This window comes from Streptomyces sp. NPDC092952 (genome assembly GCF_044754785.1).
Taxonomy (GTDB): Bacteria; Actinomycetota; Actinomycetes; order Streptomycetales; family Streptomycetaceae; genus Streptomyces.
In genome coordinates this window covers 1-55,503 of record NZ_JBIVPT010000031.1, presented here as the reverse complement: position 1 = coordinate 55,503, position 55,503 = coordinate 1, and the positions used below count along the sequence as shown (strand labels likewise).

Genomic DNA, 55,503 nt, shown 5'->3' with positions numbered 1-55,503 from the left:
TGCCGTTGTACTCGGGCGAGAAGAGCAGGAAGGCGTCGGCGCCCGCGGCCGCCTCGCGCAGCCGGGCCGCCGCGGCCGGGACGCCGCCCTCGACGTCGATGTCCTCGTTGTAGAAGGGCACGTCGGCAAGGCCCTCGTAGATCTCGATCGAGGCGCCCTCGGGGGCGTGCTTGGCCGCGGCCTCGGCGAGCTGGCGGTTGTGCGAGCCGGCGCGGAGGCTGCCGACGAGAGCGAGGATGCGTACGGACATGGGGAACTCCCGGGGCGGAGTAGTGACTGATATGGAAAGCACTCAAGAGAGCGGACCGAGGTCCGTTTAAAGTTGTACCACCTAACCGGACCGTGGTCCATTTTTCTTCATCTGGCGTTACGCTGAGTTCATGAACGGCCCCGTTGAGCCTCTGCCCCAGCTGCCCGACCCCGCCCTCCCGGCCTTCCCCGCCCTCTCGGCCCTCCCGGACGCACCGGACGGGACCCGGAAGAACCTCCTGATCGCCGACGAGCCCCCGCTGCGGGCCGACGCCGCGCGCAACCGCACCCTGCTGCTCGACGCCGCCTCCCGGCTGCTGTCCTGCTGCGGGGCGGCGGAGCTGACCATGGATTCGGTGGCCGCCGAGGCGGGCGTCGGCAAGGGGACCGTCTTCCGGCGCTTCGGCGACCGGGCCGGCCTCCTGATCGCCCTCCTGGACCACCGGGAGAAGCAGTTCCAGGCCGCCTTCCTCTCCGGGCCGCCCCCGCTGGGCCCCGGCGCCCCCGCGGTGGACCGACTGCACGCCTTCGGCCCCGCCGTGCTGCGCCACGAGCGCGACCACCACCCGCTGATCCTGGCCAGCCGGACCGACCCGCTGCGCGCCTACGCCGTCCCGGCGTACCGGCTGCGCGTCAACCACGTCGCCATGCTGCTGCGGCAGGCACACGCGCCCGGCGATCCGGAGCTGCTCGCCCACACCCTGCTCGGCTCCGTCGAGGCGGCCCTCGTCCACCACTTCACGGTCGACCGGGGCCTGCCGCCGGAACACCTGGAGGACGGCTGGCACCACCTGGTCGACCGGCTCACGGCGCGGGCGTAGACCGGGACCCGCCGGGCCCGGTGCGCAAGCCCCGACTTCGGGACGAAAGCCGGATATCGCCCTGGCCGGAGTTGATCCATGCTGGAGGGACATCGACAGTTCCCGAGCCCCGGGGGTCCGATGACCGTCCAGACGCCCACCGACGCGACGGTGACCGGCCTGGTGGCCGACGCCACCACCGCGCCGTCCATGCACAACGCCCAGCCCTGGCGCTTCCGCTACGGGCGCGGCAGCGGCACGCTCGGCCTGTACGCCGACTTCGAGCGGCGGCTCCCGGAGGCCGACCCCGCCAACCGCGCCCTGCACGTGGGCTGCGGCGCCGCCCTGCTGAACCTGCGGGTCTCCGCCGCCCACCACGGACTGGACGCGGCCGTCAGCCTGCTGCCGGAGCCGGCGGACCCGACGCTGCTCGCCTCCGTACGCCTTTCCGCACCCCCGGCGCACGACGGCGCTCCCGGCGATCCGGACGGCGCCGCGCTCGGGGCGCTGTATCCGGCCGTCGCGAAGCGGCACACCAGCCGGTACCCCTTCGACGACCAGCCGGTACCGGACGACGTCCGCGCCCGCCTCGTCGACGCGGCCCGCGCCGAGGGCGCCGAGCTCGTCTTCCTGGCCGAGCCCCATCTGGAGACCGTGCTCGACCTGATCCGGGACGCCGAGGGCTACGACCGGGGCGACCCCGCGCGGGAGGCCGAGCAGGAGCACTGGGCCCGGTTCTCGAAGACCGACGCGCCGGTCGACGGCGTCCCCGACTACGCCTTCGGCCCCCGCGACGCCGCCGAGCGGGCCACCAACCGCGACTTCGCGGGCAGCAGGCCCACCCCCGGCCGGGCCCGCGTCCTGTTCGAGCGCAACCCCCAGCTGGCCCTGCTGAGCACGTCGGACGACCGCCCGGCGGACTGGCTCCGGGCCGGTCAGGCGCTGGAGCGGGTGCTGCTCGTCGCCACGCTCGACGAGGTGTCCACCTCCTTCGCCAACCAGCCCCTCGAATGGCCGGATCTGCGCTGGGTCCTGCGCGATCCGGTGCACGGTTCGGGCAACCCCCAGATGATCATCCGCCTGGGTTACGGGCCCACCGGCCCGCGCACCCCGCGCCGGGCACTGGAACGGGTACTTACGTTCGAGTCGTAGCCCGTTCATCGATTCGGAACGGCCTAGGATCGCCGCCATGGCAGCACCCCGACGCGATACCCGGGGCATCGTCGACGCCCCCGAACTCTTCACCCAGGTGCGTTTCCGCCGCCGCGAACCCGCCGCCGAACTGCGCCCCTACCTGGAGCACTACTGGCTGATGGACTGGGACCTGTCCGAGCCGTACGCCTCCCACCTCGTGCCGCACCCGTCCGTGAACCTGGTCTTCCAGCGGTACTCCGGCGATGCCGGGGAGCAGGGCCCGGAGTTCGCGGAGGTCTCGGGCATCGGGCTGGGGCTCTTCACCCAGAAGCTGGCGGGCCGGGGGCGGGTCTGCGGGGTGCAGTTCCGGCCCGGCGGGTTCCGGCCGTTCGCGCCGGGGCGGCCGGTCTCGCGGTGGACGGGGCGGCGGCTTCCCGTCGCCGAGGTGTTCGCCCCGCCCGCCCCGGCGTCGGCGGTCCTGGACCCGGCGGAGGAGGACGCGCGGGTCGCGGCGCTCGACCGCTACCTGCTGGCGCTCGGCCCGGAGCCGGACCCGCAGGCCGGGCGGGCGATGGCCCTGGTGGACCTGGTCCGCACGGACCGGACGGTGCGCCGGGTCGGCGGGCTGGCCCGCGCCGAGGGGCTCTCGCCCCGCTCGCTCCAGCGGCTCTTCGCCACGTACGTGGGCGTCGGCCCCAAGTGGGTGATCCTCCGCTACCGCATCCACGAGGCGCTGGAGCGGGCCACGTCGGACCGGCAGGTGGACTGGGCGGCGCTCGCCGCCGAACTCGGCTACAGCGACCAGGCCCACCTGATCAGGGACTTCACCTCCACCGTCGGCGCGCCGCCGACCGCCTTCGCCCCGCGCCCCTCCTGAAACCGGGTTGACGGCCCCGTACCGCCTGCGGAACATTTATCTGCGCCACGCAGCTTATTCACCGAAGAAGACAATATCCACGCACCGCCGAAGGAGTTCCCCATGCACACCCTGGTCACCGGATGCCGCGGACGTGTCGGCTCCGCGCTCGTCCCGCTGCTGCTCCGCGACGGCCACACCGTCCGCGCGGCCTCCCGCACCCCCGAGGGGCTCACGGCCACGGCCGCCGCGCTGCCCGAGGGTGTACCGGTCGTCACCTGCGACCTCTCCGACCCGGCCACGTTCGAGGCCGCCCTCGACGGGGTCGACTCCGTGTTCCTGTACGCCGAACCGGCCGGGATCGACGCCTTCCTCGACGCGGCACGGGCCGCCGGGGTCGACCACATCGTGCTGCTCTCCTCCGGCTCCGTCCTCGCCCCGGACCCGGAGCGGAACCTGATCGCCGCCTCCCACCACGCGGTGGAGCAGGCCCTGATCGCCTCGCCGATCACCGCGACCCTGCTCCGCCCCGACGCCTTCGCCAGCAACGCGTTCCAGTGGGCGGAGTCGGTACGGGCCCGCGGCTCCGTCGACCTCCCGTACCCCGGCAGCCACAGCAGCCCCATCGACAGCGAGGACATCGCCGAGGCCGCCCTCGCCGTCCTCACCGACGCCCGGCTGCGGGGCGGCGCGTACCACCTGACCGGCCCCGAGTCGCTCACCGCCGCCGAGCAGGTCGGCCTGGTGGCGGCGGCGGCCGGACGGCCCGTCGCGGTCAACACCGTGTCCCCGGAGGACTGGAAGAAGGCCCTGTCGGCCCATCTGCCCGCGCCGATCGCCGACGCGCTCCTCGCGTACACGGCCGCCTCGGACGGCGTCCCGGCCGCGGTGACCGACGGGGTCGAGCGGCTGACCGGGCACCCCGCCCGCACCTTCGCCGACTGGACCGCGAAGCACGCCGCCGCCTTCCGTCCCTGAGCCTCCGAGCCCCCGAGCCCCCCTGATCCGCCGCGCGCGAATCCGCTGGCCGCCCCGGACCCGCCGATGACATCCTGACCTGGTGAACGGACCCGAGATCCACCTCGAAGTAGCCCCTGAACTGCGGCTGTTCGTCGCGCACGAACGCCGCCTCGGGCGCACGGCCGTGACGACCGACGGCGCCTCCACGCTCGGCCATGTCGTGGAATCACTCGGTATCCCGCTCACCGAGGCCGGGCAGATCCTGGTCGACGGCCGGCCCACGCCCGTCTCGCACATCCCGGTGGCGGGCGAGACGGTCGAGGTCCGGGCCGTGGAGCGCCCCCAGCGGGTCCCGGGCGCCCCGCTGCGCTTCCTGCTCGACGTCCACCTCGGCACGCTGGCCCGGCGGCTGCGGCTGCTGGGCGTCGACGCGGCGTACGAGAGCGAGGACATCGGCGACCCGGCGCTGGCCGCCCGCTCGGCGCGGGAACGGCGCGTCCTGCTCTCCCGGGACCGCGGGCTGCTGCACCGGCGGGAGATCTGGGCCGGGGCATACGTGTACAGCGACCGGCCGGACGACCAACTCCGGGACGTGCTCGGCCGGTTCGCGCCGCATCTCGCCCCGTGGACCAGGTGCACCGCCTGCAACGGCCCGCTGAAGACCGCCGACAAGGACTCGGTCAGCGGCCGGCTGGAGCACGGCACGCGGAGCTCGTACGACGTCTTCGCGCAGTGCACCGAGTGCGAACGGGTCTACTGGCGGGGCGCCCACCACTCCCGCCTGGAGGCGATCGTCACGGAGGCGCTGGCCGAGTTCGGCCCCGGGCTGCCTCAGGGCTGAGCCTCAGGGCCGGACAGCGGCGGTTCCCCGGGCGCCGTCGCCCGTGCGCAGGTCCTCGACCTGGTGGGCGCTCAGCTCGACCGTACGTCGCATGTGCGTGATGAGCAGGGCCAGTTCGTCGTCGTCGTACGCGTCGAACATGGCCGCCCACGCACCGTTCAGCCGCCGCCACACCGCGCCGACCTCCGCCATCCGCTCCGGCACGGGCGTGACGAGCACCCGTCGGCGGTCGACGGTGTCCCGCGCGCGCGTGACGTATCCGCCGCGCTCCAGGCGGTCGACCAGTCGGGTCGCCGAGCCGGTGGTGAGCCCGGTCAGCTCCGCGATCCGGCCGGTGGTGACCGGCGCCGCTTCCAGGCCGAGCAGGTTGAGGCACTGGAGGTCGGTCGGATGGAGCCGCAGATGGTCGGCGACGGCCTGGTTGAAGAGCGCGTACGCGGCCATGTAGCGGCGCGACTCGACGGTCAGCTCGGCCATCAGCGCACTGCGGCCGGGCCGGGACTTCTGCGGCATGCGGAAAGTGTACGAAGCGGACGGACCCCGTCCGACGTCCCGTCGCGCCCCCTTCTCCGCCGCCGTGCCGCACTGCCCGCGCTCCGTCACGGCGATTCGGCGGTGAGGTAGCGCTGGACGGTCGGCGCGAGCCAGGCGATCACCTCCTCGCGCGACATCTCGACGGCGGGGGCGATGCGCAGCACGTACCGCGTGAGCGCCATCCCCAGTATCTGCGAGGCGACGAGCGCGGCACGCCCCTCCGCCTCGGCCGGGACGGGGCAGACCCCGGCCGTGACCGCGCCGATCTGCTCGGTGAAGACCTGTCTCATCCGCTCCGCGCCCGCCTCGTTGGTCACCCCGACGCGGAGCATGGCCGTGAGCACCTCGTCCCCCTCCCAGCGGTCAAGGAAGTGGCCGACGAGGACGGCGCCGATGTGCTTGGCCGGCAGCGACCCGAGCAGGGGCAGCCGCAGCTCGATCGCGGAGGCGGCGACGAACAACGCCTCCTTGTTGCCGAAGTAGCGCATGACCATCGACGGGTCGATGCTCGCGTCCCGGGCGATGGCCCGGATGGTGGCGCGCTCGTATCCGTCGGCGGCGAACCGCTCCCTCGCGGCCCGCAGGATCGCGGCCTTGGTGGCGTCCGAGCGCCGGAGCGCGGTGGCGGGTTCTGTCATGCCAACAAATGTAGGCCAACAAGCGTTGACATGCCAGAGGCCACGGTTCTACCGTTGATGCCAACAGGTGTTGACCAACGTTTGTTGGCACCCGGTTCCCGGTCGGCGTCCCACCTCGGCGCCTGGCGCCGGAGGCCGATGCCGCCGTACGGGCCCAGGAGGCAGTCATGACCACCACCCCGAGCACCGCACCCGCAGCAGCACCCACCCCCGAGACCACCGGCGCCATCGGCGTGATCGTCGTGGGCGCGGGCCCCACCGGCCTGCTGCTCGCGGGGGATCTCGCCGCCCGGGGCGTCTCCGTCACGCTCGTGGAGCGCCGCCCGCGCCGGACGAGCAACCTGACCCGCGCCTTCGGGGTGCACGCCCGCACGCTCGAGCTGCTCGACGGCCGGGGTCTGGCCGACGAGCTGCTCGCCACGGGCACCACGCGCGCCTCGCTGGACTTCTTCGGTGCGCTCTCGCTCGACCTCGGGCGTCTGCGCACCCGGTTCCCCTACATCCTGATCACCCCGCAGTACGAGGTGGAGCGGGTGCTGGAGCGCCGGGCCCGCGAGGCCGGTGTCGACTTCCGCTACGGGGTGGAGCTGACCGGCCTCCGGCAGGACCTCGCCGAGGAGTCCGTCACGGCCGAGTTGCGCGGGGCGGACGGCGCCCGGTCGTCCCTCACGGCCCGCTATCTCGTCGGTGCGGACGGAATGCGCAGCGCGGTGCGCCGGGAGCTCGGGCTTCCCTTCCCGGGGAAATCCGTGATCCGGTCGATGGCGCTCGCCGACGTCCGGCTCACGGGCGAGCCGCCCAACCTCCTCGCGGTCTACGGCGAGGGGGACGCCTTCGCCTTCTTCGCCCCCTTCGGCGACGGCTGGTACCGCGTGATGGCGTGGAGCCGCACCCACCAGGCGGCCGACAGCGAGCCGATCGACCTGGAAGAGGTGCGCGCGATCGTGCGCGCCGCCGTCGGCACCGACTACGGCATGCACGACGCCCGCTGGGTCTCCCGCTTCCACAGCGACGAGCGCCAGGTGCCGTCGTACCGGACCGGCCGGGTCTTCCTCGCCGGGGACGCCGCGCATGTCCACTCCCCCGCGGGCGGCCAGGGCATGAACACCGGTCTCCAGGACGCGGCCAACCTCTCCTGGAAGCTCGCCGCCGTGCTCCAGGGCCACACCACCGCCCCGGAGGCCCTCCTCGACAGCTACCACGCCGAACGGCACCCGGTCGGCACGGCCGTGCTCCGCTCCAGCGGCGCGCTCGTCCGGCTCGCCATGGCCCGCGGCCCGCTCCAGCGCACGGTCAGAAATGCCGCCGCCAAGACGCTGTCCCGGTGCCGGCCCGCCGCCGACAGGACCATAGGGATGGTCTCGGGCATCGCGATCTCCTACCGGGCCCCGCTCGGAGCGCACCCCCTCACCGGGAAGCGCGCCCCGGACCTGGCGCTGCGGGAGGGCCGCCTGTACGAGCTGCTGCGCGAGGGCTCCTTCGTCCTGGTCGCCCCCGCCGGTACGGACGCCCCGGCCGGGTCGCCGGTCCCCCTGGTGCGCGCCTGCTGGCGCGACGGGCGCACCACCGCCCTGCTCGTCCGCCCCGACGGCTACATCGCGTGGGCGGGCGACCGCCCCGACCCGGCGGCGCTACGGGCCGCGGTCGCCCGATGAGCCCGCGCCGGAGGCCGGGCCGGGTGGATCCGCGCCGGGGCCGACGCCCACGCCGGGGCCGGCGCGTAGGAGCGGGGCCGTGCCGGGGCCGTTCCGGGCGGGGCCTTGCGGGCGGGGCCGCGCCGGGGCCGTGAAACGCTGGCCCCATGACCGTGACCCGATCCGTCGCCCTCTTCATCGTCGCCGCGCTCTTCGAGATCGGGGGTGCCTGGCTGGTCTGGCAGGGCGTGCGTGAGCACCGGGGATGGATCTGGATCGGGGCGGGCATCCTGGCGCTGGGCGCGTACGGCTTCGTCGCCACGCTCCAGCCGGACGGCGATTTCGGCCGCATCCTGGCCGCCTACGGCGGTGTCTTCGTGGCCGGATCGATCGCCTGGGGCATGGTCGCCGACGGCTACCGCCCCGACCGGTGGGACGTGATCGGCGCGCTGGTCTGCCTGGCCGGGATGGCCGTGATCATGTACGCCCCGCGCGACCACTGAACGGGCCGGGGCACGCCCCCGGATGGCGCGTACCCCGGCCTGCCTATCCTGGGCCCGTACCGACCAGCTGCCCGAGGAGTCCCGTCATGGCCGCCACCCCGATCGCCGTCGTCACCGGAGCGAGCAGCGGCATCGGCGCCGCGACCGCCCGGCAGCTGGCCGCGGCCGGTTACCGCGTCGTGCTGACCGCGCGCCGCAAGGACCGCATCGAGGCGCTCGCCGCCGAGATCAACGAAGCGGGGCACCAGGCGACGGCCTACACGCTGGATGTGACGGACCGCGCCGCGGTCGACGAGTTCGCGACGGCGTTCCGTTCCCTCGCCGTGCTCGTCAACAACGCGGGCGGCGCGCTCGGGGCCGACCCGGTCGCCACCGGCGACCCCGCCGACTGGCGTCAGATGTACGAGACCAACGTCATCGGCACGCTCAACGTCACCCAGGCCCTGCTGCCCGCCCTCACCGCGAGCGGGGACGGCACGGTCGTGATCCTCTCGTCCACGGCGGGCCTCGGCACGTACGAGGGCGGCGGCGGGTACGTGGCCGCCAAGCACGGGGAGCACGTCCTGGCCGAGACGCTCCGCCTGGAGATCGTCGGCACCCCGGTCCGCGTCATCGAGGTCGCCCCCGGCATGGTCAGGACCGAGGAATTCGCCACCACCCGCTTCCGCGGCGACACCGAGAAGGCCGCCAAGGTGTACGCGGGCGTCGACGCCCCGCTCACCGCCGACGACGTGGCCGACACCATCACCTGGGCCGTCACCCGGCCCAGCCACGTCAACATCGACCTCCTGGTGGTCCGCCCCCGGGCCCAGGCCTCCAACTCCAAGGTCCACCGCACGGCCTGACCGTCTGACCGTCTGACCACCTGACCACCTGCCCGCCGGACACGTCCTCGAAGGGCAGGTGAGCGGGGCAAGACAGCAGGAAGGGCCCCGGACACACCACCCGTGGTCCGGGGCCCTTCCGTCCAACTGTGCGCGAAGGGAGCAAGAGGTCCACCGGGGACGCTCGGCCTCAGCCCTTCACGCACACGATCTGCTTGAGCTTGGCGACGACCTCCACGAGGTCCCGCTGCTGCTCGATGACCTGCTCGATCGGCTTGTACGCCGCCGGGATCTCGTCCACGACACCGGAGTCCTTGCGGCACTCCACGCCCCGCGTCTGGTCCTCCAGGTCCTGCGTCGAGAAACGCCGCTTCGCCGCGTTCCGGCTCATCCGTCGCCCGGCGCCGTGCGAGGCCGAGTTGAACGACTTCTCGTTCCCGAGCCCCTTCACGATGTACGAACCGGTGCCCATCGAGCCCGGGATGATCCCGAAGTCCCCGGAACCGGCACGGATCGCGCCCTTCCGCGTGACCAGCAGGTCCATGCCGTCGTACCGCTCCTCCGACACGTAGTTGTGGTGGCAGGAGATGACCGGATCGAAGGTGACCTTCGCCTTCCTGAACTCCTTGCGGACCACGTTCTGGAAGAGCGCCATCATGATCGCCCGGTTGTGCTTCGCGTACTCCTGCGCCCAGAACAGGTCGTTCCGGTACGCCGCCATCTGCGGGGTGTCCGCGATGAAGACGGCGAGGTCGCGGTCGATCAGGTCCTGGTTGTGCGGCAGCCTCTGCGCCTCCCCGATGTGGAAGTCGGCCAGTTCCTTGCCGATGTTCCGCGATCCGGAGTGCAGCATCAGCCAGACCGAGCCCGACTCGTCGAGGCAGAACTCGATGAAGTGGTTGCCCGATCCGAGCGTCCCCATCTGCTTCGTGGCACGTTCCTGACGGAACCGGACCGCTTCGGCGACCCCGTCGAACCGCGCCCAGAAGTCGTCCCAGCCGGGCGCCCGGAAGCCGTACAGCCGGTCGGGGTCCACGGCGTCGTCGTGCATGCCGCGGCCCACCGGGATCGCCTGCTCGATCTGCGACCGGAGCCGGGACAGGTCGCCCGGCAGGTCGTTGGCGGTCAGCGAGGTCTTCACCGCCGACATCCCGCAGCCGATGTCCACCCCGACCGCCGCCGGACAGACCGCACCGTGCATCGCGATCACCGAACCGACCGTCGCCCCCTTGCCGAAGTGCACGTCCGGCATGACGGCGAGGCCCTTGATCCACGGCAGCGTCGCCACATTGCGCAGCTGCCGCATCGCGACGTCCTCGACCGAGGCCGGATCCGCCCACATACGGATGGGGACCTTGGCCCCCTCCATCTCCACGTACGACATATTCCCTCGATTCCCCCGAAAAGTCTGATAGCGCAAAACCGGTGCCAAGGTCGGCAAATAAGTCGGCCGACCGGCATCCACGGCGGCGCGTGCGATACACATTGTCTCCATCGGCTGCCATCGGGCGGCAACCGTTTTTCGCACGAAGGGAGCCCAGGACCGTGCGACGAATGGCCTTCGCGGCCGGCACCGCGCTGCTGGCAGCGCTTGTCGTCGGCTGCAGCGCCGACTCCGGAGCCGACGGTTCCGCGGCCGACGGCAAGTCCGGCGAGACCACCGTCGCCGCCGCGGCCCCCGGCAAGTACCGCACCCTCCCCGAAGCCTGCGGCTCCGTCACGGCGTCCGCGCTGAAGGACCTCCTCCCGGGCACCGCCGACCTCCCCGAGGACCAGCAGAAGAAGGTGTACGCGGGCACCGCCGCCGTCACCTACAACACCGAACGCCGGGTCGGCTGCGCCTGGAAGTCGGACACCTCCACCGCCTCGCACACCCTGACCATCGACTTCGAGCGGGTCGTGTCCTACGACCCCGCGGTGAGCGACGACGACCGCGCCCTGGAGGTGTACACGAAGAAGGAGACCGCGGCCGGCCTGTCCCCCGCCTCCTCCTCCGCGAGCCCCGACAGCGCGGACGGCGACGGCGCGAAGGACACGGACAAGCCGGGCTCCAAGAGCGGCGGCAAGGATTCCGGCACCGAGGACTCCGGCACCGGCTCGGGCCCCTCCTCGCACGCCCTGGCCACCTCCGCGACCGCGAGCGCCGACCCGGACTCCACCGCCACGGACGAGCCCGACCCGGACTCCTCCGACACGGACGGAACCGACACGGACCTCCGCCCCCGGCTCCTCGACGGCCTCGGCGACAGCGCGTTCCTGAACGACCGGCTCACCCACTCCGGCTCCGCCGCCCAGCACCGCACCGTGAGCGTGGTATTTCGCACATCGAACGTCGTCGTGACGATCGAGTACACCGAGCAGCCGGCCGTCTCCACCGTCGTCCCCGACAGCGGAGAACTGCAGGAGAAGGCCCAGGCACTGGCCCGGAACCTGGTCGAGAAGTTCACCGAATGACCCCGCCCCCGGCGCCCCCGGCATCCGCCGGTCCCGGCCGCCGGGACCTCCGGTCCGGACTCCGCCCGGCCCCGGTCCGTCGTACCGTGGCCCTCCGGACCGCCCGCACCCGCGTCATCCCAGTGAAGGAACCATGCACCGTTCAGCTCCGCGACTCGCCCGCATACTCGCCTGCGCCGCCGTTCCGGTGATGCTCGTCGTCGCCGGCTGCTCGTCGGACTCCGGCGACAAGGAGAAGGACAAGGAGGGGGCGGGTTCGTCCGCCTCCTCGTCGCCGGGCGCGAGCGAGAAGGCGGAGCCGACCGTCGCACCCGCCAAGTTCACCTCGCTGCCCAACCCGTGCACGTCGGTCACCAAGAAGACGATCACGTCGCTGGTCCCCTCGGCGAAGAGCAAGAACGGCACCGCCGCCACCTCCAGCGACACCTCGTACCGCTCCGGCTGCTCCTGGAACGGCCTGGACGACAACGGGGTGAAGGGCTCCCAGTACCGCTGGCTCGACATCGGCCTCACCCGCTTCGACTCCGACCAGGCCCTCGGCAGCGGCGCCGACCGCGCCCAGCAGGACTTCACCAAGCAGGTCACCAAGACGAAGACGGCCGAGGGCGCCAAGAAGGTCGCCGAGAAGCCCGTCAGCGGCATCGGTGAACAGGCGACCCTGGTCACCTACGACCTCACCAAGACGAAGGAAGACTTCAAGTACGCGACGGTCGTGGCCCGGACCGGCAACGTCGTCATCACCCTCACCTACAACGGTGCCGGGTACGCGGGCGCGAAGACCCCCTCCGCCACCGACATCGCGAAGGGCGCGGAGCAGGCCGCCAAGGACGCGGTGGCCGCCGTCGCCGCCGGTACGGGCGCGGACAAGCCGAGCGGGAAGGCCGACGACAAGAGCGGCGACAAGTCCAAGGAAACGGACAAGTCCAAGGACGCGGACAAGAGCAAGGACGCGGACAAGTCGGACGACACCAAGAAGTCCGGCAGCGGCGCCTCGCTGGAGAAGAGCGACGACAAGCCTTCGGAGAAGGCGGCCAATTAGGCGGTACCGCCCGTACGACGAAGCCCGGCGCTCCCCGCGAGTACCGGGCTTCGCCCCTCCCCGCGCAACGCGCCCCACCCCCATGTGCCAGGCTGTGCCCGCCGGAAGTCGCAGCAGGACGCCGGATCGGGCGTCGGGAGAGGGGAACGCGGGTGGCCGCGATGCAGCTGACACGCACCCACCGCATACTCATCGGTCTCGTGGTCGCCGGTGCGGTGCTGATCGCCGCGATCGGGTTCGCGGGATCGTACGCGGCGGTGCGCGAGCTCGCCGAGAAGAAAGGTTTCGGCGACTTCTCGCTGGTCTTCCCGATCGGCATCGACGCGGGCATCTGCGTCCTGCTCGCCCTCGATCTGCTGCTGACCTGGCTGCGCATCCCGTTCCCGCTGCTGCGCCAGACCGCCTGGATGCTGACGGCCGCGACGATCGCCTTCAACGGCGCCGCCGCCTGGCCCGACCCGCTCGGCGTCGGCATGCATGCCGTCATCCCGGTGCTCTTCGTCGTCTCCGTCGAGGCCGCCCGCCACGCGGTGGGCCGGATCGCCGACATCACCGCCGACAAGCACATGGAGGGCGTCCGCCTCACCCGCTGGCTGCTCTCCCCCGTACCGACCTTCCGGCTCTGGCGGCGGATGAAGCTCTGGGAGCTCCGCAGCTACGAGCAGGTCATCAAGCTCGAACAGGACCGGCTCGTCTACCAGGCCCGCCTCCAGGCCCGCTTCGGCCGCAACTGGCGCCGCAGGGCCCCCGTCGAGTCCCTGATGCCGCTGCGCCTGGCGAAGTACGGGGTGCCGCTGGCCGAGACCGCCGCGGCGGGCCTGGCCGCCGCCGGTGTCGAACCGCAGCTGCTGCCCCCGCAGCCCGTGACCGTCGCGCCGGAGCTGGGGCCGCAGCTGGGGCTGGAACTGGAGTCCAAGCCCGTCCAGGCGGTGGCGCCCGTACCGGCCGTGGCCGTGGCCCCGCAGGAACCCGTACCGGCTGCCCCCGCCCAGGAGCAGATACCGGTGCCGGTGCCTGCGCCAGTACCGGCATCGGTGCAACCCGCCCAGGAGGGGCAGAGCCAGTGGTTCTCCGCGCCCCGGAACACGCCGTACCAGGGCGGATACGACCCGAACTACGACCCGGCGTCGCAGCAGTCCCACCCGTCCCAGGCTCCGCAGATCCCGCAGCCCCGCGCCGCCGAGCCCGAGCCGGGGCCGGAGCCCGTCCAGGAGCAGCCCCCGGCGCAGCAGCCCCAGGAACAGCAACCGCCCCAGGAGCCTCAGCCGGAGCCCGAGCCGCACGTCCAGGTGCCGAACGGCGCGGGCGGCACCCGGCCGCTGGGCGAGGGCACCCCGGCGACAACCCCCTCGGACGAGGAGCTGTACGAGGTGTTCCGGTACTCGATAGCCGGCGAGGGCATGCCCACCCCCGGCGCCTTCGCCGCGAACGTCGAGGCCACGTACGGGCTGCGCCTCCAGTCCCGCAAGCTGAACCAGTACATGGACCGGTTCTCCGCCCGCTTCAACAACGAGCTGATGGAGGACCACATCGCCTGAGGGCTGTCCCGGCGTGCGGCGTCACTCCGGGAGGGTGATGGCGGACAGCGCCGGCGTCAGTTCGGCCCGGTAGCGGCGGATGCCCAGGGTGCGGTGCTCGATCTCGGCGGCGAGCAGGACATCGGCGACGTTCAGTCGGCCGGGCACCGTCTGGACCAGGGCCGCCAGCGCGTGGTCGCCGACGAGCGGATGACCGCCGGCCCGGCGGAACCGCCACATCGGCGTCGCCTGCGAGGCGCCGTACCCACGGACCAGCCACTCCCGCCGTGCTTCCGCGGGGTCGTTCGCCCGGCGTTCCGCCTGGACGTTCAGCACCCCCGTCGTCAGCCCCACACTGACCGTGGAGGCGGCCGACGCGACGGGCGCGGTCCGCTCGCCGGGTTCGATCGCCCGCGCGATCGGGGTCGGACCGCCCTCCTCGTCGGTGCGGAGCGACAGCCCGAGGGACGCGCTCACGAACTCTCCACGGGCCCGGGCCGTCTCCGGGCGGAACGAGCAGACCAGCACGAGGTGGCGGTAGGACCGGCCCGGGTCCGCCGCCGCGTAGGCGGCCCAGTCGGCGGGTACGAGCGGCTCCGCGACCGGCAGGCAGTCCCAGCCGAGGGAGAGCCGGCCGTGCAGCGCCTCGGGATCGGGGGGCGAGCCCAAGGTGCGCTCGGGCACGAGGGCGATCGGCTGTGTGGTGATGTCGTACGTGCTCATGCGGTCGCGTTCCTCGCCTGGATGAGAGAGAAGGTTCCCCAGTCCCGGTACTGGGGGTACTGGGCGCGGGTGGCGAGCTGAGCGGCACGGAACGCACCGACCACGCCCGCCCCCCGTCCCAGGTCGCCGTGGAGATGGGAGAAGAAGGCCATCGCGGGCTCCGGACGCACCGGCCACAGGCAGCCGACGACGGCACCTGCCCCGGCGGCGAGCAGGGCCCCGGGGATGCCGCGCAGGTTGTCGTTGAGGTCGAAGCGGCCCAGGGCCGAGTCGCAGGCGGCGAGCGTGACCAGGCGGACGCCTCGCAGGTCGACGCCGAGCAGGTCGTGGGCGAACACCCGCCCGTCGTCGTCCCGGTCGGGGCTCAGGTACAGGCAGTGGAACCACGGCGCGGCGGAGTCCGGGGTGCCGTGCGCGGCGATGTGGACGACATCGGCGGTGGCGAGTTCGCCGAGCAGGCGGCCGCGGGTGGCGTCGGCACCGACGACCGCGGGGACCCCCACCGTGGCGGCGACCCGGCGGGCGTGCTCCTCCAGCGGTTCCTCCGCGGCCAGCCCGAATCCGGTGCCGCCCCGGGCGGACGCGATCACCGCCGTACGCGGAGGGCGCGTGTACGGCGCGGACGGCAGGAGCGCGGTGAGGCTCGGGATCGCGGTGACCGTCCAGTCGTCGGCGAGCGGACGGCCGTCCATCGGGCACAGGTGCAACGGGAAGTAGTGGAACGGGCCGTGCGGCCAGACGATCAGCCGGTCCTTGCCCTGCTCGCGCCAGCGTGCGAAGTCCCGCTGGTCGCCCAGGAAGCAGGCGGTGGCGGACAGTTCGTCCCAGCCGTCGGGGGCGACGTCCAGGAAGAGGGGGTCGGCGGCGACCCCGTCCCGCACCCGCCGGACCTCGTCGGCCACCAACTTCCTCGCCGACCAGTGGACTTGTGGATATCCGTCCGGGACGACGATGTGGACCGCGCTGCGGTCCCGGGTGAGCGCGATCACGACGACATCACCCGGGACCGTCTCCGGCTCGGGCAGGAACGTGGCCAGCAGCACGGTCCGTTCGTCGAGCAGCTCGCGGTCGCCCAGCAGCCGGCCGAGGGAACCGACCACGTCGACCGGCCGGTCGGCCCGGTTCGCCCGCAGCAGCATCCCGTCGATCACCCGGTCGGTGAAGCGCCTCAGGTTGCGGGCGATCTCGGCGCCGGTCCGACCGGGCTCCGCCGGGTCGCTCTCCAGCGCGGCGAGCAGATCCGCCGGGGCCCGGGAAGCGGCGGGCTCAGGGGACTCGGCGGCCCCGGAGGCCGGGCCCGACTCGGCGTCGGCGATCCTGCCGAGCAGGGCACCGATGGTGCCCGACCGGTCCCGGAGCGGCTCGCCGCCGTACCAGAGGGCGGACTCGGCTCCCTTGGCGGCGTGCAGGACCGCCAGCAGGAGCACGAGCGGTACGTGCTCGACGTGCCGCACCGCCTGCCAGACGGCGGAGTGGGCAACCTCGCGGACGGCGGCGGCGAACTCCGGGTCCTGGCTGCCCTGGAGACTCGGCGCCGTCCTCACCAGGACGAGCAGCGCACGGAACAGGACCGGCCCCTCGGTCCCGGTCAGCCAGGACCGGAAAGCGGCCAGGCAGGCCCCCGCCAGGTCGAGCAGCCCCAGCTCCGCGTAGGCTGCGGCGGCCCAGAGATGGTGGGCCTCCCGGTCGGGGAAGTGCTCGGTCGCCGAGCCCGCCGCACCCGCCAGCGCGTGCAGATCCGCCGAGGCCAGCAGCCCCGCCGCGGACCGGCGCCACACCGGCTCGTGGTCGATCAGGAGCCGCTGCCCCAGGTCGGCGAGGCCGGCGGCCCGTACGTGCGCCGCCAGGTGCGCCAGATCCTCCTCGTACGTCTCGGCCCCGGCGTCCCGAAGGCGGTGGGCCAGCGCCACCAGTTCGGCCTCGGCGGCCCCGTCGGCCCCTTCGGCCGGGCACGGGACACGGGCGCTCCCCGGACCGTGCAGCCTCGCCTCCAGTACCTGCCGCCGATACGCCTGGTCGTCGTCCCCGCCCAACGCGTCCGCCCACTGGAGCACCCGGGCCAGCAGCGGGCCGTCGCCCGCCGCCCTGGCGACCGCGATCCCCCGCGAGACCAGATCCCGCAGCGCGCCCGCGCCGGGGCCGCCCGGGGAGAGCGCCGGGGCGTCCCGTTCGAAGATCAGCGAGGCCAGCCGCACCCCCGAGTCCCCGGGAACCAGTCGGCACAGGGCGAGCGTGTCGGCGATCCTGGCGTCCTCGTCGTCCGTTGCCCGCACCGCCTCCAGGGCGTCCTCCGGCCCGATCTCCCGCCCGGTACGCGCCAGAGCGATCAGCGCGCGGGCGGGCGCCGGACCACCGGTCGTGCCCGCGGCCGGCCCCTCGGCCTCGGCCAGCAGTTCCACGGCCTCGGCCAGCAACGCGATCCGGTCCAGCTCCCCGTGCAGCCCCCGCGACGACGGCTCCCGCCGCAGCCTCTCCCACCGGGCCTCCCGGCACGCCGTCATGTGCGGCTCGGCCTCGGCGTACGCGTCACCGGCCCGGTCCACCGGCGCGCTCATCACCACCCGCAACCGCGCCGCGGAGACGAGCACCGACACCAGCCCCGCACCGGGCCCCTCGCGCCGGTACCGCTCGACGAGCTGCCGCGACACCGCGTCGGCGTCCCGGAACAGCTCCATGTCGCCCTGGACCGAGAGGGCCCGCACCGCCGACTCCACGGTCAGCCGGGCGGCCCGGTCCCAGGCCCCGCAGCGGCCCGGTCCGCCGTACAGAACGGCGAGTTCGGTGATCATCCGCGTGTAGGCGTAGGTCCCCCGCACCTCGGTGCCGGGCTCGACCGCACTGGCGCCCAGCAGCCTGTCGAACATCTCCTCGTCGTCGAGGGCCACGGCTCCCGTCGCGTCACGGAACTCCTTGAGACCGGCGACCCGGCCCACCGCCTCACCCAGCGACAGGACACCGTCGTTGACGAACTGCGCCAGGTGCAGCAGCTGCCCCACGGGATCGTCCAGGACCCGGACCACCGGCCCGTCCTGTCCGGCCTCCGGCGCCCGCACCACCCGGTCGAACCCCACCGGGCCGCCGACGACCAGCCCGGCCTCCGCGACGGCCGGCAGCTCCTCGACGGCCCGCTCCCACGCCAGGGAGTGGACGACCGCCAGGAGCACCGTCCCGCGCGCCCGGGCCGCCTCCGTCCACCCGTCCGGCCGCTCGGGACACAGGTCGTGGACGAACTCCGGGTTCCTCGGGGACACCACCCGCAGCTCCCCCGGCTCCGTCCCGGCCACGACCCCCCAGCCGGGCAGGACCCGGCCGTCGCCCACGGAGTCCACCACCGACCACATCTCCTGCAGACCGTCGAGCAGGGCCCGGTGCAACAGGCCGCCCTGTGGCCGGTACGCGTCGGAGACGGCCAGGCCGGCCCATGGCCGACCGTCCACGAGCATGACGAATGCCATGCCGGTCACGTCATGGAAAGTCCGCACGCCGCCCCCATCCGGACCAGAAGCCTTCCCGGACGGCCAGCGTAGCCGCGCGCCCGGGACCGGCCCTAGGGGGTGTCTGACAAATGCCTGCGGCGTCGCGGGGTCCGGCACGCACGCTCGCGGCGTTACCGAACCGCCCACGTGGCTCCGCCACGCAGACGCCCCGGCGCCTTGCGATCGCACGCACCGGACCCCGCTCCTTCACCCGCACTCATTCATCAGACACCCCCTAGACCGCACGACGGAGGGCCGCCGCCCGGAAATCCCGGACGACGGCCCTCCTGCGCATGTCCAACGGCTACGCGCCCAGCAGCCTGCGCACCCGGTCCGCGCCGACCGCCAGCAGCAGCGTGGGCAGCCGCGGCCCGGTCTCCCGGCTCACCAGCAGCCGGTACAGCAGCGCGAAGAACGCCCGCTGCGCGACCTTCAGCTCCGGCGTCGGCTTGGCGTCCGGCTCCAGGCCCTCCAGCACCTTCGGCACGCCGTAGACGAGCGTGGTCAGCCCGTCCAGCGACCAGTGCGTGTCCAGCCCCTCCAGCAGCAGCCGCAGCGACTCGCGGCCCTGCTCGTCCAGGGAGCCGAGCAGCTCCTTGTCCGGCTCGGCGCGCACGATCGTGCGGGCGTCGGCCGGGACCTGGGTGGTGATCCAGTTCTCCGCGCGGTCCAGCCGGGGCCGGGCCTCGTCGAGCGAGGCCAGCGGGTTCTCCGGGTCCAGCTCGCTCAGGATGCGCAGCGTCTGCTCGTCGTGCCCGCCCGTGATGTCCACGACCGAGGCGAGCGTGCGGTACGGCAGCGGGCGCGGCGTGCTCGGCAGCTCACCGGCGGCCGTGCCGATGGCGCGCGCGTACGCGGCGGCGTCGGCCGGCAGCACCGAGCCGTCGGCGACCTTGCGGGTCAGCGAGTCCCACTCGTCGTAGAGCCGCTGGATCTCCTGGTCGAAGGCGATCTTGAAGGACTGGTTGGGCCGGCGGCGCGCGTACAGCCAGCGCAGCAGCGGCGCCTCCATGATCTTCAGCGCGTCGGCCGGGGTCGGCACCCCGCCCTTGCTGGAGGACATCTTCGCCATGCCGGAGATGCCGACGAAGGCGTACATCGGGCCGATCGGCTGCACCCCGTCGAAGATCTCGCGGACGATCTGGCCGCCGACGACGAACGACGAGCCCGGCGAGGAGTGGTCCACGCCGCTCGGCTCGAAGATCACGCCCTCGTAGGCCCAGCGCATCGGCCAGTCGACCTTCCAGACCAGCTTGCCCCGGTTGAACTCGCTCAGCCGGACCGTCTCGGCGAAGCCGCAGGCCGTGCAGGTGTAGTTCAGCTCGGTGCTGTCGTCGTCGTACGACGTGACGGTGGTGAGGTCCTTCTCGCAGTTGCCGCAGTACGGCTTGTACGGGAAGTAGCCGGCCGAGCCGCCGCTGCCGTCGTCCTCGCTCGCCGCGCCGGAACCGGCCTCGGCCTCCAGCTCGGCCTCGTCGACCTTCTTCTGCTGCTGCGGCTTCTTGCCGCCCTTGGCGCCCTTGGCCCCGGCCTCGGCCGGGTCCTTCTTCGTCCGGTACCGGTCGAGGACGGCGTCGATGTCGGCGCGGTGCTTCATCGCGTGCAGGATCTGCTCGCGGTAGGCACCGGCCGTGTACTGCTCCGTCTGGCTGATGCCGTCGTACTCGACGCCCAGCTCGTCCAGCGAGGCCGTCATCGCGGCCTTGAAGTGCTCCGCCCAGTTCGGGTACGCGGACCCGGCGGGGGCGGGCACCGAGGTCAGCGGCTTGCCGATGTGCTCGGCCCAGGACTCGTCGACCCCGGGGACGCCGTTCGGTACCTTGCGGTAGCGGTCGTAGTCGTCCCAGGAGATCAGGTGGCGGACCGTGTACCCGCGACGGCGGATCTCGTCGGCGACCAGGTGCGGGGTCATGACCTCGCGGAGGTTGCCCAGGTGGATCGGGCCCGACGGGGAGAGGCCGGACGCGACGACGACCGGTTTGCCAGGCGCACGACGCTCCGATTCGGCGATGACCTCGTCCGCGAAGCGGGAGACCCAGTCGGCCTCGGTGCTGCTCTGACTCTGAGCCACGGTCTGCACGTCCTTCTCTCTGGTAGCGCTGGTAGGGGCTGCGCCCATTCTCCCAGGTCCCCCCGGGAGCGCGAAAACGGCTTTACCACCCGTGGAATACTGGTTGTGATCCCTTGTACTCCTACGGAAACGGCAGCCAGCCCATGGCCTCGGTCAATTCCCTCGCTTCCTCGCTCCAGCAGCAGCTGGCGGACGCCCTGACGGCAGCCCTGCCGGATGCCGGCACCGCGGACCCGCTGCTGCGACGAAGCGACCGGGCCGACTTCCAGGCCAACGGCATCCTGGCCCTCGCCAAGAAGCTCAAGGGCAACCCCCGCGAGCTGGCCTCCAAGGTCACGGCCGAGCTCCCGTCCGGCCCGGACGGCGGCCTGATCAAGGAGATCGAGGTCTCCGGCCCCGGCTTCCTGAACATCACGCTCAGCGACCGGGCGATCGTCGAGACCCTCGCCGCGCGCGCCGCCGACGACACGGACCGGCTCGGCGTGCCGTACAACGCCGCCGCGGGCACCACCGTCATCGACTACGCCCAGCCCAACGTGGCCAAGGAGATGCACGTCGGCCACCTCCGGTCCGCCGTGATCGGCGACGCGATGGCGCGGATCCTGGAGTTCAGCGGCGAGTCCGTGGTCCGCAGGCACCACATCGGCGACTGGGGCACGCAGTTCGGCATGCTCATCCAGTACCTGGTCGAGCACCCCGACGAGCTGTCCCACGAGGGCGGCGCGGAGGACGGCGAGGCCGCCATGTCCTCGCTGAACCGGCTCTACAAGGCGTCCCGGGCGCTCTTCGACGCCGACGAGGAGTTCAAGGCCCGCTCCCGGGACCGCGTCGTCGCGCTCCAGGCGGGCGACGCCGAGACCCTCGCCATGTGGCAGCGGTTCGTCGACGAGTCGAAGATCTACTTCTACTCGGTCTTCAACAAGCTCGACATGGAGATCAGCGACCCCGACATCGTCGGCGAGTCCGGCTACAACGACATGCTGGAGGAGACCGCGCGCCTGCTGGAGGAGTCGGGCGTCGCCGTCCGCTCCGAGGGCGCGCTCTGCGTCTTCTTCGACGACGTGAAGGGCACGGACGGCGAGCCGGTGCCGCTGATCGTGCAGAAGTCCAACGGCGGCTTCGGCTACGCGGCCACCGACCTCTCCGCGATCCGCGACCGGGTCCAGCACCTCAAGGCGTCCACCCTGCTGTACGTGGTCGACGCCCGGCAGGCCCTGCACTTCAAGATGGTCTTCGAGACCGCCCGCCGGGCAGGCTGGCTGAACGACGACGTCAAGGCCGTGCACCTCGCCTTCGGCACCGTGCTCGGCAAGGACGGCAAGCCGTTCAAGACCCGTGAGGGCGAGACGGTCCGGCTGGCGGACCTGCTGGACGAGGCGATCGACCGCGCCTCCACCGTCGTCCGCGAGAAGGCCAAGGACCTCACCGAGGACGAGATCACCGAGCGCGCCACCCAGGTCGGCATCGGCGCGGTCAAGTACGCGGACCTGTCGACGTCCGCCGCCCGCGACTACAAGTTCGACCTGGACCAGATGGTCTCGCTCACCGGCGACACCAGCGTGTACATCCAGTACGCGCACGCCCGGTCCCGCTCGATCAAGCGCAAGGCGGGCGAGCTGGCCTCCCGGCCCCACCCGGAGCTGGAGCTGGCCCCGGCCGAGCGCGCCCTGGCCCTGCACCTGGACCAGTTCGCCGAGGTCGTGACCGAGGTCGCCGCCGCGTACGAGCCGCACAAGCTGGCCTCGTACCTCTACCAGCTCTCCTCGCTGTTCACGACGTTCTACGACCAGTGCCCGGTCCTGAAGGCCGAGGTCCCCGGCGATGTCGCCGAGAACCGCCTCTTCCTCTCGGACCTCACCGCCCGCACCCTCCACCAGGGCATGGAGCTGCTCGGCATCCGGACGCCCGAGCGCCTCTGACCACACCCGTCACACCCGCGTACGTCCCGGCCCGGTGGCCGTGACCAGGGAAGGACCCCGGTCCTACTCCTTCTCCTTGGTCACCCACTGGGCCGTGTCGTACCGGTAGTCGTACGTCGGCCGGGCCTGGATGCTGCTGGTCCGGAACGGCTTGCCGGCGTCGTCGATGCGGAGCAGTCCCGTGCGGCCGCCGCTGCTCCACTCCAGCTCCAGGAACCAGCTGACGTCGTGGCCCTCGACGTGGACCTTGAGGTCGAAGACCTCCACATCGGTGGAGGACACCCGGAACGGGAAGTTCTTCGGCGGTACCCGCTCGCCCTCCTTCTCCCCGGCGACCGGCCGCAGCACCGGCCCGTTGTCGTCGAGGTCGACGTCGAAGGACTGCGGGGTGATGCCGCTTCCGCAGCCCTCCCCCATCGAGTACGCGGACCAGGGCAGCGGCGCCTTCCGGGAGACCGTCCGCACATGGATGCGCTTGATCACGACGGCCTGTTCCGACTTCCCCTGCACGGTGACTTCGAGCTGCATGCTGCCGCCGCCCACCCCGCCCAGTGCCCTCGCCCAGCCCCGGGTGCTCTGCGGCGCGGGCGGCGGAGGAACGTCCTCCGGCTTCTGGTCGAGGACGTAGTACTGGCCGCAGGGCTCCTCCCAGTTGTACGAGCTGATCGTGGCGGTCAGCGGAGTCCCCACGACCGCCGGCCCGGACCCGCCGTCGCGCCCGCCCGACGCGCTCGCGGCCCCGCCCGGCGCCGGTGACGAGGCGTCGGCCGAGCCGGACGGGGAGGAGCTCGCCGACTTCTTCGCCCGGTCCGGCGGGGCGGTGGTGCCCGCGGTGGTCTTCTCGGGCTCGTCCCCGTCCTTGGCCGCCACGGCGGGGGCGTTGCTCCACTCGTCGGAGCGGTCGGCGGTCAGCCTGCTCACCACGATCGAGGTGGGCACGGTCAGCGCGACGACGGCGGCCGCCGCGAGCAGCACCCGGGCCCGCCGGGAGGCCGGGAACACCCTGCGCGGCCGGACGGGCGCCGGGGCCGCGGTCACGTCCTCGGGCGCGGGCGCGTCATCGGACGCGGGTACGGGGACGGGTTCGGCCTTGGACTTGGCCTCGGGCTCGGATTTGAACTTGGCCTCCGGCTCGGGCTCCGACTCGGGTACGGAAACGGGCACGGGTGCAGGTGCGGGTGCGGGGTCGCCCGCGGCCGGACGCCGTCGCGCCGCGTCCGCCACGATCCACCGCCGGTGCAGCTCCACCAGTTCCTCGGGGCTCGCCCCGCACAACCGGCCCAGCCGCTCCACCGGCGCGTACTCGTTCGGCACCGCGTCCCCGTTGCAGTACCTGTGCAGGGTCGACGTGGAGACGTGCAGTCTTCCGGCGAGAACCCCGTAGCTGTGCCCCGAACGATCCTTCAGTTCCTTCAGCAGAGCCGCGAATTTACCGGCCTCCGGCGTCGCCACCTCGGCGTTCCCCCTCCTGGTCCGTCCCGGAACGCCGTTCCAGGGACGTGGAATCTGCCCAGGTCACAGTACGCGCAGCCATTCCAGCATCCCCAATGGCCCGTTCGGCGTTGCGGCCGGAATCCGGCGCCCCGCAATCTGATGGCACACCGCAGCGACCACCAGGGACGACGCAGTGCGAATGAACTTCCGCATCGAGATCGTCGATGCCGTGGCCATCGGCGTGGTGATCGTGTCCACCGCGATCGTCATGGTCCTGATCTGCCACAACTGACCCAGAAACCGCACCTGTACACACGGGGAGTACCACCACCATGCGCAAGCACCTCCGCACCACCACACTGGCCGCGACCGCCCTCCTGGCCGCCCTCTCGCTCACCGCCTGCAACGCGGACGACATCACGGACAACGGCAAGAAGGCGGGCGAGTCCGCCCCGGCCGCGTCCGAGGGCAACACCGCCGCCCCGAAGACCGGCCAGGACACCGAGGGCGCCGCCAAGGGCGCCTCCGAAGGAAGCTCCGAGGGCGCGGCCAAGGGAAGCTCCGAGGGCAACTCCAGCGGCACCTCCAACTCGTCGGCCGGGAACGCCTCCGCCAAGGGCGGCGGCAACGGCGGAGGCTCCACCAGCAAGACCCCCGTCACCTGCACCGGCGCCAACACCAAGGTCACCGTCACCCAGGTGAGCCGGCCCATCAACCACCTGCTGCTCACCGCCACCAACACCGGCACCGCGCCCTGCTTCGCGTACTACGCGCCGGGCCTCCGCTTCGACAACGCCCAGGCGGCGTTCCCGGTGCTGGAGAGCAGCAAGCCGCAGGCCGTGGTGACCCTCGCGCCGGGCCAGTCCGGGTACGCCGCCATCGGCCTGGCCGGTGAGCCCGACGGCCAGGAGCAGCACAAGTCCAACCACCTCACGGTCTACTTCACGGGCCGGGCCAACCAGGGCTCCGTCGGCTCCCCCGCCGAGCTGACCCTCCCCGCGGGCACCACCTGGGCCGACAACGGCTTCGTCACCTACTGGCAGGCCGACATGGCGGACGCCCTCACCTACTGATCCGCCGGGTGGGCAACGGCAACGCGGCACAGGCCCCGCACCCGTCGAACACGGGAGCTAGCATCGGTCGCATGGCGATGTTCGTGCACCTGACAGCCTCCGCGAACGCGGCGCGCATCCGCCGCTCCGGAGTGAGGGCCGTCAGCCACGGACGCGACGCGGACCGGTCGCGGGGCCTCTACTGCTTCCCCGTACTCCCCTCGTACACCCTCACGCACCAGTGGTTGCGCGAGCTGTCGCGGCGCAGCGGGCCGAGGGGGCTGGTCGCCGTGCATCTGCGGCTGCCGGACGACGAGCCGGTGACCGTGGGCCGCTACTACCGGGAGCCCAAGCACGTCACGGCCGCCGAGGCGGTACGCCGGATCGCCGCCATGGACGATCCGCGCGGCTGGGAGGTGTTCGTCCCCCGGTCGGCCGCCAAGGGCGAGGTGCACAGCGTCCGCCCGATCCGCCAGGTCACCGGCTGGCGGTACTTCCCCGACGCGCACGGCACGGCCCCCTGCACCTGCGCCGGCTGCCGGGTACGGGGCGAGTACGGGTCGCGGCGCCTGCGGGAGCGCCGCCCGCACCCCCTGGACGGCCCGCCGCCCGCCGCCCCGGTCCTCCTCCGGCAGATCGCCGCGGCGGGCACCCCGGGCGACCCGGAACAACTCGCCCAGACCCTCCACTGGTTCGGGCTGCGGCGGCGCGGCCCGGTCGACCGGCTGGCCCACCTCGCGGACCACCCGGACCGGGAGGTGCGCCGGGCACTCGTCTGGGCCATCGCGAGATGGACCACCCCCGGCACCGCCGACCTGCTCCAACGCCTCTCCGGGGACCGGGACGAGTCGGTCCGGGAGGCCGCCGCCTGGAACCTGTCCGAGCGCTCCTGAGCGTGCGCCCGGACCCGTACAGATTTTTTGTACGGGTCGTGCGCGCGTGACGCGGGCGCGCGGGTGGAAGTTCGCTCGGTATGCACCCCAGTAAGCGGAAGCGCAAGAACGCGTCGGCCATGAAGATGGTGGGACGGCTGATGGCCTTCTACCGCGACCGGATCGACGTCACGCAGGTCCAGTTGGCCGAGATGACCGGCCACCATCCGGAGACGATCTCCTCCATCGAGCAGGGGCGGCGCGTGCTGCTGCGTTCGCTGGCCGTCAAGGTCGACGAAGTGCTGGGTACGGGCGGCGCGTTGGCGGTGGCCATCGAGGAACTGCCGGAGATCGACCTCATCCCGCAGTGGGCGGACGAGTACCTGGAACTGGAGCTGGATGCGCTGACCCTGTCCTGGTACGACAACCAGGTCATGCCAGGGCTTCTGCAGACACCGCGCTACGCGGAGGCGGTCTTCCGCAACCGGGTCCCGGCCTTCAGCGAGGCCGAGGTGGCATTCCAGACGGAGACCCGGCTCAAGCGCCAGGAGATCCTGCACCGACCGTCGCCGCCGACCATCAGTTTCGTCGTCTGGGAGCCCGTTCTGAGCCTCCAACTCACCGACGACGAAGCACATGCGGAGCAACTGCGGCATCTCCTGGAGTGCGCCGATCTCCCCGGCGTCTGCCTCCAGGTTCTACCCCTGGCCTACCGCACCCACGCGGGTCTGGACGGCCCCTTCATCCTGCTGGAGACGCCGGACTTCCAACGCGTGGCCTACTCCGAAACACAACGTGGCAGCCTGCTGGTCTCCGACCCCGACGAGATCAGCATCCTCTCCCAGAAATATGCGATGCTGCGAACCCAGGCGCTCACCCCCGAAGACACCAGGCGCCTGTTGAAACGCTTGCTGGGAGAGCAATGAGCACCGCACTTGAGTGGTTCAAGTCCAGCTACAGCGGCAGCGAGGGCGGTGCGTGCCTCGAAGTCGCCTACGAATGGCGTAAGTCGAGCTACAGCGGCGACGAGGGCGGCCAGTGCCTCGAGGTCGGCTACCACTGGCAGAAGTCGAGTCACAGCAATGACGAGGGCGGCGCCTGCGTAGAGGTCGCCGCGTGCACCGCCGCCGTCCACATCCGCGATTCCAAGATCCCCGACGGCCCCACCTTCACCGTCGGCCCCAACGCCTGGTCGGCCTTCGCCGGATACGCCGCCGAGCGGCACACCGGCTGAGACCGCCCCGAGGGAGGAACCGCTCCACCATGGCAGTGATCCACCGCACCACCCTGAAGCCCACCAAGCTCGAACTCCTCGCCCCCTGGCTGCCCACGCAACCCTGGTACGCCGGCGCCGAGGGGCAGCGGCCCGAGCTGGACAGGACCGGCGGATTCCGGCTCGACGACCCGGCGGGCGAAGTCGGCATCGAGTTCATGGTGGTCACCGACACCTCGGGGCCCGAGCCGGTCTCGTACCACGTGCCGCTGACCTACCGGGGCGCGCCGCTTCCCGGCGCCGAGCACGCCCTCATCGGCACCACCGAGCACGGTGTCCTCGGTGACCGCTGGGTGTACGACGGGGCACACGACCCGGTTGTGGCAGCCCAGTTGTACGCGCTCCTGCTCGGCGAGGCCGAACCGCAGATGCAGAGCCTCAGCGACACCCCCGACCCGTCCGTCACCGCCCGGTTCACCGGACAGCGCGACGCGGCCGGGCCCACCGTCACGTCCGTCACCGACGCCCCGCACGGCACGGACATCACCCTCACCACCGCCTCCGGCAGCGGCCCGCTGATCCTGCGCGTCCAGCGCGTGCTCGGCCCCGGCGAGGAGAGCGGAACGGAGGCGCGCGGCGAGGTCACCGCCGACGCACCCCGACCGGACGGCAACCCGGCACGCGCCGTCTTCGTCACCGCGCTCGCTCAGCCGTAACCGGCCCCGGGCCCGGTCGGCCGGGCCCGGTCCTTGGCGCCCCGTCCCGTACGCCGTGTCAGACGGCGGTCGCGGGGCGGGGCGCCCGGCGCATCGCCCACACCGGCGGGCCGCCGTGCGGAAGCCCGGCCTCCCCGAGCACGGTGAAGCCGAAGTGCTCGTAGAAGGGGACGTTGGCCTCCTTGGACGACTCCAGGTAGACGGGCAGGCCCGCCGCGTCCGCCCGCTCCAGCCCCGACCTCAGCAGGGCCGCGCCGTGCCCCTTCCCCCGGGCCGCCGGATCGGCGCCGACCACCGCGAGGTACCAGTGCGGTTCCTTCGGCCCGTGTTCGGCCGCCAGGGCGACGGCCTCGCGGAACAGTTCGGCCCGGTCGCCGAGGACGTCGGCCAGCTCGCCCAGCGTCGTCGCGTCCGGAACGACCTTGTCCTGCGCCTCCGGTGGCACCCAGAACGCCGCCGCGTCGTCGGTGCGCTCACACATCCCGTACGGGCCGTACTGCCGGGTGAAGATCGTGGTGAAGTACCGGACCAGGCCCGCCGCCCGGGACCGCTCGTCGGGGAAGAACCAGGCCATCATCGGGTCGTCGTCGAAGGCACGCGTCAAAGTGGCGGCAATCCGCTCGGCGTCCTCGGCCACGGCCGGTCGCACATCGTTCTGTATCGGCATACGGGGCATTCTGCACCGCCGCCCCGCGACGGGATCAGCTTCCCCCGCCGCTCGGCGAGTTCGTTCTCGACGCCGGTGATCCGTACCGTTACCCGCATTGGTCTTGACCAATCTTACGAGGTATGAAAAGCATGGCCAAAGTCGTCACAGATGGCCATACGACCACCTTCGCGGGAGAACGAACCCCCATGCGCATATCCGCAGCCGCCGCAGCCGCCACGCTCGGTGGAGCCCTTGTCCTCGGTCTGACCGTCGCCCCGGCCGCCCAGGCCGCCCCGGCCGACTCGGGCTCGTGCACCAACGACGCCTTCTCCGTCGCCGGGAAGTACGGCGAGTTCGTCCTCGGCGACGACGTCCACACCCCCGACGCCGAGGGCGCGGTGGCCGTGGGCGGCAACGCCGACTTCCGGGGCGGCTTCAGCGTCGCCAACGAGCTCTCCGCCGCCGAGGTCGACGCCCTGCCGGGCCGCGCCTCCCTGGTCGTCCGGGGCGACCTGCTCAACGGCAACTCCGTCACCGCCGTGATGAAGGGCAACGCCGTCGTCGGCGGCGACATCCGCGACCGCGCCCTCGAAATGCACGCGGGCAGCGTCAGCAAGAACGCCGGACTCATCGACTTCGACGCCGAGTTCGGCAAGCTCCGCGCCTACTCCACCGCCCTCGGCGCCGAGGCCGCCACCGACGGCACCCGCGTGGAGGCCAGCGGCAACCGCCTCACCCTGGAGGGCACCAACTCCTCCCGCAACATCTTCAAGGTGACCACCGCCCAGCTGGAGAAGGCCAAGGAGGTCTTCCTGAAGGTTCCGGCGGGCGCCACCAGCGTCGTCAACGTCAGCGGCCGCGACTACGACATGGCACAGGCCGGCACCACCGGGTTCTTCCTCTCCGGCGGCCAGGACTTCGTCCTCGACGACAAGCTCCAGAGCGCCTCCGGCGGCAAGGTCCGCGCCCGCCTCCTGTGGAACTTCCCGGACGCCCGGACCGTCACCAAGCACAGCGGCGCCGCCTGGCCGGGCAGCGTCCTCGCCCCCAACGCCCACCTGGAGCTGGGCAGCGGCGCCCCGGTCAACGGCTCCGTCTGGGTCGCCTCGCTGCACGGCACCGGCGGCGCCGAGACCCACCACTTCCCGTTCAGCGGCTGCCTCCCGGAGACCGGCGAGACCCCGCCGCCCACCACCCCGAGCACCACCCCCTCCACCACCCCGCCCACCACCTCGACGCCGTCCGCCCCGGCCACCCCGCCCGCGAGCGGCACCCCGACCCCGGGCACGTCGAGCCCCGCGGTCCCGGGCACCCCGGCGCCCTCGGACAGCGCCCCGGGCGGCAAGTCGGAGGGTGACCTCGCCTCCACCGGCAGCAGCGGCACGATCCCGCTGGTCATCGGCACCGTCGTCGTCCTCGCCGCGGGCGCGGGCCTGACCGTCGCCGCCCGCCGCCGCTCGAAGCGCGCCTGATCCCGGGCCGTCCGGGGCGGGGCCGTCCGGGGTGAGACCCCACCGCCCCGCTCCGGACGGCCGGCTGTCAGTGGGGCCCCGTACGCTCACCGGCATGGCGAACCTTCCCAACCCGCTGGTGTCCCCGGCCGATTCGGGGCTCCGGCTCCCGCCCGGCTCGACGATCGACACCACCTGCGACGGCACCTGGCACGAGCCCCTGCTCTGGTGCGCCGCCGAGCCGGCGGCCCACGGCGACTGGCGCGAACTGCGCGCGGCCGGTCGGCCCGTGGGGCTGCTCCCGGTCCTGATCGACGGCGGGCGGCGCGACCAGTGGCCCGCCGAGTGGGACCTGATGCCGGAGGACACCTCGTACCCCGGCGACCACGACGCCGAGGAGATCCTCGCCGGGTACTGGCAGGACAACGCCCCCGAGGAGATCGACGCCGCCGAGAACGACTGGCCGGGCCTGGCCCCCGTCCCCGCCGCCGAGGGGCTCGACGCCCCCGACGACCTGGCGGCGGCCATCGCCGAGGAGTGCGTCGGCCCGGCCGGCTGGTACCCCGGCTCGCGGGCTGCGCTCGTCCCGGCCCGCCGCAGCGCGGACATCCCGGCGGCCATCGGCTGGTCCGGCCCGCTCAACTACGAGGAGGACACCGGCCGGATCAGCGCCGTGCTCCGCTCCTGGGAGGACCGCTACGGCATACGCGTCGTCGTGCTCGGCTTCGACACCCTGACCGTCACGGTCTCCCGCCCGCCCACCACCCTCGCCGAGGCCCGCGCGGTCGCCGCCGAGCACTACGCCTTCTGCCCGGACAACATCGACCAGAACCCGCCGTACGACCTCGACGCCTACGCGGAGAAGTCCGTGCTCGGGAAGGAGATCTGGTCCTTCTGGTGGGACTGAGTACGCGCACTCATGCGGCTTCCCGGACCGTGGAGTTGACTCGTACACATGACCGAAGACATGGACGGCGCCGCCGCACCCGACCGCCCCTCGCGCGCCTGGATCGGCTCGCTGGTCTCCACGCTCGCGACGCTCCCGCTCGGCCTGCTCGTCCTGTTCTACGGCGGGCTCTCCCCCATGGCCTGCGACTCCTGCACGGAAGCGGTCGCCCACCGGTTCGACAGCAGCTTCGGGCCCGCCTGGACGGCACTCTGCGTCCTGCTGGCCCTGGCCGGCGTCCTGCTGGTGGCGAGCTGGGTGGGCGCCTTCCTCAGGCCGGCGGCGGGGACGGTCCTCGCCGTGCTCGCGCCCGTCACGGTGTTCGTCGCCTGGGTCGTGTTCACGGCCATGGTCGACTGGCCCTGACCGGGCACCACCCGTCACCACGAAACACCACACCCTGACCGAAAGGCGCACCATGGCCCGGACTCCCGGCGAACTCGCCTCTCTCGTGGCCGAGTTCCGCGCCCTGCCCGCCGACGACGACCGCAGACACGCGATCGTCGCCGAGCTGGACGGCGACCCGGGCGCCGAACCGTTCCTGATCGGCGTCGTCGCCGACCCCGAGGAGTACGACCTCGCCCGCACCGAGGCCGCCACCCTGCTGCGCCTGTGGCCCCCGGCCGACCTGGCGCTCCGCCTGGAGGCCGGCCGGGCCCTGCTGGCCGCGCTCGACGACCCGGAGGAGGACCTCGTCCGCCAGTACGCCGCCATGGCCCTCGGCCCCTACGCCGACGACCCGGCGGTGCGCCGGGCCCTGACCGCCGCCGCGGAGTCGGACGACGACCTCCTCGTACGCGCCGCCGCCCGCAGCGCCCTCGGGGAGGCGGACAGAACCTAACGCTCCGGGGTGCTCGCGCGCACGATCGGCTCGGCGCCGAGCAGCAGCCCGCTCGCCGGGGCGGCGGCCGGGTCCTCGACGGCGGTGACCAGCCGGTCGACGAGGGCCCGTGCGATGGCCGCGAGCGGCAGCCGGGCGCTGGTCAGGGCGGGCTGGAGCAGCGTGCAGAGCGGAATGTCGTTGAACCCGGTCACGGCGACGTCCTGGCCGACCACGAGATCCACCGCCCGGACGGCCTCGTAGGCGGTCAGCGCGAGCCAGTCGCTCGCGCAGACCAGCGCGGTCGGCCGGTCCGGGCCGGTGAGCAGGCGCTGGACGGCGTGGGAGAGCGCGGCGGGGTCGTCGTCGGGGACACCGACCTCGAAGGCCCCGGCCGGGGCGGCCGCCGCGGCCCTGAGGAAGCCGGCCCTGCGGTCGGCCAGCCAGGGCAGGGACGCGGCGGAGTTCAGGTAGCAGATCCGCCGGTGCCCCTGGTCGAGCAGGAGGCCGACCAGGGCGGCCGTGGCGGCGGCGGAGTCGATGTCCACCCAGTTCTGCGGACGGCCGGGGGCGGTCCGGCCGAAGGCGGCGAACGGAACGCCCGCCTCGGTGAGCACGTCGACCCGGGGATCGTCGTGGACGACGTCGGAGAGGATGAACCCGTCGACCTGGCGGGCCGCGATCAGATCGTTGAAGGACCTGGCGACCGCCCCGGCCCCCTGCTGGGGATCGGAGCGGAACAGCAGGATGCGGTGGCCGACGTCGTCGGCGGCGGTCACCAGTGCCTGGAGGAAGCCGCCCATCAGGGGGTTGGGGTCGGCGGGGTTGTCGACCGGGGCCGGGTATCCGATGACCTTCCGGGTGCCCGTCCGCAGACTGCGGGCGGACTGGTCCGGCCGGTAGCCGAGCTCCTCGATGGCGGCGGTCACCCGGGCCAGGGTCGCCTCGCGCAGCCGGTGCGGGGCGTTGAGGGCGTTCGAGACGGTCTGCCGGGAGACTCCGGCCGCACGCGCGACCTCCTCGATGGTCACCTGTCGAGCGGTCATCGTTCCCCTACGGCGGTCGGCGGCGGGCTGGGGGCGTCCGACCCGTGCCCCCGGCCCGCGCGCGTATTCAGTCCCCGCGGGTCAGGGTGAGCAGACCACCGGTCGGTACGGTCACCGGATTCACCCCGGCGACGAGGTCGAGCCCGGTATCGGACAGGATCTCACCCCGGCAGTCCTGTACGCGGACACCCACCCGTTCCGGCCGGGCAGCGGTCAGCAGCACCACGGGGTCGGCGTCCGCGTTGGCGACGAGCACCGTCCGCGGACCGTCCCCGCCGGACCGGTCCGGGAGGGCGACGGGCAGCGGCGCGTACCGGGCGATCACGGCCGTACCGCCGTCACCGGCACGGACCAGGGGGTAGCCCAGGTCCGGCCGGGCGGGCTCCAGGTCACCGAGCTGGAGGGCGTCGGCGTACCGGCGGGAGACGCCGAGCCAGAACCGCAGGGCGGCGAGCTGGCCGGGGGTCTGTGCCGCCAGGTCGACGGAGATCTGCACCACCGAGAACAGCGCGTTGACGAGGTGGACGGCGATCGCCTCGGGGGTCTCGGCACCGTGCCACGTGATCATGTCGGAGTGGACGGCGAGCGGGCCTGCGGTGAGCCGGCAGTCGATGGTGCGCTGCCGGTTCTCGGCCGGGCTGAGCGGGCAGTCGGTGGCCCGGACCATCGTGGCGTACGGCCACAGCCCGGGGCCGACATAAGGCTGACGGTGCTCGACGATCACGTCGGGCCGCACCCGGCGCAGCCGGGCGTCGAGGTCGGCGAGGAGCTGGAGCAGGCCCTCCTGGACGGTGGCGCGGTCCGATCCGGCCGGGGCGGGCGGCGGGTCGGCGACGGCGAACTGGTCGATGAAGTCGAGCTTCAGGCCGTCCATGCCCCACTCCTCGACGGCGCGGGAGACCTTCCCGACCAGATGGGCGCGGACCTCCGGGTGGCGCGGATCGAGCACCGCCGCGTCCAGCCGGGGCACCTCGCGCAGGACCATGCCGCTGAAGCGGTCCCACGCCTCGTTGTGCCGCCCGATGAACGGCAGCGCGTACCAGAGGAGGTAGGCGAGGCCGGTCCGGTGGACCTCGGCGACATGGGCCGCCGGATCGGGGAAGGCCGCCGGGTTGAACTCCCAGTCGCCGCAGTGGCCGTAGCCGCGGGTCCGGTCGGCGGTCTGCCAGCCGTCGTCGACGATGATGCTCTCGCAGCCGACGGCGGCGGCCAGGGCGGCCAGCCGCTCGACGACGGCGGCGTCCACGTCCTGGTGGCGGCTGTACCAGGTGGAGTAGGCGGGCATCCGGGCGGCGGGGGCGATCCACGGACGGTTCAGGCCCTCGGCCCACCAGTCGGTGACGGACCGCAGGGCGGCGGCGAAGTGCCGGCCGCCGATGTCGATCCGCAGCCGCAGCGGCGGCCCGTCCGGGGTCGGTTCCTGTTCGAAGGTGAAGACGAACTCGTCGCTCTCCTCCACCACTCCCGCGCCGACGCGCACGGGCGCGACGGCCTCGGCGGCGGCCGTGCACAGGCCCCGGTCGCCCGCGCCGACCAGGCTGACGACGGGGGCGCCCAGGGCGAGCGAGACGGTGCGCGGGGCGGTCCAGGACGGCGGCAGCCAGCGCGAGGCGTCGGTGTCCGGGGTCCAGAAGGCGGTGGCCCCCAGGCAGGGGACCCGCCACTCGGCGCAGACCGTGGCCCCGGCCGCCGCCCGGACCTCGACCAGGACGGCGCCGTCACCGGCCGGGGCGACGGACGCCTCCAGCCGGTCGCAACCGGTCCCGGTGAGGTGGACGGTGAGCGGGGCACCGGTGGGCAGGGTCAGGCCGGTGGCCAGCCGTCGGTGGCAGACGGCGCCCGGGGCCCCGTCCGGCGTGTTCGGCCGCCACAGCGGGGCGAGTTGCCCCGTACCGGCGGCCTCGGCGGCTCCGGCGGGGACGGGTGCGTCGGTCTTCTCGGTGGTCATGACGGTGGCGTCACTCCTTGGTCGCCCCGGCCAGCAGGCCGGAGATGAACTGGCGCTGAAGGACGAGGAAGAGAGCCATCACGGGGACGGCGGCGATGCCCGCGGCGAGCAGGACCTGCGCGTAGTTGGTGGTCGACAGCCCCTGGAGGGTCGCGGTGGCCACCGGCAGCGTGTACATCTCGGGGCTGCGCAGCGCGATCAGGGGCCAGACGAACTGGTTCCAGCTGCCGAGGAAGACGAAGAGGGCGAGCGCCGCGATGATCGGCCGGTTGACCGGGACGACGATCCGCCACAGCACCCGGAGCTCACCGGCACCGTCGACCCGGGCCGCGTCCAGCAGCTCGTCCGGCATCGAGCGCAGCGCCTGCCGCATCAGGAAGATGCCGAACGGGGTGACCAGGCCGGGCAGGACGATCGACTGGTAGGAGTCGATCAGGCCCAGCTCCATCATCATCCGGAAGACCGGGATCAGCATCACCGTGTCGGGAACCACCAGGGTGCTGAGCAGCAGGACGAAGAAGAGGTTCCGGCCGCGGAACTCGAACTTGGCGAATGCGTAGCCCGCCAGGACCGACACGACGACCGCGCCGATCGTCTGGGTGCCCGCCACCACCAGGGTGTTGACCAGGACCCGGGTGAGCCCGATGGACTCCTCCAGGCCGCGCAGGTTCTCCATGAGGTGGCCGCCGGGCAGCAGTTTCGGCGGCCAGGAGAACACGTCCTTGTCCGCCTGGGTCGCCGCCATGGCGAGCCAGTAGAACGGACCGACGCAGAGCGCGAACGCGCCCGCGAGCAGCAGCGTCAGCAGGGGGCCGCGGGCCTTCACCGGCGCTCCCCCATCAGGCGGACCTGCACGATGCCGAGCACGGAGACGATCAGCGCGAGCGCGTAGGCGATGGCCGAGGCATAGCCGAAGTCGAAGTACTTGAAGCCGTTCTGGTAGAGGTACATGGTCACCGTCAGGGTGGCGTTGTCGGGGCCGCCGCCGGTGAGGACGTACGGCTCGTCGAAGAGCTGGAGCGTGCCGATGGTGGAGAGCACCACCGTGAGCAGGAGGATCGGCCGCAGCTGCGGCAGGGTCACGGAGACGAAGCGGCGGACGGGCCCCGCGCCGTCGACCATCGCGGCCTCGTAGAGCTCCTTCGGGATGCCCTGGAGGCCGGCGAGGTACATCACCGCGTTGTAGCCGGTGTAGTGCCAGGTGATCACGAGGACGACGCCGACCCGGGCCCAGGAGGGGCTGCCGAGCCAGTTCACCCGGTCGACGCCGAACAGGGAGAGGACCCAGTTCAGCAGCCCGGCGTCGCGGTTGAGGATCACGGAGAACATCACGCCCGCCGCGACCAGCCCGGTCAGCGAGGGCACGAAGACGCCGAGCCGCCACAGCGGACGCAGCCACACCTTGGCGGAGTCGAGGGCGAGGGCCACCAGCAGGGCCAGCCCCAGCATCAGCGGCACCTGGACGACGAGGATCAGCCCGGTGTTCTTCAGCGCGGTCCAGAACAGCGGATCGGCCAGCAGCCGCCGGTAGTTGGCGAGCCCGGCGTACGTCCGGTCGTCACCGGTGCCGGTGGTGAGGCTGATCCAGAGCGAGGACGCGATGGGGTACGCCTTGAAGACCGCGAACCCCAGCACCGCGGGCATGATCAGCAGATACGGGACGGAGCCGCGGGTCAGCAGCCGGCGCCGCCCCGGCCGGGCAGGGCCGGACGCGGGTGCGGGAACGGGAACGGGCAGGGGCGCGGGTGCGCGGACCCCTTCGGGCAGGACGGAGGCCATGGTCGTCAGGCCGCCTGCTGCCGGCCGGTCTGCTGGGCGAGCCGTTCCGCCGCCTCCCGCAGGGCGACGGCCGGGTCGGCGCCCTTGACCAGCACCCGGCTCTGGGCGTCGCCGGCGAGTTTCAGGGCCCGGGCGTAGTCACCGGTGTAGTTGGTGGCGTCGGAGCCCGAGGAGAGCGAGTCGACGAAGGTCTTCAGCACCTTCTGGCCCCCGTAGAACGGGTGCGGCGCACTGAACCTCGGGTCGTCGTACGCCGCGCGGAGCGCGGGGAAGACACCGCCGGAGGCGAACATCCGGTTGATCTCGGCGGGCTTGGTCAGCGCGTACTCGACGAACCGCCACGCGGCCCGGCGGCGCCTGCTCGACCCGGCGACGGCCAGATAGGTGGAGTTGACGATGACGCTGCGCCCGCCCCCGGCCACCGCGGCGGGCGGCTCCATGACCCGCCATTTCCCCTTCTGCTCGGGGAACTTGACCGCCAGGTACTCCACGGCCCAGGCAGGGTCCTGGGAGGTGGCGAGCTTCCCCTGGGAGAGCAGCCGCTTCCCGGTGCCCTGGCCCGCGGTGTCGGCGAGCAGCCCCTCGTCGTTGAGGCGCTTGATGAGGGTGAGGGCCTGGACCGCCTCCGGCCCGGCGAGCGTGATCCGGCCCCGCCGGTCGAAGTAGAAGGCGCCCTGGAGCTGCATCAGGTTCTGGAAGAAGTCCATGTCCGGGGTGGTGCCGGGCTTGTCGAGCCCGAGCAGCAGGGCCCCGGTCGCGGCGCGGATCCTCGGCCCGGCGGCGATCAGGTCGTCCCAGGTCCCGATGGCGGCGGGGTCGACGCCGGCCTTCTCGAAGTGGTCCCGCCGGTAGAACAGGCCGAGCGGGTTGACCTCCCACGGCAGGGCGCGCGGGGCGTTGTCCTTGCCCAGGAGGGTCGGCCAGAGCCCCTCCGCGAAGTCGCTCCGGTACCGGGAGGCCCCGAACCCGGACAGGTCGGCGAGGCCGTCGGGGAACTTCTCCAGATAGCCGGGCAGGTAGTCGACGCCTATGTGCAGGACGTCGGCGAGCCCCTTGCCGCCCGAGGCCATACCGACCGTGATCTTGTCCCAGATGGCCGGTTCGCCGACGTCCTGGACCTCGACCCGGATGCCGGGGTTGTCCCGCTCGAAGGAGGGGACGACGCTGCGCAGCGCCTCGGCCGCGGAGGTCCAGCTCCAGACGGTGATCCGGCCGCTGTCGCCGTCGGCGCCGACGGCACCGCCCGATCCGTTGTCACCGCAGGCGGTCAGGGTCAGCCCGGCGGCGGAGGCGGTGGCGAGTCGGAGCAGTCGGCGGCGGCTCGGGTGAGGGGACATCTCGGCTCCTGGGAGGGTCGGTGAGCGGTGGTGTGGGTGGTGCGGGTGGTGTGCGTTGCGGGTACGGCCGGTGGTGCGGGTGCGGTCAGCGGGCGGTGCGGGCGGCGGCGAGGGTGCGCAGCGCCTCGGTGAGCAGATCGGCGGCGGCGGCCGGGGTCGACGCGTGGGGCGACAGCCGGATCCACTCGTCGCGGCGGGTGGTGACGAGCCCGGCCGCGCCGAGGGTGCGGTGGACGGCGGCGGGGTCGTGGCCGGGCAGCCGGAACGTGCCGATGCCGCCGCGCTCCCGGGCGTCGACCCCGTCCAGCAGCACCTCGGCACCGGCCCGGCGCGCCCGGTCGAGCAGGTCGGCGAGGGTGGCCCGGATCCGGAGCCCGACGGCGGCCGGACCGCCCTGCTCGCGCAGGTCGTCGAGGGCCGCGCCGAGGGCCGCGGCGGCCGGGAAGTCCGGGTTGGTGGCGAGGTGGGCGGCGGCCCCGGGCAGCGGCTCGGCCGGATGCCGGGACGCGAAGGGGTCGGCGACCCCGGCCCAGCCGCCGAGCCCGGGCACCAGCCGCCCGGCGCACCGGTCGCGGACCAGCAGCAGCGCGGCGCCCCAGCCGGCCCGCAGCCACTTCTGCCCGCCGCTCACGAGGACATCGGCGGCCTCCGCTTCGAGCGGTACGGAGCCCAGGCCCTGGATGGCGTCGACGATCAGCAGCCGGTCGGGCCCCAGGACCTCCTTGAGGGCGGCGAGCGGGGCCAGATGGCCGGTGAGCGAGTCGACGGCGCTGACGGAGAGGGCGACGACATCGGGGGTGAGGTGGTGGCGCAGCAGGTCGGGGGTGACGTGCCGCTGCCCGGCCGGGTCGACGGGACGGACCCCGGGGCCGCCCCGGTCGGCGAAGCGCAGCCACGGGTAGAGGTTGGCGGGGAACTCGTCCCGGGGCACCAGGACCGTGCCGGGGCCCCGGAGCCCGGCGGCCACGGTGAACAGCCCGTTGCTGGTGGACGGGGCGAGCGCGATCTCGTGCGGCCGGGCACCGAGCAGCCGGGCCGCCGAGTCCCGGGCCGCGTCGGCGAGGGCGAACAGCCGGTCCAGATCGCCGGGGCCGAGCCGGGCGGCCAGCCCGGTCGCACCGGCCAGGGCCGTGACGACCGGCCGGGAGAGCGGCCCCACCCGGGCGTGGTCGAGATACCCCGCCCCGGGCCCCACGGCGAGGTCCGGCCCCGGGTCGGCGGGGCCGGGCGTCGAGCTAATTTGATCGTTCAAAACAATGCCCCAGCAACTCCGTCGAGAGGGAACTCCGTGGATTTGAAGGTTCACATTAGGGAGACCGGACCACCCCGGCAAGAGGTTCGTCGCAACTCTTCGCACCGGGAGGAGGAACACCGGCACCCCCCCCCGCTCCGGAGCAGCCTTCGCCGTGCCCTCATACCTGGGAGCCAGACGCGAGGACGGCTCCACGGCATGAGGCCGATCAGCGGCCCCACCCCGTAACGTCGCGTCCGGACGGACACCGGAACCACCGGCACCCGGCCCGCGCCGCCTCCGGCGACCGCGGGAGGACCCCCGAACGAACCAGGACAATACTGATCACATGGACAGGGTCGGGAAGGAGACGGTGCGCCGAGCGCTGAGCACCCTGCGGAAGGATCTGTGCACGTCGGCCCCGCAGCCCATGCCGCCGATGCGCGCCCCGGGGCCGCTGAGGTGGCTGCCGCATCTCGCGGTCGCCGCGGTGGCGGTGTTCGCGGCCGTCTCCGCCACCGAGGACATGGCGATGCGGCCGGTCGGGATGGCGCACGCGGCGCTGCTCGTGGTGGCGTTGCGCCTTCCGCTGCCGGCCTGGTGGCTGTCACTGGTGATGCTGCCGGTGTTCTCGCTGTACCCGCCCTTCAAGCCGTACGCGGGGTGGGCATGGGCCGTGCACGCCGGGCTGCTGTTCCTGGTCGCGCTGCGCAACCGGCCGCGGGTGATGGTCGAGACCGTGGCGCCGAGCGCCGCGCTGCTGCTGGGGCTCCAGCTGGCGGACGGCGGGATCGGGCCCTGGTACTTCACGGTGATCGTGCTGGTGCTGCTGGCCCTCGTCATGGCCGGGGCGACCGCGGTGCGCGGGACGCGGGAGGTCCGCGCCCGGCTCGCGGCGCAGGAGGCGGCCCTCGCCCAGGAGCGGGCGCACCGCACCGTTCTGGAGGAACGCGCGCGCATCGCACGCGAGTTGCACGACGTGGTCGCCCACCACATGTCCGTCATCTCCATCCAGGCCGACGCCGCCCCGTACCGGGTCGCGGACCCGCCCGGGGAACTCGTCGCGGCACTGGCCGACATCCGTACGGGGGCGCTGGAAGGACTGACCGAACTGCGCCGCCTCCTCGGGGTACTGCGCTCCGAGGACCTTCCCGGCGCCAACAGCCCCAAGGCGCCGCAGCCCACCCTGGACCGGCTCGACGGCCTGCTCGCGGGCGTACGGGCGGCCGGGCTCGACGTACGGGCGGTGACCTCCGGAAACCGCCGCCCGCTGCCCGACGGCGTGGAGCTCTCGGCCTACCGGATCGTTCAGGAGGCGCTCAGCAACGCGCTGCGCCACGCCCCCGGCGCCACGGCCCGCGTCGAACTCTCCTACGCCCCCGACGCCCTCCACCTGCGTGTTCTCAACGGTCCCGGACGCCGGGCCGCCCAGCCCTCCCCGGGCGCCGGGCACGGCATCCTGGGCATGCGGGAACGCGCCGCGATGCTCGGCGGGGAACTCTCCGCGGGCACGACACCCGACGGTGGCTTCGAGGTCACCGCGCTGCTGCCGGTGCCCACGGCCCCGGCGGCCCCGACGGACAAGGAACGGACCCCATGACGATCCGAGTGATGATCGCCGACGACCAGGCAATGGTCCGCGAGGCCTTCTCGGTGCTTCTCGGCGCCCAGCCCGACATCGAGGTGGTCGCGACCGCCGCGGACGGCCTGGAGGCCGTGGCCGCGGCCGGGGAACTCCGTCCCGACGTGATCGTCATGGACATCCGGATGCCCGGGATGAACGGCATCGACGCCACCCGCGAGATCACCCGGCAGGCCGACCTGTCCGCCAAGATCCTGGTCCTGACCACCTTCGACCTCGACGAGTACGTGTACGAGGCGCTGCGGGCCGGCGCCAGCGGCTTCCTCCTCAAGGACGCCTCCGGGGTCCAGCTCGCCGAGGCCGTACGCGTCGTGGCCGCGGGGGACGCCCTGCTGTCCCCCGAGATCACCAAGCGGCTCATCAAGGAGTTCTCCCTGCTGAGCGGCGTGGCGAAGCAGCCCGCCCAGGTGCGGATCGACGTACTCACCAACCGCGAGACCGAGGTGCTGGCGCTGGTCGCCCAAGGGCTGTCCAACGCCGAGATCGCCGGGGAACTCGTCGTCGCCGAGCAGACCGTCAAGACCCACATGGGCAGCATCCTGCAGAAGCTCCAGCTGCGGGACCGGACCCAGGCCGCGGTCTTCGCCTACGAGGCGGGCCTGGTCGTTCCCGGCCGCACCCACCTGTGATCCGGCCCGGCCCCGTCCGGCCGGAGCGGGACGGATCCCGGCCCCTCCGGCGGACCCCCTACCCGAGAGCCAGGCCGAAGAACGGCTCCGTGGCGGGAGGCCCGCACGGGTGTCCGGTTCATACCTTTCCTGGGTGAGCCGGTTCTCGCGCCCCGCAGGTGGTTTCCGAGGACTTCGCGGCTCGCGACCAGTCCCGCAGGCGGCACAGCCCCGCCCCGCGCACCACCGCAGGAGAGCATCATGTCCACGTCCACCCGCCGGAGCCCCTCCGCCCGGACCGGCCGGGCGGTCCGGATCCTCCGGGTCGTCGCCGCCGTCCTGGCCTCGTTCCTCGGCTTCCTGGCTCTCGCCATCGTCCTCGGCGCCTACTTCCCGGCCATACCCAAGGCCGGGGTGATCGGTCCGGTCCTGGGCGGGCAGTACCCCTTCCACATCGCCCTGATGGCCCTCGTCGCCGCCGTCCTCTCCTGGTCGGCGTGGCGCGGGGGCCTCGTGCGCTGGGGCCGCGCCGTCACCGTGGTCACGACGCTGTGCACGGTGGGCGCGCTGGCCATCGGCGGCATCCAGTTCCAGGCCGCGCGGAGCGCGGGCGTCGACATCTCCCTGGGCCAGGTCTTCACCGGACTCGGCTACCCGGCCGTGGACCCGGACGCGACCGAGACGTACGCGAGCCCCGGGGGCAAGCCGCTGAAGGTGGACGCGTACCTGCCGGAGAAGACGCCGGGCAAGAAGGTCCCGGCCGTCGTGCTCGCCCACGCGGGCGGCTTCCACACCTTCGACAAGAGCGACCTGCGCGGCACCGGCCGCTGGCTCGCCGACCACGGCGTCGCCGTCTTCGCCGTCGACTACCGCCTCGCCCGCCCCGGCCACCCGACCTGGGACAAGGCACCCCAGGACCTCGTCTCCGCCCTGAGCTGGGTGCGGAAGAACGCCGACGCGTACGGCGTCGACGGCTCGCGGATCTCGCTCGGCGGCATGTCGGCGGGCGGCACCCTCGCGATGAACACCGCCTACCGCCTCCACAACGGCACCATCGAGGCCGCCGAAGGCGCCACCCCCGCTCCCCCCGCCTCCGTGATCGGCTTCTACCCCGGCACCGACGTCACGGAGATGTGGAACGACGACGTGGCCGGCACCCGCGAGGCCGCGGAGCTGTACACCGGCGGTACGCCGCAGCAGTACCCGGACCGCTACCGCGAGGTGTCCCCGACCTCCGACATCCGCGCCGGACTGCCCCGCACCCTGCTCGTGGTCGGCGACCGCGACCGCAGCGCCCGCCCCGGGACCATCACCGCCTTCGGCGACGCGCTCAGGAAGAAGGGCGTCCCCACCCGGGTCGAGGAGCTGCCCTTCGCCGAGCACGCCTTCGACGACGCGTACGGCAGCCTCACCTCCCAGACCAGCCGGCGGATACTGCTCGACTTCCTCACCAAAGACGCCCGCTGACCGCCGGGGCGGCAGGAGGACGGTGACGGGGTACCGGCCCCGTCACCGTCGCCGGTTCAGCGTCCCCCGCCGTCCAGGGCGGCGATCTCGCGCACGGACCCGGCGATCGCCCGGAAGTCCTTCCGGAGGATCGCGCCATGGTTGCTGGGGACCTTGGCGCCGACCCGGATGCGGGGGTTGCGGGCGGTCACCCCGTCGAGGCTCGCGCGTATCCGCTCCTGCTCGTCGTCCCGGCTCCCGAGCGAGGTGCCGGAGGCGACCACGTAGCGCACCGGGACGGTGATGCCGTCCAGCACGGGGCCCAGTTCGCGCTCGCGGGAGATCCGGCCCACCTCGATGTTGCTCTCCGCCTGCTGCTCTGCGGACATGCGCGGGACCAGACCCGTCGGGCGCAGCAGTGGCAGGAACCAGCCCATCCGCCGGAACATCTTCCGGATGCGCAGCTCCATCGCCTCGTCCAGCCAGTCGTACGGGAACGCGCCGTCGACCAGGACCGCGCCCAGCGCGCGCTCCGGATTGCGCGCCGCCCAGTGCGCCCCGACGAACGCCCCGTAGGACCAGCCGACCACCAGTGCCCGGTCCACGCCCCGGGCCTCCAGAACGGCGTCGACGTCACGGACCGCCGCTTCGAAGGAGTAGTCCGCCGAGCGCTTCGACCTCCTGCCGCGCGCCCGTTCGTCGTAGGTGATGTGGCGCCATTCGGTCCCCAGTTCGGCGAGGACCCGCCGCCAGTAGCCCTGGGTGGCGAACTGGCCGTTGAGGTAGATCACGGGGGTTCCGGGGCCGCCGGTGTCGGTGACGGCCAGGGCCGTGTCGTCGACCGGCACCATGCCGGTCCACGGTGCGCTGTTCACGGGCGTGCGGTTGGCGGGCGTGCGGTCTTCACTCATGGGGTCCCCCTGGTCACATGGGTCGGTCGCCGGAACTGGTCGTCAGAGGCTGCGGGCGGTGATGTCGCCGTGCGAGGTGGTGGCGCGGATGTCGAGTCCGGCGGTGCCGTCGTTCCGCAGGGCGTTGCTGACGCGGCCGTGATCCGTACCGGCGTCCAGGGTGGCCGAGACGCCCGCGGCGGCGCCGACCGAGATGTCGCCGGACCGGGTGCGGAGCACGACCGTGCCGCGTACGGCCTCGGCGACCTCGATACGGCCCCGCTCGGTGCTGATCTCCGCGGGGCCGCCCAGCCGGCCGACCTCGACGTCCCCGTCGATCGCGGTGAGGCGCAGGCTCGCGGCCTCGTCGATCCTGATCCGGCGGTACGCGCCCTCGAAGACGACGTCGCCGAGACGGCCGACACCACGGAGCTCGGCGCTGTCGGCCCGCCCCTCCACGCGGGAGCCGGCGGGCAGCCGGACGGTGATCTCCACGGCCCCCGAGGGGCCGGAGAGCCGACCGCCGGGGGCACCGGCCGCGATCCGCAGGACGCCGTCGGCGTACGAGACCTCGGTCCGCTCGACGGCCTTGGCGTCGCGGCCCCTGGAGGGGTCGGCGGGCAGGATCTCGACGATGGTGTCGGCGCGGTCCGCGGCGATGAACCGGACGCTCCCGGCGGGGATGTCCAGGACGGCGGAGACCGGGGCGGGAGTGTCGAACTTCTGCATCGTGCTCTCCTGTGCTCGTTTCGTTTCCGACAACAGAAACGCTACGTTGCTTTCCCGATCACGACAACGAGTTCGTTGCGATGGATCAGCATCCATGCAGGTAGAAGCAGTGCAATTGTTGCAATGACCCTGAACGACAACGCAACGGAGCCGCTCGAATCGTTGCAATGGACAGGAGGTGAACGCTAAGGTCGGACGGTCAGGAGAGGGACCGCCCCGAGGCCACCGAGGAGACAGCGATGCCGGGAGGCAGACTCACCCAGCAGGAACGCCAGCAGATCGCGCTGGGACTGGCCGACAGCCTCCCCTACGCCGAGATCGCCCGCCGCCTCGGCCGTCCGACCTCGACGGTCACGCGCGAGGTGATGCGCAACGGCGGCCCCACCGTCTACCGCGCCGACCTCGCCCACCGCGCCACCGAGCACCGCACCCGCCGGAGCAGGCCCGGCACCGCCCGGGGACCGGAGTCCGCCCACCACCCGCACGGCCGCGACACCGGAGCCGTGGCCGCCTACGAGGAGGCGTTCACCACCGTCCTCATGGCCTCCGGCCTGAACAGGATGGCGGCCCGCGTCCTGACCTGCCTGTACACCACCGACTCGGGCAGCCTCACCGCCTCCGAGCTGGTCCAGCGCCTCCGGGTCAGCCCCGCCTCCGTCTCCAAGGCGATCACCTTCCTGGAGGGCCAGAGCCTCGTCCGGCGGGAACGCGACGACCGCCGCCGCGACCGCTACGTCGTCGACGACGACCTCTTCTACCAGGCGACGATCGCCAGCGCCCGCGCCAACGACCAGCTCGTCGAGACCGCGCGCCGGGGCGCCGCCGTCCTCGGCGCCGACACCCCCGCCGCCGCCCGCCTGGAGAACATCGCCCGCTTCCTCGACTTCATCAGCGAGAGCATCACCCGCGCCGCCGAACAGGCCCGCGAGGTCCTGCGCACCGCCCCCGCACCGCCCCCGGCCCGGCAGGACCCGGCGGACTGACCACCGGGCCGGGCCGAACCGGGCCCCCGCACGCGGCCGGGCCCGCACACGCGAACGGGGGCCGCCGCGGCACTCCCGTACCGCGACGGCCCCCGGCCGTCACCACTCCCGGATCAGCCCCGGGCCAGCCGCTGCGCGACCTCCGTCGCCCAGTACGTCAGGATCATCTGCGCGCCCGCGCGCCGGATGCCCGTCAGGCTCTCCATGATCGCCGCGTCCCGGTCGATCCAGCCCTTCTCCGCGGCCGCCTCGACCATCGCGTACTCACCGCTGATCTGGTACGCGGCCACCGGCACGTCCACCGCGTCGGCGACCTTCGCCAGGATGTCGAGGTACGGACCGGCCGGCTTGACCATGACCATGTCCGCGCCCTCCGCCAGGTCCAGCGCCAGCTCCCGCATCGACTCCCGGGCGTTCGCCGGATCCTGCTGGTACGTCCTGCGGTCGCCCCTGAGCGAGGAGCCCACCGCCTCGCGGAACGGCCCGTAGAACGCCGAGGCGTACTTCACCGTGTACGCGAGGATCGACACGTCCTCGTGGCCCGTCTGGTCCAGCGCGTCCCGGATGACGCCGACCTGGCCGTCCATCATCCCGCTCGGGCCCACCACATGGGCGCCCGCGTCGGCCTGGACCTGGGCCATCTCCGCGTACCGCTCCAGCGTCGCGTCGTTGTCGACCCGGCCGTCCTCGGTCAGCACCCCGCAGTGCCCGTGGTCGGTGTACTCGTCCAGGCACAGGTCCGACATCACGACGAGGTCGTCACCGACCTCCTCTCGCACCGCCCGCAGCCCCGCCTGGAGGATGCCGTCCGGGTCGGTGCCCGCCGTGCCCCGGCCGTCCTTCTTCTCGTCCGCCGGAACACCGAACAGCATGATCCCGGAGACCCCCGCCGACACCGCGTCCACCGCGGCCTTCCGCAGGGTGTCCAGGGTGTGCTGCACCACGCCGGGCATGGTCGAGATCGCGACCGGGGCGTCGATGCCCTCGCGCACGAACGCGGGCAGGATCAGATCCGCCGCGTCCAGCCGCGTCTCGGCGACCATCCGGCGCATCGCCGGGGTCGTCCGCAGCCGCCGGGGGCGGGAGCCAGGGAAGTTTCCGTACACCGTCATGCTTCGAGACTAGACCCGCACACATCACCGGTTTACCGACACCCGTGCCGGAAAAACCGCCCGAAAAGGGCGGAGGCCCGGTCACCGAGGCGACCGGGCCTTCCCCACACCGCGTATCGCGACCGGTCAGGTCGTCGTACGCCTACGACGCGCCCCCGGGCGCCGCTCGCTCGGCCGCGTCACCGGGTCACCGGCCTCCTTCGCCGCCTCCCGGCGCCGCGCGCCGAACTCGGCCAGCGCCTCGGCCAGCTTGTGCACCGAGGGCTCCGGCGACAGGACGTCGACCCGCAGCCCGTGCTCCTCCGCGGTCTTCGCCGTCGCCGGCCCGATACACGCGATCACCGTCACGTTGTGCGGCTTGCCCGCGATCCCGACCAGGTTCCGCACCGTCGACGAGGAGGTGAAGAGCACCGCGTCGAAGCCACCGCCCTTGATCGCCTCACGGGTCTCGGCCGGCGGCGGCGAGGCGCGGACCGTGCGGTACGCGGTCACGTCGTCGACCTCCCAGCCCAGCTCGATCAGCCCGGCCACCAGCGTCTCCGTCGCGATGTCGGCACGCGGCAGGAACACCCGGTCGATCGGGTCGAAGACCGGGTCGTAGGGCGGCCAGTCCTCCAGCAGACCGGCGGCGGACTGCTCACCGGACGGCACCAGGTCCGGCTTCACACCGAAGTCGACGAGCGCGGCGGCGGTCTGCTCGCCGACCGCCGCGACCTTGATCCCGGCGAAGGCACGGGCGTCGAGCCCGTACTCCTCGAACTTCTCCCGGACGGCCTTCACGGCGTTGACGCTGGTGAAGGCGATCCACTCGTAGCGGCCGGTCACCAGGCCCTTGACCGCGCGCTCCATCTGCTGGGGCGTACGGGGCGGCTCCACGGCGATCGTGGGGACCTCGTGCGGCACGGCACCGTACGAACGGAGCTGGTCGGAGAGCGACGCCGCCTGTTCCTTCGTCCGCGGTACCAGCACCTTCCAGCCGAACAGCGGCTTGGACTCGAACCACGAGAGCTGGTCGCGTCGGGCGGCGGAGGTGCGCTCACCGACCACGGCTATGACGGGGCGGTGGCCCTCGGGCGACGGCAGCACCTTCGCCTGCTTCAGCACCTGCGCGATGGTCCCCAGCGTGGCCGTCCAGGTCCGCTGGCGGGTCGTCGTTCCCGCGACCGTCACGGTCAGCGGGGTGTCGGGCTTGCGGCCCGCCGAGACCAGCTCACCGGCGGCCGCGGCCACCGAGTCGAGCGTCGTCGAGACGACGGCCGTGGCATCGCTCGCCCCGACCTCCGCCCAGCACCGGTCGGACGCCGTACGGGCGTCGACGAACCGGACGTCCGCGCCCTGCTCGTCCCGGAGCGGCACACCGGCGTACGCCGGCACGCCCACCACGTTCGCGACCCCCGGGACCACCTCGAAGGGGATGCCCGCGGCGGCGCAGGCGAGCATCTCGGAGCCCGCGTTCCCGTCCAGCCCGGGGTCGCCGGAAACGGCACGGACGACCCGCCTGCCGCCCTTCACCGCCTCCATGACAAGATTGACCGCATCCCTCAGGACGGGGACGCCGGCGGCTGCTGACTGCGCGTCAACAACCGTCAGCTCGGGCGTGCTTACGCCTGCCCGCGCATGGCAGCGAACGACGCCGAGGACGTCCGGCTCGGCGACAAGGACGTCCGCGCTCGCAAGCGCCTCGACGGCGCGCAGCGTCAGCAGTCCCGGATCGCCGGGACCGGCGCCGAGGAAGGTGACGTGCCCTTGTGCGGACAGGGCCGGAAAGTCGGATGCGGCGGGGCCGGTGGGGCTCAAAGTGCTCGCTCCCCCATAAGACCGGCCGCACCCTTGGCAAGCATCTCGGCCGCGAGCTCGCGACCGAGCGCCGCCGCGTCGTCCTGCGACGTGGGAACGGGACCGGTGGTGGACAGCTGCACCAGCGAGGAACCGTCGGTGGAACCGACGACTCCGCGCAGGCGCAGTTCGTTGACAGCCTGTCCGTCGACCAGGAGGTCGGCCAGCGCACCCACAGGTGCGGAGCAACCGGCCTCCAGGGCGGCGAGCAGGGCACGCTCCGCCGTCACGGCGGCCCGGGTGTACGGGTCGTCGAGCTCGGCGAGCGCGGCGGCGAGGTCGGCGCTGCTCGCAGCGCACTCGATCGCCAGTGCTCCCTGGCCGGGAGCGGGCAGAACGGTGTCGACCGACAGGAAGTCGGTCACCTCACCGCTCCGGCCGAGGCGGCTGAGCCCGGCCGCGGCGAGTACCACCGCGTCCAGCTCCCCGCTCCGGACAAGTCCGATGCGCGTATCGACGTTGCCCCGGATCGGCACCGTCTCGATGTCGAGCCCGTGGCTGCGGGCGTACGCGTTGAGCTGCGCCATGCGGCGCGGCGAGCCGGTGCCGACGCGGGCACCGGGCGGCAGCTGCGCGAGGGTCAGCCCGTCCCGCGCCACCAGCACGTCGCGCGGGTCCTCGCGCACCGGCACGGCGGCCAGCAGCAGGCCCTCGGGCTGGGCGGTCGGCAGGTCCTTCAGCGAGTGGACGGCGAAGTCCACCTCGCCGCGGAGCAGCGCCTCGCGCAGCGCGGCGACGAACACACCGGTGCCGCCGATCTGCGCCAGGTGCTCGCGCGAGATGTCGCCGTACGTGGTGATCTCGACGAGCTCGACGGCCCGACCGGTCACCTCGCGCACCGCCTCCGCGACATGCCCGGACTGCGCCATGGCGAGCTGGCTGCGGCGGGTACCCAGCCGCAGCGGCCTGTCGGCCGCCGTGCCCAGGGATGAGTTGTCGGTCATGACCGCCCTCGATTCGGGTCGTTCAGGTCTGCCCGGGAGACGGCGGCGACCGTCTGCGGGTCAAGGTCGAAGAGTTCTCTCAGCGCGTCGGCGTACCCGGCACCGCCGGGCTCGCTGGCGAGCTGCTTGACCCGCACGGTGGGCGCGTGCAGGAGCTTGTCGACGACGCGGCGCACGGTCTGCGTGATCTCCGCGCGCTGCTTCTCGTCCAGGTCGGGGAGGCGCCCGTCGAGCCGCGCGATCTCGCCCGCGACCACCCCGGCGGCCATCGTGCGCAGCGCGACGACGGTCGGGGTGATGTGGGCGGCGCGCTGGGCGGCGCCGAAGGCGGCGACCTCGTCGGAGACGATGGTGCGCACCTGGTCCACGTCGGCGGCCATCGGGGCGTCGGCCGACGCCTCGGCCAGCGACTCGATGTCGACGAGACGCACCCCGTCGAGCCGGGCCGCCTCGCCGTCGATGTCGCGCGGCATGGCGAGGTCCAGCAGCGCCAGGCGCACGGGGCCGGCGCCCTGGGCGGGCACGGTGGCCCGGCGGACGGCCTGGCGGACCGTTCCGGCACCGTTCCCGGCGGCGTTCTCGACCCAGGCGGCGTGCCGGTCGACGTCGGCGGGGGCGGGCACCGCGGACACGGCGGACACGGCGGACACGGCGGGGATCTCGACGGCGGGTGCCTCCGCGGCGGGCGCGGCCTCCAGACCGAGCGCGCCGGCGACGGCCTCGGCGGTCAGCACGAGCCCGGTGGCGCCGGTGCACGACACGACGATGTCGGCACGTGTCAGTTCGTCGCAGACATCGGCCATCTCCACGGCCCGGGCGACCACTCCGGTGCCCCCGGGCTGGGCCAGGATCTCGACGAGCCGGTCCGCGCGGGCCCGGGTCCGGTTGGCGACGACGATCTCGGCGACCCCGGTACGGGCCAGGGTGGCGGCGGCGAGCGAGGACATCGAGCCCGCGCCGATCACCAGGGCGCGCTTGCCCCCGGCCCAGTCGGCGACGTCCGCACCGGCGGCGAGCTGTTCGAGGCCGAAGGTGACGAGCGACTGCCCGGCCCGGTCGATCCCGGTCTCGCTGTGCGCCCGCTTGCCGACCCGCAGCGCCTGCTGGAAGAGGTCGTTCAGCAGCCGGCCCGCGGTGTGCAGCTCCTGCCCCACCGCCAGCGTGTCCTTGATCTGGCCGAGGATCTGACCCTCGCCGACGACCATCGAGTCCAGCCCGCACGCCACCGAGAAGAGGTGGTGGACGGCCCGGTCCTCGTAGTGCACGTAGAGGTACGGGGTCAGCTCGTCCAGCCCGACGCCGCTGTGCCGGGCGAGGAGCGTGGACAGCTCGGCGACGCCCGCGTGGAACTTGTCCACGTCGGCGTAGAGCTCGATGCGGTTGCAGGTGGCGAGCACGGCGGCCTCGGCGGCGGGCTCGGCGGCCAGCGCGTCCTGGAGCAGCTTGTCCCGGGTCTCACCGGACAGCGAGGCACGCTCCAGCACGGATACCGGAGCGCTGCGGTGGCTCAGTCCTACGACGAGAAGGCTCATGCCGGCATCACGGCGGGCATGTCCCCGTCAGGTCCCTTGCGGTCGGTGGCGGCGGCCCGCGCCGGGGGCGCGGCCGGATCGGCGCCGCTCCCGGCGGTGTCCTCGACGGCCTTGCGCTGCTCGTGGAAGGCGAGGATCTGGAGCTCGATGGAGAGGTCGACCTTGCGGACGTCGACACCGTCGGGCACGGAGAGCACGGTCGGCGCGAAGTTCAGGATGGAGGTGACGCCCGCGGCGACGAGCCGGTCGCAGACCTGCTGCGCGGCCCCGGCCGGGGTCGAGATGACACCGATCGACACACCGTTGTCCCCGACGATCCGCTCCAGGTCGTCGGCGTGCTGCACGGGAATGCCCGCGACCGGCGTCCCGGCCATCGCGGGATCGGCGTCGATCAGCGCGGCGACCCGGAAACCACGGGAGGCGAAACCGCCGTAGTTGGCGAGCGCGGCACCGAGGTTGCCGATGCCGACGATCACGACCGGCCAGTCCTGGGTGAGCCCCAGTTCGCGGGAGATCTGGTACACGAGATACTCGACGTCGTACCCGACGCCGCGCGTCCCGTACGAACCGAGGTAGCTGAAGTCCTTGCGCAGCTTCGCGGAATTGACCCCGGCCGCCGCGGCGAGTTCCTCGGAGGAGACCGTGGGTACCGAGCGCTCGGAGAGCGCGGTCAACGCGCGCAGATACAGCGGAAGACGGGCGACGGTGGCCTCGGGAATTCCTCGGCTACGGGTCGCCGGTCGGTGATTTCGGCCAGTTGCCACGGTGCTCCTGCGGGATGAGCGGGGCTGCAGGCGGCCGTATTTCCCATGACCGCCCCGTCGAATGCAGGCTATGTCTTTGTGAACGCGTGCACAAAGATAGTGTCCGTTTTGTCCGGTCAAAGTGACCGGGGTCACGCACATTCCTCGCTCGATCCCGGAACCAAGGACCGCATCAGCCCGTTGCAGGCCCGAAGGGGGCAAAGCGGCACACACTCCTCACGACCACTCCCCCGAGACCACTCAAAACGCCCACGATGGTAACCGGCTTCGCTCAGGAACGCAGCGCCCCGCGCAACCGCGCCGCGTCCACCCGCCAGAACGTGTGCTGCTCGCCGTCGACGAGCACGACCGGGATCTGCTCCCAGTACTCCCGGTACAGCCGCTCGTCCAGGGTGATGTCCTTCTCCTCCCAGGACGCCCCGGTCTCCTCGCACACCTCCCGCACCACCTGCCTCGCGTCGTCGCAGAGATGGCACCCCGGCTTCCCCACCAGGGTCACCACCCGCTCCTCGGGCTTCTTCTTCGTACGTCGCAACAAGGGGCTCATGCCCTCATTCTGCGCCGGGGCCGCACCGGCTCCCCCCGCGGGCCCGGCGGCCGCTTCACCCGTTCGACAAACCTCCGGTCAAGAGTTCACGCCATGGCATACCGGCAGCTCGGGAAGGGCCCGGCCGACTGGCTATGCTCACCGCATGGCCGCTTTTGGATGGCTCACCCCCCGTAGGCGCCCCGCGACAGCACGGAGTGTGCTGGCCGGCGAGGCGGCAGCCGAGGCAGCGCGCAAGACCTCCCTCACCGACGACACCGCGGACGACACGGAACCCGCGACGACACAGGAGGCCGAGGAGGCCCCGTTCCCCGTCGCCGGCGACGACCTGGCCGCCGCCTTCTTCGACCTGGACAACACCGTCATGCAGGGCGCCGCCCTCTTCCACTTCGGCCGCGGCCTGTACAAGAGGAAGTTCTTCCAGCGCCGCGAGCTCGTCCGGTTCGCCTGGCAGCAGGCGTGGTTCCGGCTGGCCGGCGTCGAGGACCCCGGCCACATGCAGGACGCCCGCGACAGCGCCCTGTCCATCGTCAAGGGCCACCGGGTCTCCGAGCTGATGTCCATCGGCGAGGAGATCTACGACGAGTACATGGCCGACCGCATCTGGCCCGGCACCCGCGCCCTCGCCCAGGCCCACCTCGACGCGGGCCAGCGCGTCTGGCTGGTCACCGCCGCCCCGGTCGAGACCGCCACCATCATCGCCCGCCGGCTCGGCCTGACCGGCGCGCTCGGCACCGTCGCCGAGTCCGTCGGCGGCGTCTACACCGGCCGCCTGGTCGGCGAACCGCTGCACGGCCCCGCGAAGGCCGAGGCGGTCCGCGCCCTGGCCGCCGCCGAGGGCCTGGACCTCGACCGCTGCGCCGCGTACAGCGACTCGCACAACGACATCCCGATGCTCTCCCTGGTCGGACACCCGTACGCGATCAACCCCGACGCCAAGCTCCGCAAGCACGCCCGTGCCCGCGAGTGGCGGCTGCGGGACTACCGCACCGGCCGCAAGGCCGCCCGCGTCGGCATCCCGGCCGCCGCGGGGGTCGGCGCGATCGCGGGCGGCACCGCCGCCGCCGTCGCCCTCCACCGCCGCCGCCGCTGACCCGCGGGCGCAACCGCCCCGTACATCCGTACGCCCGCACAACTGATCGGTGACGTACGACCGACCGATGGCGCACAACCGGTCGAACTCCTCACCCGCAGGCCCGCCCGACCTGCCGACCTGCCCTCGCACGGCCACAACTCGTCGCCCCGATAGACAGATCTCGAAGTAATTCGATCAATAAGCGATCACGAACTGCTGCTCGATGGGTCGTTTAGTCGCCACAGAAGCGACGTAATCGATGATTTGAGCAACTGGGCGTAGTGCCGCCTGTACGAAGCGTTATTCTCCTCAGACGCATTCCGGAACCCCCCACTCACTACGACGAGTGAAGGTTTCGCACTGAACGTGATGGAAGCTCTGCCTCTGGGAGTCCCGTGTACCCACACGTCGGGGTTGACGCCTCGGGCCTGGCTACGCTGCGCGCAACGGTCACCGACCTCTTGCGCGGCTTCGTCCCCACCGCGTACGCCGTACCCGCATTCGCCGCCCCTGCACCTGTCGGCCCCTGCTACGCCCTGGCCGAACGGAGTGCGGCGGTCGGAAGACGCGGCAACCGCGGCTCGGCGGCCACCTCCACCGTCCGTCGGCCGACCGCCGACAGCGACAGCGCCCGCATGATGGAGCTCGTCGAGCGCGCCCAGGCCGGCGAGGCCGACGCCTTCGGCCGCCTCTACGACCAGTACAGCGACACCGTCTACCGGTACATCTACTACCGCGTGGGCGGCAAGGCGACCGCGGAGGACCTCACCAGCGAGACCTTCCTGCGCGCCCTGCGCCGCATCTCCACCTTCACCTGGCAGGGCCGCGACTTCGGCGCCTGGCTCGTCACCATCGCCCGCAACCTGGTCGCCGACCACTTCAAGTCCAGCCGCTTCCGGCTGGAGGTGACCACCGGCGAGATGCTCGACGCCAACGAGGTGGAGCGCAGTCCCGAGGACTCCGTCCTGGAGTCCCTCTCCAACGCCGCACTGCTGCAGGCCGTACGACGGCTCAACCCCCAGCAGCAGGAGTGCGTCACCCTCCGCTTCCTCCAGGGCCTCTCGGTCGCCGAGACCGCCCGGGTCATGGGCAAGAACGAGGGCGCGATCAAGACCCTCCAGTACCGCGCCGTCCGCACCCTGGCCCGGCTCCTCCCCGACGACGCCCGCTGACCCCCGTCCCGCTCCGCCCGCCCCCAACTCCCGTGCGGAGCACGCTCCGCGACGCCCACGTCACACACTGGTCCGATCATCCTTAGTGCGTAACCCAAGTGCCGCGCCCCTCGTTGTGCCGGTTGCAGGCCCCCTGTAGTCACCCCATGTCCGCCGACACTCACTCAATCGTGTGAAAGCGCTCAAGGTGTGCAACCCTCCGTACCCCCAGGGGAGTCGACCGTCATGATTGAGAGGAGGTGCCGCCAGTGATCGCAAACGTTTCGGCACACCGGCGGGCGAACGCCTTCGCCCAGGCCCTGGAGGAGCAGTCGCTCCACGGTGCGGCGGCCGGACAGCCCGAGGACCCGGCCGGACCGGCCGACCACGGACCGCTGTTGGCCCTGGCGAACGGCCTCGGTGAGGTACCGCGGCCGGAGTTGGACCCCGAGGTCAAAGTGGTGCAGCGAGCCCAGCTCGTCGCCGCCATGGAGGCCATGCTCAGCGAGGGCGGCGCGTCCGCGGGCCCTACGGTGCCCGAGCAGCGCGCCAAGGGGGCCCACCGGGCCTCCCCGCTCCGGAAGTTGCGTCCGCGTTCACGGTGGACGAAGGGTCTCGCGGCCGGCGGCCTCACCGTCGGTGTGGCGGCGGGAGCCTTCGGCGGCGTCGCCGCTGCCAGTTCCGACGCCCTGCCGGGTGACTCGCTGTACGGGCTCAAACGCGGCATGGAGGACATCCACCTCGGCATGGCCAGCGGCGACACCGACCGCGGCGAGGTCTACCTCGACCAGGCGTCGACCCGGCTCAGCGAAGCCCGCCGCCTGCTGGAGCGCGCCCGCGCCGGCGCCCTGGACCACGAACAGCTCGGCGAGGTCCGGCGCACGCTCAACGGCATGAGCCACGACGCCAGCGAGGGCCACCGCCTCCTCCGCTCCGCCTACCAGCGCAACGGGGCCATCGGCCCGATCCAGACCCTGGACTCCTTCTCCCGCTCGCACCGCGAGACCTGGAGCAGCCTCCGCGACCGGCTGCCCCTGCAGCTCACGGACGTCGGCGACCAGGTCAGCTCGGTCTTCGACGCCATAGACGAAGAGGTCGGCCCGCTCCAGTCGCTCTTCCCCCGCACCCCGGACAGCGGCGGCGCCCGGCGGTCCGGCACCGCGGAGCGGGGCACCGGCCCCACGCACACCACCCCCTCGGCACGCACCTCCCCCGAAGCCTCCCGGAACCACTCCGAGGCCGAGAGCTCACCCCACCCCTCGGGGGCGGACAGCTCCCCGGCCGAGGGCGGCCTGATCGGCGGCTCCACCGGCGGGCTCCTCGGCTCCGACCCGTCCCAGGGCTCCACCCCGTCCGCCGACGACCGCCCGGGCGACCCGCCCGCCCCGGACATCACCCTTCCGCCGCTGCTCCCCGGCCTCCTCCCCGGCCTGGGCCTGCGCGGCCAGGACGCGGGCGACTGACCCGCGCGGTCACGTGGTCGGGGGGGGGGCGCGGGGGGGGCCCCCCCCCCCCCCCACCCCCCGCCCGCCCCCCCCCCCCCCCCCGGGGGGCCCGGGCGAAAAAAAAATAAAAACC

Annotated in this window: 51 protein-coding genes (1 of these 51 only partly in view); 28 read left to right on the top strand and 23 right to left on the bottom strand. The window is 72.8% G+C overall.

What is annotated here, in order from left to right; translation table 11 throughout:
* A protein-coding gene (locus ACIQGQ_RS35370; protein ID WP_366297578.1) for an NAD(P)H-dependent oxidoreductase crosses the window boundary here: on the bottom strand, nt 1-250 show its start. The gene continues 305 nt to the left of window position 1, outside the view; 250 of the gene's 555 nt are visible here — the first part of the coding sequence; the start codon lies at nt 248-250; the stop codon falls past the left edge of the window.
* A 130-nt stretch (nt 251-380) separates the two neighbouring features.
* Here ACIQGQ_RS35370 and ACIQGQ_RS35365 point away from each other — a divergent pair, with 130 nt between their 5' ends.
* The 5 genes from ACIQGQ_RS35365 (at nt 381) to ACIQGQ_RS35345 (ending at nt 4,840) form a co-directional block, all read left to right on the top strand.
* Nucleotides 381-1,070, top strand: a complete 690-nt coding sequence (locus ACIQGQ_RS35365) for a TetR/AcrR family transcriptional regulator (protein ID WP_402404208.1) — start codon at nt 381-383, stop codon at nt 1,068-1,070.
* Between the two features lie 120 nt (nt 1,071-1,190).
* Nucleotides 1,191-2,201, top strand: a complete 1,011-nt coding sequence (locus tag ACIQGQ_RS35360; protein WP_402404205.1) for an Acg family FMN-binding oxidoreductase — start codon at nt 1,191-1,193, stop codon at nt 2,199-2,201.
* A gap of 37 nt (nt 2,202-2,238) precedes the next feature.
* The gene (locus ACIQGQ_RS35355; protein WP_402404202.1) at nt 2,239-3,060 is read left to right on the top strand and encodes a DUF6597 domain-containing transcriptional factor; all 822 of its coding nucleotides are present in this window, start codon (nt 2,239-2,241) and stop codon (nt 3,058-3,060) included.
* A gap of 102 nt (nt 3,061-3,162) precedes the next feature.
* Nucleotides 3,163-4,017, top strand: coding sequence for an NAD(P)H-binding protein (locus ACIQGQ_RS35350; RefSeq protein WP_402404200.1), 855 nt, complete (start codon nt 3,163-3,165; stop codon nt 4,015-4,017).
* An 82-nt stretch (nt 4,018-4,099) separates the two neighbouring features.
* A complete protein-coding gene (locus tag ACIQGQ_RS35345; protein WP_402404197.1) occupies nt 4,100-4,840 on the top strand; it encodes a Mut7-C RNAse domain-containing protein in 741 nt (246 codons plus the stop codon).
* A 3-nt stretch (nt 4,841-4,843) separates the two neighbouring features.
* Here ACIQGQ_RS35345 and ACIQGQ_RS35340 read toward each other — a convergent pair whose 3' ends face one another.
* Together ACIQGQ_RS35340 and ACIQGQ_RS35335 are read right to left on the bottom strand one after the other, a co-directional pair.
* The gene (locus ACIQGQ_RS35340; protein ID WP_402404194.1) at nt 4,844-5,353 is read right to left on the bottom strand and encodes a MarR family winged helix-turn-helix transcriptional regulator; all 510 of its coding nucleotides are present in this window, start codon (nt 5,351-5,353) and stop codon (nt 4,844-4,846) included.
* Nucleotides 5,354-5,439: 86 nt separating this feature from the next.
* The gene (locus tag ACIQGQ_RS35335) at nt 5,440-6,012 is read right to left on the bottom strand and encodes a TetR family transcriptional regulator (RefSeq protein WP_402404191.1); all 573 of its coding nucleotides are present in this window, start codon (nt 6,010-6,012) and stop codon (nt 5,440-5,442) included.
* 167 nt (nt 6,013-6,179) lie between these two features.
* Between ACIQGQ_RS35335 and ACIQGQ_RS35330 the strand changes: the two genes are divergently transcribed.
* From ACIQGQ_RS35330 to ACIQGQ_RS35320, 3 genes are all read left to right on the top strand, one after another.
* The gene (locus ACIQGQ_RS35330; RefSeq protein ID WP_402404188.1) at nt 6,180-7,667 is read left to right on the top strand and encodes an FAD-dependent monooxygenase; all 1,488 of its coding nucleotides are present in this window, start codon (nt 6,180-6,182) and stop codon (nt 7,665-7,667) included.
* A 146-nt stretch (nt 7,668-7,813) separates the two neighbouring features.
* Complete coding sequence (locus tag ACIQGQ_RS35325; protein WP_402404185.1) at nt 7,814-8,149, top strand: YnfA family protein; 336 nt, start codon at nt 7,814-7,816, stop codon at nt 8,147-8,149.
* A gap of 86 nt (nt 8,150-8,235) precedes the next feature.
* Nucleotides 8,236-8,994 carry an SDR family NAD(P)-dependent oxidoreductase gene (locus ACIQGQ_RS35320; RefSeq protein ID WP_402404182.1) on the top strand — a complete coding sequence of 253 codons (759 nt, stop codon included), beginning with the start codon at nt 8,236-8,238 and terminating at the stop codon, nt 8,992-8,994.
* Nucleotides 8,995-9,163: 169 nt separating this feature from the next.
* Here the strand turns inward: ACIQGQ_RS35320 and ACIQGQ_RS35315 are convergent, their stop codons facing one another.
* Nucleotides 9,164-10,357 carry an RtcB family protein gene (locus tag ACIQGQ_RS35315; protein ID WP_402404179.1) on the bottom strand — a complete coding sequence of 398 codons (1,194 nt, stop codon included), beginning with the start codon at nt 10,355-10,357 and terminating at the stop codon, nt 9,164-9,166.
* 170 nt (nt 10,358-10,527) lie between these two features.
* On the opposite strand from ACIQGQ_RS35315, the gene ACIQGQ_RS35310 reads away from it, so the two are divergent.
* The 3 genes from ACIQGQ_RS35310 (at nt 10,528) to ACIQGQ_RS35300 (ending at nt 14,004) form a co-directional block, all read left to right on the top strand.
* Nucleotides 10,528-11,427, top strand: a complete 900-nt coding sequence (locus ACIQGQ_RS35310) for a DUF3558 domain-containing protein (RefSeq protein ID WP_402404218.1) — start codon at nt 10,528-10,530, stop codon at nt 11,425-11,427.
* A 133-nt stretch (nt 11,428-11,560) separates the two neighbouring features.
* Nucleotides 11,561-12,466, top strand: coding sequence for a DUF3558 domain-containing protein (locus ACIQGQ_RS35305; RefSeq protein WP_402404177.1), 906 nt, complete (start codon nt 11,561-11,563; stop codon nt 12,464-12,466).
* A 161-nt stretch (nt 12,467-12,627) separates the two neighbouring features.
* Nucleotides 12,628-14,004 carry a DUF2637 domain-containing protein gene (locus ACIQGQ_RS35300; RefSeq protein WP_402404174.1) on the top strand — a complete coding sequence of 459 codons (1,377 nt, stop codon included), beginning with the start codon at nt 12,628-12,630 and terminating at the stop codon, nt 14,002-14,004.
* 21 nt (nt 14,005-14,025) lie between these two features.
* On the opposite strand, the gene ACIQGQ_RS35295 is transcribed toward ACIQGQ_RS35300, so the two are convergent.
* The 3 genes from ACIQGQ_RS35295 to lysS form a co-directional block, all read right to left on the bottom strand.
* Nucleotides 14,026-14,706, bottom strand: coding sequence for a hypothetical protein (locus tag ACIQGQ_RS35295; RefSeq protein ID WP_402404171.1), 681 nt, complete (start codon nt 14,704-14,706; stop codon nt 14,026-14,028).
* Entirely contained in the window at nt 14,703-18,161 is a 3,459-nt protein-coding gene (locus ACIQGQ_RS35290) for a CHAT domain-containing protein (protein ID WP_402404215.1), read from the bottom strand. The genes ACIQGQ_RS35295 and ACIQGQ_RS35290 overlap by 4 nt, the downstream gene beginning before the upstream one ends.
* Nucleotides 18,162-18,486: 325 nt before the next feature.
* On the bottom strand, nt 18,487-20,262 hold the full coding sequence (lysS, locus tag ACIQGQ_RS35285; protein ID WP_402404168.1) for a lysine--tRNA ligase: 1,776 nt from the start codon (nt 20,260-20,262) through the stop codon (nt 18,487-18,489).
* Nucleotides 20,263-20,396: 134 nt separating this feature from the next.
* Between lysS and argS the strand changes: the two genes are divergently transcribed.
* On the top strand, nt 20,397-22,172 hold the full coding sequence (argS, locus tag ACIQGQ_RS35280) for an arginine--tRNA ligase (protein WP_366299888.1): 1,776 nt from the start codon (nt 20,397-20,399) through the stop codon (nt 22,170-22,172).
* Between the two features lie 63 nt (nt 22,173-22,235).
* Here the strand turns inward: argS and ACIQGQ_RS35275 are convergent, their stop codons facing one another.
* A complete protein-coding gene (locus tag ACIQGQ_RS35275; protein ID WP_402404164.1) occupies nt 22,236-23,624 on the bottom strand; it encodes a helix-turn-helix domain-containing protein in 1,389 nt (462 codons plus the stop codon).
* Nucleotides 23,625-23,938: 314 nt separating this feature from the next.
* On the opposite strand from ACIQGQ_RS35275, the gene ACIQGQ_RS35270 reads away from it, so the two are divergent.
* From ACIQGQ_RS35270 to ACIQGQ_RS35250, 5 genes are all read left to right on the top strand, one after another.
* A complete protein-coding gene (locus tag ACIQGQ_RS35270) occupies nt 23,939-24,679 on the top strand; it encodes a DUF4232 domain-containing protein (RefSeq protein ID WP_402404161.1) in 741 nt (246 codons plus the stop codon).
* Between the two features lie 71 nt (nt 24,680-24,750).
* The gene (locus ACIQGQ_RS35265; protein ID WP_402404159.1) at nt 24,751-25,551 is read left to right on the top strand and encodes a HEAT repeat domain-containing protein; all 801 of its coding nucleotides are present in this window, start codon (nt 24,751-24,753) and stop codon (nt 25,549-25,551) included.
* Between the two features lie 119 nt (nt 25,552-25,670).
* Nucleotides 25,671-26,456 (top strand): Scr1 family TA system antitoxin-like transcriptional regulator, encoded by a 786-nt coding sequence (locus tag ACIQGQ_RS35260; RefSeq protein WP_402404156.1) that lies wholly within the window; start codon nt 25,671-25,673, stop codon nt 26,454-26,456.
* Nucleotides 26,453-26,764 (top strand): DUF397 domain-containing protein, encoded by a 312-nt coding sequence (locus ACIQGQ_RS35255; RefSeq protein WP_402404153.1) that lies wholly within the window; start codon nt 26,453-26,455, stop codon nt 26,762-26,764. Before ACIQGQ_RS35260 ends, ACIQGQ_RS35255 begins: the two co-directional genes overlap by 4 nt.
* Before the next feature lie 29 nt (nt 26,765-26,793).
* A complete protein-coding gene (locus tag ACIQGQ_RS35250) occupies nt 26,794-27,459 on the top strand; it encodes a 1,4-alpha-glucan branching protein (RefSeq protein WP_402404150.1) in 666 nt (221 codons plus the stop codon).
* A gap of 58 nt (nt 27,460-27,517) precedes the next feature.
* Here the strand turns inward: ACIQGQ_RS35250 and ACIQGQ_RS35245 are convergent, their stop codons facing one another.
* The gene (locus tag ACIQGQ_RS35245; protein WP_402404148.1) at nt 27,518-28,135 is read right to left on the bottom strand and encodes a GNAT family N-acetyltransferase; all 618 of its coding nucleotides are present in this window, start codon (nt 28,133-28,135) and stop codon (nt 27,518-27,520) included.
* Nucleotides 28,136-28,314: 179 nt separating this feature from the next.
* Here ACIQGQ_RS35245 and ACIQGQ_RS35240 point away from each other — a divergent pair, with 179 nt between their 5' ends.
* From ACIQGQ_RS35240 to ACIQGQ_RS35225, 4 genes are all read left to right on the top strand, one after another.
* Nucleotides 28,315-29,580 carry a choice-of-anchor A family protein gene (locus ACIQGQ_RS35240; RefSeq protein ID WP_402404145.1) on the top strand — a complete coding sequence of 422 codons (1,266 nt, stop codon included), beginning with the start codon at nt 28,315-28,317 and terminating at the stop codon, nt 29,578-29,580.
* 94 nt (nt 29,581-29,674) lie between these two features.
* Nucleotides 29,675-30,466: a DUF4253 domain-containing protein gene (locus ACIQGQ_RS35235; protein WP_402404143.1), complete on the top strand. Its 792-nt coding sequence runs from the start codon at nt 29,675-29,677 to the stop codon at nt 30,464-30,466.
* A gap of 48 nt (nt 30,467-30,514) precedes the next feature.
* The gene (locus tag ACIQGQ_RS35230) at nt 30,515-30,871 is read left to right on the top strand and encodes a hypothetical protein (protein ID WP_402404140.1); all 357 of its coding nucleotides are present in this window, start codon (nt 30,515-30,517) and stop codon (nt 30,869-30,871) included.
* Between the two features lie 52 nt (nt 30,872-30,923).
* On the top strand, nt 30,924-31,346 hold the full coding sequence (locus tag ACIQGQ_RS35225) for a HEAT repeat domain-containing protein (protein WP_402404137.1): 423 nt from the start codon (nt 30,924-30,926) through the stop codon (nt 31,344-31,346).
* Here ACIQGQ_RS35225 and ACIQGQ_RS35220 read toward each other — a convergent pair.
* The 6 genes from ACIQGQ_RS35220 to ACIQGQ_RS35195 form a co-directional block, all read right to left on the bottom strand.
* Nucleotides 31,343-32,371, bottom strand: a complete 1,029-nt coding sequence (locus ACIQGQ_RS35220) for a LacI family DNA-binding transcriptional regulator (protein WP_402404134.1) — start codon at nt 32,369-32,371, stop codon at nt 31,343-31,345. The two genes, ACIQGQ_RS35225 and ACIQGQ_RS35220, sit on opposite strands and share 4 nt — an antisense overlap.
* A 67-nt stretch (nt 32,372-32,438) precedes the next feature.
* Nucleotides 32,439-34,319, bottom strand: a complete 1,881-nt coding sequence (locus ACIQGQ_RS35215) for a glycoside hydrolase family 36 protein (protein ID WP_402404131.1) — start codon at nt 34,317-34,319, stop codon at nt 32,439-32,441.
* A 10-nt stretch (nt 34,320-34,329) separates the two neighbouring features.
* A complete protein-coding gene (locus ACIQGQ_RS35210; RefSeq protein WP_402404129.1) occupies nt 34,330-35,145 on the bottom strand; it encodes a carbohydrate ABC transporter permease in 816 nt (271 codons plus the stop codon).
* A complete protein-coding gene (locus tag ACIQGQ_RS35205; protein WP_402404126.1) occupies nt 35,142-36,098 on the bottom strand; it encodes a carbohydrate ABC transporter permease in 957 nt (318 codons plus the stop codon). Before ACIQGQ_RS35205 ends, ACIQGQ_RS35210 begins: the two co-directional genes overlap by 4 nt.
* A 5-nt stretch (nt 36,099-36,103) precedes the next feature.
* On the bottom strand, nt 36,104-37,435 hold the full coding sequence (locus ACIQGQ_RS35200) for an ABC transporter substrate-binding protein (RefSeq protein ID WP_402404123.1): 1,332 nt from the start codon (nt 37,433-37,435) through the stop codon (nt 36,104-36,106).
* An 85-nt stretch (nt 37,436-37,520) separates the two neighbouring features.
* Nucleotides 37,521-38,687: an aminotransferase class V-fold PLP-dependent enzyme gene (locus tag ACIQGQ_RS35195; RefSeq protein ID WP_402404121.1), complete on the bottom strand. Its 1,167-nt coding sequence runs from the start codon at nt 38,685-38,687 to the stop codon at nt 37,521-37,523.
* A gap of 328 nt (nt 38,688-39,015) precedes the next feature.
* On the opposite strand from ACIQGQ_RS35195, the gene ACIQGQ_RS35190 reads away from it, so the two are divergent.
* The 3 genes from ACIQGQ_RS35190 (at nt 39,016) to ACIQGQ_RS35180 (ending at nt 42,383) form a co-directional block, all read left to right on the top strand.
* The gene (locus ACIQGQ_RS35190) at nt 39,016-40,266 is read left to right on the top strand and encodes a sensor histidine kinase (RefSeq protein ID WP_402404118.1); all 1,251 of its coding nucleotides are present in this window, start codon (nt 39,016-39,018) and stop codon (nt 40,264-40,266) included.
* Complete coding sequence (locus tag ACIQGQ_RS35185; protein ID WP_402404115.1) at nt 40,263-40,937, top strand: response regulator; 675 nt, start codon at nt 40,263-40,265, stop codon at nt 40,935-40,937. The genes ACIQGQ_RS35190 and ACIQGQ_RS35185 overlap by 4 nt, the downstream gene beginning before the upstream one ends.
* Nucleotides 40,938-41,177: 240 nt before the next feature.
* Nucleotides 41,178-42,383 (top strand): alpha/beta hydrolase, encoded by a 1,206-nt coding sequence (locus ACIQGQ_RS35180; RefSeq protein WP_402404112.1) that lies wholly within the window; start codon nt 41,178-41,180, stop codon nt 42,381-42,383.
* 56 nt (nt 42,384-42,439) lie between these two features.
* On the opposite strand, the gene ACIQGQ_RS35175 is transcribed toward ACIQGQ_RS35180, so the two are convergent.
* Both ACIQGQ_RS35175 and ACIQGQ_RS35170 read right to left on the bottom strand, forming a co-directional pair.
* Entirely contained in the window at nt 42,440-43,273 is an 834-nt protein-coding gene (locus ACIQGQ_RS35175; protein WP_402404110.1) for an alpha/beta fold hydrolase, read from the bottom strand.
* A 42-nt stretch (nt 43,274-43,315) separates the two neighbouring features.
* A complete protein-coding gene (locus ACIQGQ_RS35170) occupies nt 43,316-43,981 on the bottom strand; it encodes a DUF4097 family beta strand repeat-containing protein (protein WP_402404107.1) in 666 nt (221 codons plus the stop codon).
* A gap of 239 nt (nt 43,982-44,220) precedes the next feature.
* Between ACIQGQ_RS35170 and ACIQGQ_RS35165 the strand changes: the two genes are divergently transcribed.
* Nucleotides 44,221-44,964 (top strand): helix-turn-helix domain-containing protein, encoded by a 744-nt coding sequence (locus ACIQGQ_RS35165; protein ID WP_402404104.1) that lies wholly within the window; start codon nt 44,221-44,223, stop codon nt 44,962-44,964.
* 113 nt (nt 44,965-45,077) lie between these two features.
* Here the strand turns inward: ACIQGQ_RS35165 and hemB are convergent, their stop codons facing one another.
* The 6 genes from hemB to ACIQGQ_RS35135 all read right to left on the bottom strand — a co-directional run bounded on the left by hemB (nt 45,078) and on the right by ACIQGQ_RS35135 (nt 51,699).
* On the bottom strand, nt 45,078-46,076 hold the full coding sequence (gene hemB, locus ACIQGQ_RS35160) for a porphobilinogen synthase (RefSeq protein ID WP_352278480.1): 999 nt from the start codon (nt 46,074-46,076) through the stop codon (nt 45,078-45,080).
* 126 nt (nt 46,077-46,202) lie between these two features.
* Complete coding sequence (locus tag ACIQGQ_RS35155; protein WP_402404101.1) at nt 46,203-47,873, bottom strand: uroporphyrinogen-III synthase; 1,671 nt, start codon at nt 47,871-47,873, stop codon at nt 46,203-46,205.
* Entirely contained in the window at nt 47,870-48,856 is a 987-nt protein-coding gene (gene hemC, locus ACIQGQ_RS35150; protein ID WP_402404099.1) for a hydroxymethylbilane synthase, read from the bottom strand. The genes ACIQGQ_RS35155 and hemC overlap by 4 nt, the downstream gene beginning before the upstream one ends.
* On the bottom strand, nt 48,853-50,388 hold the full coding sequence (locus ACIQGQ_RS35145) for a glutamyl-tRNA reductase (RefSeq protein WP_402404096.1): 1,536 nt from the start codon (nt 50,386-50,388) through the stop codon (nt 48,853-48,855). Before ACIQGQ_RS35145 ends, hemC begins: the two co-directional genes overlap by 4 nt.
* Nucleotides 50,385-51,152, bottom strand: a complete 768-nt coding sequence (locus tag ACIQGQ_RS35140) for a redox-sensing transcriptional repressor Rex (RefSeq protein WP_366299865.1) — start codon at nt 51,150-51,152, stop codon at nt 50,385-50,387. The genes ACIQGQ_RS35145 and ACIQGQ_RS35140 overlap by 4 nt, the downstream gene beginning before the upstream one ends.
* Nucleotides 51,153-51,423: 271 nt before the next feature.
* Entirely contained in the window at nt 51,424-51,699 is a 276-nt protein-coding gene (locus ACIQGQ_RS35135; RefSeq protein WP_366299867.1) for a glutaredoxin family protein, read from the bottom strand.
* A 145-nt stretch (nt 51,700-51,844) separates the two neighbouring features.
* Here ACIQGQ_RS35135 and ACIQGQ_RS35130 point away from each other — a divergent pair, with 145 nt between their 5' ends.
* The 3 genes from ACIQGQ_RS35130 to ACIQGQ_RS35120 all read left to right on the top strand — a co-directional run bounded on the left by ACIQGQ_RS35130 (nt 51,845) and on the right by ACIQGQ_RS35120 (nt 55,388).
* Complete coding sequence (locus tag ACIQGQ_RS35130) at nt 51,845-52,792, top strand: HAD family hydrolase (RefSeq protein WP_402404093.1); 948 nt, start codon at nt 51,845-51,847, stop codon at nt 52,790-52,792.
* A gap of 377 nt (nt 52,793-53,169) precedes the next feature.
* Nucleotides 53,170-53,946 carry an ECF subfamily RNA polymerase sigma factor, BldN family gene (locus ACIQGQ_RS35125; protein ID WP_402404091.1) on the top strand — a complete coding sequence of 259 codons (777 nt, stop codon included), beginning with the start codon at nt 53,170-53,172 and terminating at the stop codon, nt 53,944-53,946.
* A gap of 248 nt (nt 53,947-54,194) precedes the next feature.
* Nucleotides 54,195-55,388 carry a DUF5667 domain-containing protein gene (locus ACIQGQ_RS35120; protein WP_402404089.1) on the top strand — a complete coding sequence of 398 codons (1,194 nt, stop codon included), beginning with the start codon at nt 54,195-54,197 and terminating at the stop codon, nt 55,386-55,388.
* The last annotated feature ends 115 nt before the right edge of the window (nt 55,389-55,503 follow it).

What these genes read in the sequence shown, in the direction of transcription:
- ACIQGQ_RS35365 (WP_402404208.1), top strand. Translation starts at nt 381, where the DNA reads ATGAACGGCCCCGTTGAGCCTCTGCCCCAGCTGCCCGACCCCGCCCTC.
- ACIQGQ_RS35360 (WP_402404205.1), top strand. Translation starts at nt 1,191, where the DNA reads ATGACCGTCCAGACGCCCACCGACGCGACGGTGACCGGCCTGGTGGCC.
- ACIQGQ_RS35355 (WP_402404202.1), top strand. Translation starts at nt 2,239, where the DNA reads ATGGCAGCACCCCGACGCGATACCCGGGGCATCGTCGACGCCCCCGAA.
- ACIQGQ_RS35350 (WP_402404200.1), top strand. Translation starts at nt 3,163, where the DNA reads ATGCACACCCTGGTCACCGGATGCCGCGGACGTGTCGGCTCCGCGCTC.
- ACIQGQ_RS35340 (WP_402404194.1), bottom strand. Translation starts at nt 5,353, where the DNA reads ATGCCGCAGAAGTCCCGGCCCGGCCGCAGTGCGCTGATGGCCGAGCTG.
- ACIQGQ_RS35335 (WP_402404191.1), bottom strand. Translation starts at nt 6,012, where the DNA reads ATGACAGAACCCGCCACCGCGCTCCGGCGCTCGGACGCCACCAAGGCC.
- ACIQGQ_RS35330 (WP_402404188.1), top strand. Translation starts at nt 6,180, where the DNA reads ATGACCACCACCCCGAGCACCGCACCCGCAGCAGCACCCACCCCCGAG.
- ACIQGQ_RS35325 (WP_402404185.1), top strand. Translation starts at nt 7,814, where the DNA reads ATGACCGTGACCCGATCCGTCGCCCTCTTCATCGTCGCCGCGCTCTTC.
- ACIQGQ_RS35320 (WP_402404182.1), top strand. Translation starts at nt 8,236, where the DNA reads ATGGCCGCCACCCCGATCGCCGTCGTCACCGGAGCGAGCAGCGGCATC.
- ACIQGQ_RS35315 (WP_402404179.1), bottom strand. Translation starts at nt 10,357, where the DNA reads ATGTCGTACGTGGAGATGGAGGGGGCCAAGGTCCCCATCCGTATGTGG.
- ACIQGQ_RS35310 (WP_402404218.1), top strand. Translation starts at nt 10,528, where the DNA reads ATGGCCTTCGCGGCCGGCACCGCGCTGCTGGCAGCGCTTGTCGTCGGC.
- ACIQGQ_RS35305 (WP_402404177.1), top strand. Translation starts at nt 11,561, where the DNA reads ATGCACCGTTCAGCTCCGCGACTCGCCCGCATACTCGCCTGCGCCGCC.
- ACIQGQ_RS35300 (WP_402404174.1), top strand. Translation starts at nt 12,628, where the DNA reads ATGCAGCTGACACGCACCCACCGCATACTCATCGGTCTCGTGGTCGCC.
- ACIQGQ_RS35295 (WP_402404171.1), bottom strand. Translation starts at nt 14,706, where the DNA reads ATGAGCACGTACGACATCACCACACAGCCGATCGCCCTCGTGCCCGAG.
- ACIQGQ_RS35290 (WP_402404215.1), bottom strand. Translation starts at nt 18,161, where the DNA reads ATGGCATTCGTCATGCTCGTGGACGGTCGGCCATGGGCCGGCCTGGCC.
- argS (WP_366299888.1), top strand. Translation starts at nt 20,397, where the DNA reads ATGGCCTCGGTCAATTCCCTCGCTTCCTCGCTCCAGCAGCAGCTGGCG.
- ACIQGQ_RS35270 (WP_402404161.1), top strand. Translation starts at nt 23,939, where the DNA reads ATGCGCAAGCACCTCCGCACCACCACACTGGCCGCGACCGCCCTCCTG.
- ACIQGQ_RS35265 (WP_402404159.1), top strand. Translation starts at nt 24,751, where the DNA reads ATGGCGATGTTCGTGCACCTGACAGCCTCCGCGAACGCGGCGCGCATC.
- ACIQGQ_RS35260 (WP_402404156.1), top strand. Translation starts at nt 25,671, where the DNA reads ATGAAGATGGTGGGACGGCTGATGGCCTTCTACCGCGACCGGATCGAC.
- ACIQGQ_RS35255 (WP_402404153.1), top strand. Translation starts at nt 26,453, where the DNA reads ATGAGCACCGCACTTGAGTGGTTCAAGTCCAGCTACAGCGGCAGCGAG.
- ACIQGQ_RS35250 (WP_402404150.1), top strand. Translation starts at nt 26,794, where the DNA reads ATGGCAGTGATCCACCGCACCACCCTGAAGCCCACCAAGCTCGAACTC.
- ACIQGQ_RS35245 (WP_402404148.1), bottom strand. Translation starts at nt 28,135, where the DNA reads ATGCCCCGTATGCCGATACAGAACGATGTGCGACCGGCCGTGGCCGAG.
- ACIQGQ_RS35240 (WP_402404145.1), top strand. Translation starts at nt 28,315, where the DNA reads ATGCGCATATCCGCAGCCGCCGCAGCCGCCACGCTCGGTGGAGCCCTT.
- ACIQGQ_RS35235 (WP_402404143.1), top strand. Translation starts at nt 29,675, where the DNA reads ATGGCGAACCTTCCCAACCCGCTGGTGTCCCCGGCCGATTCGGGGCTC.
- ACIQGQ_RS35230 (WP_402404140.1), top strand. Translation starts at nt 30,515, where the DNA reads ATGACCGAAGACATGGACGGCGCCGCCGCACCCGACCGCCCCTCGCGC.
- ACIQGQ_RS35225 (WP_402404137.1), top strand. Translation starts at nt 30,924, where the DNA reads ATGGCCCGGACTCCCGGCGAACTCGCCTCTCTCGTGGCCGAGTTCCGC.
- ACIQGQ_RS35220 (WP_402404134.1), bottom strand. Translation starts at nt 32,371, where the DNA reads ATGACCGCTCGACAGGTGACCATCGAGGAGGTCGCGCGTGCGGCCGGA.
- ACIQGQ_RS35215 (WP_402404131.1), bottom strand. Translation starts at nt 34,319, where the DNA reads ATGACCACCGAGAAGACCGACGCACCCGTCCCCGCCGGAGCCGCCGAG.
- ACIQGQ_RS35205 (WP_402404126.1), bottom strand. Translation starts at nt 36,098, where the DNA reads ATGGCCTCCGTCCTGCCCGAAGGGGTCCGCGCACCCGCGCCCCTGCCC.
- ACIQGQ_RS35200 (WP_402404123.1), bottom strand. Translation starts at nt 37,435, where the DNA reads ATGTCCCCTCACCCGAGCCGCCGCCGACTGCTCCGACTCGCCACCGCC.
- ACIQGQ_RS35190 (WP_402404118.1), top strand. Translation starts at nt 39,016, where the DNA reads ATGGACAGGGTCGGGAAGGAGACGGTGCGCCGAGCGCTGAGCACCCTG.
- ACIQGQ_RS35185 (WP_402404115.1), top strand. Translation starts at nt 40,263, where the DNA reads ATGACGATCCGAGTGATGATCGCCGACGACCAGGCAATGGTCCGCGAG.
- ACIQGQ_RS35180 (WP_402404112.1), top strand. Translation starts at nt 41,178, where the DNA reads ATGTCCACGTCCACCCGCCGGAGCCCCTCCGCCCGGACCGGCCGGGCG.
- ACIQGQ_RS35175 (WP_402404110.1), bottom strand. Translation starts at nt 43,273, where the DNA reads ATGAGTGAAGACCGCACGCCCGCCAACCGCACGCCCGTGAACAGCGCA.
- ACIQGQ_RS35170 (WP_402404107.1), bottom strand. Translation starts at nt 43,981, where the DNA reads ATGCAGAAGTTCGACACTCCCGCCCCGGTCTCCGCCGTCCTGGACATC.
- ACIQGQ_RS35165 (WP_402404104.1), top strand. Translation starts at nt 44,221, where the DNA reads ATGCCGGGAGGCAGACTCACCCAGCAGGAACGCCAGCAGATCGCGCTG.
- hemB (WP_352278480.1), bottom strand. Translation starts at nt 46,076, where the DNA reads ATGACGGTGTACGGAAACTTCCCTGGCTCCCGCCCCCGGCGGCTGCGG.
- hemC (WP_402404099.1), bottom strand. Translation starts at nt 48,856, where the DNA reads ATGACCGACAACTCATCCCTGGGCACGGCGGCCGACAGGCCGCTGCGG.
- ACIQGQ_RS35145 (WP_402404096.1), bottom strand. Translation starts at nt 50,388, where the DNA reads ATGAGCCTTCTCGTCGTAGGACTGAGCCACCGCAGCGCTCCGGTATCC.
- ACIQGQ_RS35135 (WP_366299867.1), bottom strand. Translation starts at nt 51,699, where the DNA reads ATGAGCCCCTTGTTGCGACGTACGAAGAAGAAGCCCGAGGAGCGGGTG.
- ACIQGQ_RS35130 (WP_402404093.1), top strand. Translation starts at nt 51,845, where the DNA reads ATGGCCGCTTTTGGATGGCTCACCCCCCGTAGGCGCCCCGCGACAGCA.